The sequence below is a fragment of the Scandinavium sp. UTDF21-P1B genome, assembly GCF_040750395.1.
GTDB lineage: Bacteria > Pseudomonadota > Gammaproteobacteria > Enterobacterales > Enterobacteriaceae > Scandinavium.
Window position 1 is genome coordinate 111,152 of the sequence record NZ_JBFLVD010000001.1, and the last position, 56,785, is coordinate 167,936.

Annotated in this window: 52 protein-coding genes and 7 pseudogenes (1 of these 59 only partly in view); 26 read left to right on the top strand and 33 right to left on the bottom strand. The window is 49.4% G+C overall.

What is annotated here, in order from left to right; genetic code table 11:
• From AB1287_RS00620 to AB1287_RS00665, 10 genes are all read left to right on the top strand, one after another.
• A protein-coding gene (locus AB1287_RS00620; protein ID WP_435616620.1) for a DUF1120 domain-containing protein crosses the window boundary here: on the top strand, positions 1-376 show its 3' portion. 332 nt of this gene lie to the left of the window's left edge; the window shows 376 of its 708 coding nt (coding positions 333-708); its start codon lies off the left edge, out of view; the stop codon is at positions 374-376.
• A gap of 56 nt (positions 377-432) precedes the next feature.
• Entirely contained in the window at positions 433-1,143 is a 711-nt protein-coding gene (locus tag AB1287_RS00625; RefSeq protein ID WP_435616621.1) for a DUF1120 domain-containing protein, read from the top strand.
• A 152-nt stretch (positions 1,144-1,295) separates the two neighbouring features.
• The gene (locus AB1287_RS00630; protein WP_435616622.1) at positions 1,296-1,970 is read left to right on the top strand and encodes a DUF1120 domain-containing protein; all 675 of its coding nucleotides are present in this window, start codon (positions 1,296-1,298) and stop codon (positions 1,968-1,970) included.
• An 86-nt stretch (positions 1,971-2,056) separates the two neighbouring features.
• Complete coding sequence (locus tag AB1287_RS00635) at positions 2,057-2,764, top strand: DUF1120 domain-containing protein (protein ID WP_435616623.1); 708 nt, start codon at positions 2,057-2,059, stop codon at positions 2,762-2,764.
• 86 nt (positions 2,765-2,850) lie between these two features.
• A complete protein-coding gene (locus tag AB1287_RS00640) occupies positions 2,851-3,549 on the top strand; it encodes a DUF1120 domain-containing protein (RefSeq protein ID WP_435616624.1) in 699 nt (232 codons plus the stop codon).
• Positions 3,550-3,605: 56 nt separating this feature from the next.
• Entirely contained in the window at positions 3,606-4,271 is a 666-nt protein-coding gene (locus AB1287_RS00645) for a DUF1120 domain-containing protein (protein ID WP_435616625.1), read from the top strand.
• A gap of 84 nt (positions 4,272-4,355) precedes the next feature.
• Positions 4,356-6,830, top strand: a complete 2,475-nt coding sequence (locus AB1287_RS00650) for a fimbria/pilus outer membrane usher protein (protein ID WP_435616626.1) — start codon at positions 4,356-4,358, stop codon at positions 6,828-6,830.
• 179 nt (positions 6,831-7,009) lie between these two features.
• Positions 7,010-7,501 carry a hypothetical protein gene (locus tag AB1287_RS00655; protein WP_435616627.1) on the top strand — a complete coding sequence of 164 codons (492 nt, stop codon included), beginning with the start codon at positions 7,010-7,012 and terminating at the stop codon, positions 7,499-7,501.
• A 125-nt stretch (positions 7,502-7,626) separates the two neighbouring features.
• A complete protein-coding gene (locus tag AB1287_RS00660; protein ID WP_435616628.1) occupies positions 7,627-10,596 on the top strand; it encodes an autotransporter outer membrane beta-barrel domain-containing protein in 2,970 nt (989 codons plus the stop codon).
• Between the two features lie 191 nt (positions 10,597-10,787).
• On the top strand, positions 10,788-11,381 hold the full coding sequence (locus AB1287_RS00665; RefSeq protein ID WP_435616629.1) for a hypothetical protein: 594 nt from the start codon (positions 10,788-10,790) through the stop codon (positions 11,379-11,381).
• Positions 11,382-11,878: 497 nt separating this feature from the next.
• Here AB1287_RS00665 and AB1287_RS00670 read toward each other — a convergent pair whose 3' ends face one another.
• The 24 genes and pseudogenes from AB1287_RS00670 to AB1287_RS00785 all read right to left on the bottom strand — a co-directional run.
• Positions 11,879-12,469 (bottom strand): helix-turn-helix transcriptional regulator, encoded by a 591-nt coding sequence (locus AB1287_RS00670; protein ID WP_435616630.1) that lies wholly within the window; start codon positions 12,467-12,469, stop codon positions 11,879-11,881.
• Positions 12,470-12,771: 302 nt separating this feature from the next.
• A complete protein-coding gene (locus tag AB1287_RS00675) occupies positions 12,772-13,290 on the bottom strand; it encodes a hypothetical protein (protein ID WP_435616631.1) in 519 nt (172 codons plus the stop codon).
• Positions 13,291-13,307: 17 nt separating this feature from the next.
• On the bottom strand, positions 13,308-14,225 hold the full coding sequence (locus AB1287_RS00680; protein WP_435616632.1) for a hypothetical protein: 918 nt from the start codon (positions 14,223-14,225) through the stop codon (positions 13,308-13,310).
• Between the two features lie 3 nt (positions 14,226-14,228).
• Positions 14,229-14,948 (bottom strand): hypothetical protein, encoded by a 720-nt coding sequence (locus AB1287_RS00685; RefSeq protein ID WP_435616633.1) that lies wholly within the window; start codon positions 14,946-14,948, stop codon positions 14,229-14,231.
• Positions 14,935-17,505, bottom strand: coding sequence for a TcfC E-set like domain-containing protein (locus tag AB1287_RS00690; protein ID WP_435616634.1), 2,571 nt, complete (start codon positions 17,503-17,505; stop codon positions 14,935-14,937). Before AB1287_RS00690 ends, AB1287_RS00685 begins: the two co-directional genes overlap by 14 nt.
• A 19-nt stretch (positions 17,506-17,524) precedes the next feature.
• Positions 17,525-18,043 (bottom strand): hypothetical protein, encoded by a 519-nt coding sequence (locus AB1287_RS00695; protein ID WP_312629344.1) that lies wholly within the window; start codon positions 18,041-18,043, stop codon positions 17,525-17,527.
• Between the two features lie 56 nt (positions 18,044-18,099).
• Positions 18,100-18,642, bottom strand: coding sequence for a hypothetical protein (locus AB1287_RS00700; RefSeq protein ID WP_312629342.1), 543 nt, complete (start codon positions 18,640-18,642; stop codon positions 18,100-18,102).
• A 215-nt stretch (positions 18,643-18,857) separates the two neighbouring features.
• Positions 18,858-20,201: a pilus assembly protein TadG-related protein gene (locus tag AB1287_RS00705; RefSeq protein ID WP_435616635.1), complete on the bottom strand. Its 1,344-nt coding sequence runs from the start codon at positions 20,199-20,201 to the stop codon at positions 18,858-18,860.
• Entirely contained in the window at positions 20,177-20,545 is a 369-nt protein-coding gene (locus tag AB1287_RS00710) for a hypothetical protein (RefSeq protein WP_435616636.1), read from the bottom strand. Before AB1287_RS00710 ends, AB1287_RS00705 begins: the two co-directional genes overlap by 25 nt.
• Entirely contained in the window at positions 20,546-21,127 is a 582-nt protein-coding gene (tadF, locus tag AB1287_RS00715; protein ID WP_435616637.1) for a tight adherence pilus pseudopilin TadF, read from the bottom strand.
• Complete coding sequence (locus AB1287_RS00720) at positions 21,102-21,596, bottom strand: TadE/TadG family type IV pilus assembly protein (RefSeq protein ID WP_435616638.1); 495 nt, start codon at positions 21,594-21,596, stop codon at positions 21,102-21,104. The genes tadF and AB1287_RS00720 overlap by 26 nt, the downstream gene beginning before the upstream one ends.
• Positions 21,596-22,333 carry a tight adherance operon protein gene (locus AB1287_RS00725; protein WP_435616639.1) on the bottom strand — a complete coding sequence of 246 codons (738 nt, stop codon included), beginning with the start codon at positions 22,331-22,333 and terminating at the stop codon, positions 21,596-21,598. The genes AB1287_RS00720 and AB1287_RS00725 overlap by 1 nt, the downstream gene beginning before the upstream one ends.
• Complete coding sequence (locus AB1287_RS00730) at positions 22,320-23,159, bottom strand: type II secretion system F family protein (RefSeq protein WP_312629331.1); 840 nt, start codon at positions 23,157-23,159, stop codon at positions 22,320-22,322. The genes AB1287_RS00725 and AB1287_RS00730 overlap by 14 nt, the downstream gene beginning before the upstream one ends.
• On the bottom strand, positions 23,159-24,028 hold the full coding sequence (locus tag AB1287_RS00735) for a type II secretion system F family protein (protein WP_435616640.1): 870 nt from the start codon (positions 24,026-24,028) through the stop codon (positions 23,159-23,161). The genes AB1287_RS00730 and AB1287_RS00735 overlap by 1 nt, the downstream gene beginning before the upstream one ends.
• A 3-nt stretch (positions 24,029-24,031) precedes the next feature.
• Positions 24,032-25,312, bottom strand: a complete 1,281-nt coding sequence (locus AB1287_RS00740; RefSeq protein ID WP_435616641.1) for a CpaF family protein — start codon at positions 25,310-25,312, stop codon at positions 24,032-24,034.
• On the bottom strand, positions 25,312-26,424 hold the full coding sequence (locus AB1287_RS00745; RefSeq protein WP_435616642.1) for a tight adherance operon protein: 1,113 nt from the start codon (positions 26,422-26,424) through the stop codon (positions 25,312-25,314). The genes AB1287_RS00740 and AB1287_RS00745 overlap by 1 nt, the downstream gene beginning before the upstream one ends.
• A 12-nt stretch (positions 26,425-26,436) precedes the next feature.
• Positions 26,437-26,913 (bottom strand): hypothetical protein, encoded by a 477-nt coding sequence (locus AB1287_RS00750; RefSeq protein WP_435616643.1) that lies wholly within the window; start codon positions 26,911-26,913, stop codon positions 26,437-26,439.
• A complete protein-coding gene (locus AB1287_RS00755) occupies positions 26,910-28,247 on the bottom strand; it encodes a type II and III secretion system protein family protein (RefSeq protein WP_435616644.1) in 1,338 nt (445 codons plus the stop codon). The genes AB1287_RS00750 and AB1287_RS00755 overlap by 4 nt, the downstream gene beginning before the upstream one ends.
• Before the next feature lie 29 nt (positions 28,248-28,276).
• The gene (locus AB1287_RS00760; protein WP_312629324.1) at positions 28,277-29,113 is read right to left on the bottom strand and encodes a pilus assembly protein CpaB; all 837 of its coding nucleotides are present in this window, start codon (positions 29,111-29,113) and stop codon (positions 28,277-28,279) included.
• A gap of 22 nt (positions 29,114-29,135) precedes the next feature.
• Complete coding sequence (locus AB1287_RS00765; protein ID WP_312629323.1) at positions 29,136-29,561, bottom strand: A24 family peptidase; 426 nt, start codon at positions 29,559-29,561, stop codon at positions 29,136-29,138.
• 81 nt (positions 29,562-29,642) lie between these two features.
• The gene (locus AB1287_RS00770; protein WP_312629322.1) at positions 29,643-29,870 is read right to left on the bottom strand and encodes a Flp family type IVb pilin; all 228 of its coding nucleotides are present in this window, start codon (positions 29,868-29,870) and stop codon (positions 29,643-29,645) included.
• A gap of 215 nt (positions 29,871-30,085) precedes the next feature.
• A complete protein-coding gene (locus AB1287_RS00775) occupies positions 30,086-30,658 on the bottom strand; it encodes a transcriptional regulator (protein WP_435616645.1) in 573 nt (190 codons plus the stop codon).
• A gap of 681 nt (positions 30,659-31,339) precedes the next feature.
• Positions 31,340-31,695: pseudogene (locus AB1287_RS00780) on the bottom strand (ISNCY family transposase); the annotation flags it as partial.
• A gap of 543 nt (positions 31,696-32,238) precedes the next feature.
• A pseudogene (locus tag AB1287_RS00785) lies at positions 32,239-32,381 on the bottom strand (GNAT family N-acetyltransferase); the annotation flags it as partial.
• A 143-nt stretch (positions 32,382-32,524) separates the two neighbouring features.
• Here AB1287_RS00785 and AB1287_RS00790 point away from each other — a divergent pair.
• Positions 32,525-33,513: pseudogene (locus AB1287_RS00790) on the top strand (IS3 family transposase).
• 148 nt (positions 33,514-33,661) lie between these two features.
• Here AB1287_RS00790 and AB1287_RS00795 read toward each other — a convergent pair.
• The 6 genes and pseudogenes from AB1287_RS00795 to AB1287_RS00820 all read right to left on the bottom strand — a co-directional run.
• Positions 33,662-33,927: pseudogene (locus AB1287_RS00795) on the bottom strand (transposase domain-containing protein); the annotation flags it as partial.
• Between the two features lie 3 nt (positions 33,928-33,930).
• The gene (locus AB1287_RS00800; protein WP_435616671.1) at positions 33,931-34,989 is read right to left on the bottom strand and encodes a DUF4056 domain-containing protein; all 1,059 of its coding nucleotides are present in this window, start codon (positions 34,987-34,989) and stop codon (positions 33,931-33,933) included.
• 35 nt (positions 34,990-35,024) lie between these two features.
• Positions 35,025-36,167 carry a BamA/TamA family outer membrane protein gene (locus AB1287_RS00805; protein WP_435616646.1) on the bottom strand — a complete coding sequence of 381 codons (1,143 nt, stop codon included), beginning with the start codon at positions 36,165-36,167 and terminating at the stop codon, positions 35,025-35,027.
• Positions 36,167-37,183 (bottom strand): hypothetical protein, encoded by a 1,017-nt coding sequence (locus AB1287_RS00810; RefSeq protein WP_435616647.1) that lies wholly within the window; start codon positions 37,181-37,183, stop codon positions 36,167-36,169. The genes AB1287_RS00805 and AB1287_RS00810 overlap by 1 nt, the downstream gene beginning before the upstream one ends.
• A gap of 176 nt (positions 37,184-37,359) precedes the next feature.
• Positions 37,360-37,500 (bottom strand): annotated as a pseudogene (locus AB1287_RS00815) (HAD hydrolase family protein); the annotation flags it as partial.
• 4 nt (positions 37,501-37,504) lie between these two features.
• Positions 37,505-37,771 (bottom strand): annotated as a pseudogene (locus AB1287_RS00820) (DUF4158 domain-containing protein); the annotation flags it as partial.
• A gap of 228 nt (positions 37,772-37,999) precedes the next feature.
• On the opposite strand from AB1287_RS00820, the gene AB1287_RS00825 reads away from it, so the two are divergent.
• Together AB1287_RS00825 and AB1287_RS00830 are read left to right on the top strand one after the other, a co-directional pair.
• A complete protein-coding gene (locus AB1287_RS00825) occupies positions 38,000-38,266 on the top strand; it encodes a DUF1778 domain-containing protein (RefSeq protein WP_435616648.1) in 267 nt (88 codons plus the stop codon).
• A complete protein-coding gene (locus AB1287_RS00830; RefSeq protein WP_435616649.1) occupies positions 38,254-38,739 on the top strand; it encodes a GNAT family N-acetyltransferase in 486 nt (161 codons plus the stop codon). The genes AB1287_RS00825 and AB1287_RS00830 overlap by 13 nt, the downstream gene beginning before the upstream one ends.
• A 61-nt stretch (positions 38,740-38,800) precedes the next feature.
• On the opposite strand, the pseudogene AB1287_RS00835 reads toward AB1287_RS00830, so the two are convergent.
• A pseudogene (locus AB1287_RS00835) lies at positions 38,801-38,893 on the bottom strand (recombinase family protein); the annotation flags it as partial.
• A 190-nt stretch (positions 38,894-39,083) separates the two neighbouring features.
• On the bottom strand, positions 39,084-39,731 hold the full coding sequence (locus AB1287_RS00840; RefSeq protein WP_435616650.1) for a DsbA family protein: 648 nt from the start codon (positions 39,729-39,731) through the stop codon (positions 39,084-39,086).
• A 537-nt stretch (positions 39,732-40,268) separates the two neighbouring features.
• Between AB1287_RS00840 and AB1287_RS00845 the strand changes: the two genes are divergently transcribed.
• Positions 40,269-40,952 carry an ankyrin repeat domain-containing protein gene (locus AB1287_RS00845; protein ID WP_435616651.1) on the top strand — a complete coding sequence of 228 codons (684 nt, stop codon included), beginning with the start codon at positions 40,269-40,271 and terminating at the stop codon, positions 40,950-40,952.
• A 349-nt stretch (positions 40,953-41,301) separates the two neighbouring features.
• On the opposite strand, the gene AB1287_RS00850 is transcribed toward AB1287_RS00845, so the two are convergent.
• Positions 41,302-42,066 carry a transcriptional regulator gene (locus AB1287_RS00850; protein WP_435616652.1) on the bottom strand — a complete coding sequence of 255 codons (765 nt, stop codon included), beginning with the start codon at positions 42,064-42,066 and terminating at the stop codon, positions 41,302-41,304.
• Between the two features lie 434 nt (positions 42,067-42,500).
• Between AB1287_RS00850 and AB1287_RS00855 the strand changes: the two genes are divergently transcribed.
• The 12 genes from AB1287_RS00855 (at position 42,501) to AB1287_RS00915 (ending at position 56,333) form a co-directional block, all read left to right on the top strand.
• Positions 42,501-43,097 (top strand): helix-turn-helix transcriptional regulator, encoded by a 597-nt coding sequence (locus tag AB1287_RS00855; protein ID WP_435616653.1) that lies wholly within the window; start codon positions 42,501-42,503, stop codon positions 43,095-43,097.
• Between the two features lie 347 nt (positions 43,098-43,444).
• Positions 43,445-43,834: a transcriptional regulator gene (locus AB1287_RS00860; protein WP_435616654.1), complete on the top strand. Its 390-nt coding sequence runs from the start codon at positions 43,445-43,447 to the stop codon at positions 43,832-43,834.
• 140 nt (positions 43,835-43,974) lie between these two features.
• Positions 43,975-44,379: a hypothetical protein gene (locus AB1287_RS00865; protein WP_435616655.1), complete on the top strand. Its 405-nt coding sequence runs from the start codon at positions 43,975-43,977 to the stop codon at positions 44,377-44,379.
• A 115-nt stretch (positions 44,380-44,494) separates the two neighbouring features.
• Entirely contained in the window at positions 44,495-46,213 is a 1,719-nt protein-coding gene (locus tag AB1287_RS00870) for a Wzy polymerase domain-containing protein (RefSeq protein WP_435616656.1), read from the top strand.
• Between the two features lie 894 nt (positions 46,214-47,107).
• A complete protein-coding gene (locus AB1287_RS00875) occupies positions 47,108-47,641 on the top strand; it encodes a fimbrial protein (RefSeq protein ID WP_435616672.1) in 534 nt (177 codons plus the stop codon).
• Between the two features lie 374 nt (positions 47,642-48,015).
• The gene (locus AB1287_RS00880) at positions 48,016-50,556 is read left to right on the top strand and encodes an outer membrane usher protein (RefSeq protein ID WP_435616657.1); all 2,541 of its coding nucleotides are present in this window, start codon (positions 48,016-48,018) and stop codon (positions 50,554-50,556) included.
• Positions 50,557-50,664: 108 nt separating this feature from the next.
• Positions 50,665-51,393 carry a fimbria/pilus periplasmic chaperone gene (locus tag AB1287_RS00885; RefSeq protein ID WP_435616673.1) on the top strand — a complete coding sequence of 243 codons (729 nt, stop codon included), beginning with the start codon at positions 50,665-50,667 and terminating at the stop codon, positions 51,391-51,393.
• Between the two features lie 189 nt (positions 51,394-51,582).
• The gene (locus AB1287_RS00890; RefSeq protein ID WP_435616658.1) at positions 51,583-52,161 is read left to right on the top strand and encodes a fimbrial protein; all 579 of its coding nucleotides are present in this window, start codon (positions 51,583-51,585) and stop codon (positions 52,159-52,161) included.
• Between the two features lie 22 nt (positions 52,162-52,183).
• Positions 52,184-52,675: a fimbrial protein gene (locus tag AB1287_RS00895; RefSeq protein WP_436799812.1), complete on the top strand. Its 492-nt coding sequence runs from the start codon at positions 52,184-52,186 to the stop codon at positions 52,673-52,675.
• An 11-nt stretch (positions 52,676-52,686) separates the two neighbouring features.
• On the top strand, positions 52,687-53,265 hold the full coding sequence (locus AB1287_RS00900) for a fimbrial protein (RefSeq protein WP_435616660.1): 579 nt from the start codon (positions 52,687-52,689) through the stop codon (positions 53,263-53,265).
• A 1,807-nt stretch (positions 53,266-55,072) separates the two neighbouring features.
• A complete protein-coding gene (locus tag AB1287_RS00910; protein WP_435616661.1) occupies positions 55,073-55,894 on the top strand; it encodes a transcriptional regulator in 822 nt (273 codons plus the stop codon).
• Positions 55,878-56,333: a hypothetical protein gene (locus AB1287_RS00915; protein WP_435616662.1), complete on the top strand. Its 456-nt coding sequence runs from the start codon at positions 55,878-55,880 to the stop codon at positions 56,331-56,333. The genes AB1287_RS00910 and AB1287_RS00915 overlap by 17 nt, the downstream gene beginning before the upstream one ends.
• Positions 56,334-56,785 lie beyond the last annotated feature (452 nt).

A 56,785-nucleotide genomic window follows, 5' to 3' on the forward strand; every position in this document is an offset into this window, starting at 1 on the left:
ATCAGTTCCAACGGATCGCTCGCAAGTGGCATCTTTAGGGTTGGGGCTAAGTAATGGTAAAAAAATTGGTGCGTGGGGGATTTGGATGGAACCTGACACTATTAAAGCTGATGGTAATGCCGTTGATGGGATTAGCTTAAACAGCAAACCAACTGAGAATACTAAATGGTCTAAGTCCCAATTTATAGCAACATGGTTGGCAAAAAATGGGGTTTATCGCTCTTGGGCGGCCACCGGTACCGTCACACCGGTTGCTCTGACTACCCTGACCGGCACGCTGTCCGTACAGGCGGGTATCAACAAAGCCTCTGAGCTGGATCTGACCAGACCGGTCACGCTCGATGGCCTGGCCACCCTGCAGGTTTACTATCTCTGATAATGAACCGGGTCAGCTAACTGGCCCGGCTATCTATAATTCCTGGAGACAATGGAATGAAATATTCAGTTAAATTAATTGCGGCAATGGTACTTGCTCTGGCAGCAGGCAATGCCATGGCGGTAAACGATAAAGCAGATGTGAAGGTTACGGGGAAAATTGTGCCGCCTGCCTGTGTGCCTGTCGTAACGGGGGGGGCCGTATTTGATTTTGGTACGACTAAAGCCGCTTCACTGAAGCAGGATGCTTTAAATTATCTGGGTGAAAAAGGACTTAAGTTCTCAATAACATGTGATTCTCCGACAAAGATTGCTTTCAGAACAACAGATTTAAGAAATGGATCGGCCATCAGTGTGTCAGATATGAAGTTGCTGTCGAGACCGACCACGTCTGATATGAAACTATATGGACTAGGCACCGAGGGCGGTAAAAAAATAGGGTCTTTCGCCATGGTTATTGGGGGGTCAGAAAGGAAAATTGATACAGGTGATGGTGTGTTAATCACTGCACTCGACGGCATTCGATCCATGGATAATGGTAAAACCTGGGGCCTATTTTCTGACAATGGGAAAAAGGGGGATATCTACCTTGATAATAATAATAGCCTCACTTCATTTTCTGCATCAGGGACGCTGGAACCGCTTAGCGTAAAAACAATTTCCGCTTCCCTTTGGATAGGGGTTGCACTTAACAAAGGCTCAGAACTTGATCTAACTAAAGCCAACCATCTTGATGGCATGGCCAGTATTCAGGTCGTTTACCTCTAATCATGCGGTAGCCTATCACCTGTTCGTACAGGCGGATATTCACAAGGCTTACTGAGCTGAATCCGGCAAGGCAGATACCTTGGTTGCTGGTTACAACCTGTAATCCAGCACGAGTGAGCGGCACTTCATAAAGATGGCTATAAGGAAGATACATGAGTGGAATGATGAAACTGAGCATTGCTGTACTGCTTGCCATGGTGGCAGGTCATGTAATGGCAGTAGAAGATAGTGTAGATGTGAAGGTCACTGGGAAAATTGTACCACCGGCCTGCGTACCGGTAGTCAGCGGCGGGGCGGTATTTGACTATGGCACTATCAAGGCAGCGAGCCTTAAACCGGATAATTATACCGTATTGAATATAAAGTCGTTGAACTTCACGGTTAAATGTGATGCCCCAATGAAAATAGCATTTAAAACTACGGATGTCAGAAAGGACTCCGGTTTTCCTGCTCCATCAGGAATTAAATTTCTGGGGGCGCCTATTGATGGCGAACCATTAAGTGGGTTGGGAATGGTTAATGATATTAGCGTTGGAGGATATGCATTGGGATTAGTTGGTTCTAGCTATCTCGCTGACGGTTCAACAGTTACTGCTATACACTCAAATGATAATGGAGTTTCATGGAAAAAAGGCGGCGGTTGGTTACTGGATGATAACAAATTAAATTCAGTAGCTTCTTCGCAGAATTTGGCCATGCCAATTCCATTAACAACATTAACAGCAACTATTTCCGCTCAGGCAATCCTCAACAAAGGATCTGAGCTTGATTTAACCAAAACCATTAATTTAGACGGTATGTCGACGATTCAGGTTCTTTATCTCTGATTAGTGAGTTCATAACAAAACTCTATCTCTATAAAGTTAGCGGAGATCCTGTCTTCGTCATTATCAATGAGTAATAAGGAAGTTATATGAAAGCAGTAATGCGTAAAACTCTCTTGGCCACCATGCTCGCTGCTACTGCAGGCCAGGCTATGGCGGCGGGCGACAGCGTTGATGTGAAAGTTCGCGGGCAGTTCGTCCCGGCGGCCTGCACCACAACCGTCAGCGGCGGCGGTACCGTAGACTACGGCACCATCAAAGCGGAAACCATTGCGAAGGATGATTTCACCATGCTGGCGGTGAAAAACCTGAACCTGAGCATTGCCTGTGAGGCGCCAATGAAGATTGCGCTTCATACCACGGATATGCGCGCGGACAGTACCGTCACGCTGACGGGTAAGAGCTGGAACGTTAAGGCTCAGGGCGGGGCGTATTCCTCCAATACATCTCTGGGTCTTGGTAAGAGTGGCGATAAAAATATTGGTTCGTGGGCAATGTGGATGGAGCCGGATTCAATTAAGGCTGATGGCAACGCTGTGGATGTGATTGCGATAAGTGGCCTGCCAACCGCCACAACTGATTCGTGGTCTAAACCTGGATCAGGCACTACCTGGCTGGCGCAGACTGGGGATTCATATAAGTCATGGGCAGCTACCGGCACCACTACTCCGATTGCGCTGACCACTCTGAACGGCACCCTGTCCGTGCAGGCGGGTATCAATAAAGGTTCAGAGCTTGATCTGACCAAAACAGTAACCCTCGATGGTATGGCCACACTCCAGGTGTTCTATCTCTGATTAACCGATTCTCTTATCTAAGTTTGTAGTCCGCTTATTTTTATAAACGGACGGGCAATACGATTTACCTTGTAAAGGAAAACACTATGAAAGCAGTAATGCGTAAAACTCTTCTGGCAGCCTTACTGGCTGCGACCGCAGGACAGGCTCTGGCCGCCGGTGAGAGCATTGACGTAAAAGTTATCGGACAGATTGTCCCGGCGGCCTGCACAGCGAACGTGACCGGTGGCGCGACCGTTGATTACGGCACCATGAAAACCAGCACTCTGGCAACGGATGACTTCACCATGCTGGATGTTAAGACGCTTGAGCTGAGCATCGCCTGCGAAGCACCGGTCAAGCTCGCCCTGAAAACCCAGGACATGCGCTCTGACAGCGTTGTGGCTCTGACCGGTAAAAACTGGGATATGAAAGCCAGCACCGTAGCAGCCAACGGAAAAGAGTTGGGCCTGGGCAGTGCGGATGGCAAGAACATTGGTGCATGGGCAATGTGGATGGAGCCGGCGTCTGTTAAGGCGGACGGTAATGCGGTTGATGCGCTGGATACGACGGGTACCCCTAATGCCAGCTCCACCTGGACCAAAGCCGCGGGCGGCGCAGCCTGGCTGGCAACTACTGGTGCCTATAAGTCCTGGGGCGCAACCGGCACTGTCACACCAGTTGCTCTGACTACCCTGACCGGCACTCTGTCCGTACAGGCGGGTATCAACAAGGCATCTGAGCTGGATCTGACCAAACCGGTAACGCTCGATGGCCTGGCTACCCTGCAGGTTTACTATCTCTGATAATGAACCGGGTCAGCTAACTGGCCCGGCTATCTATAATTCCTGGGAACAATGGAATGAAATATTCAGTTAAATTAATTGCGGCAATGGTACTTGCTCTGGCAGCAGGCAATGCCATGGCGGTAAACGATAAAGCAGATGTGAAGGTTACGGGGAAAATTGTGCCACCGGCCTGTGTACCGGCCGTTGCGGGCGGGGCCGTCTTTGATTATGGCGTCATTAAAGCAGCCACTCTGAAGAAGGATGATTATACAAAGCTTGCAGCAAAAAATCTTTCCTTTACCGTCACATGTGATTCATCTATGAAGGTCGGGTTTAAAACATTGGATGGGCGGGCCGGTACAGGCATCGTCAATTCCGATGGGGCCGTGATGTTGGGTCTTGGTACGTTTGAAGGGAAAACTGTTGGTGGTTATGACTTAGTTATGTATACAGGGGGAAATATTTCTGTTGATGGGGACTCAAATATAGCTGGCGTAAAATCATATGACGATGGCCAGACTTGGGAACAAAGCGGCATCTGGAATAAACTGTATTTTGATCCTCGGGATAATTTTATATCCTCAGTTGGTGTGCACGATGGCTCAGGTGTTCCTATTGCATTTAAGAGTTTGGCTGGAAAGTTAAGTATATATCCGGTGATTAATAAAGGTAGCGAGTTGGAGCTTACCCGGGTTATTCCGTTAGATGGCCAGGTGACAATACAGTTGGTCTATCTATGATCTTTTATCATTATTAAAATAATTACAGGTGCCCTTGCTGGGGCGCCTTTTATGGACTGTTTTTATTTTTATTCCGGAGTACTCGTGTCAGACGCACGTCCCGTTATTTTATTCAGGCTAATTTTTGGCGCTGTTTTTAATTATAAACCGTCGGCTCTGGCATTATTTGTTCGCACAACGCTGACTGTTTTTCCTGCTCTGCTGGCAATGCCTGCGGCCCATGCCGACGATATTATTTTTGATACCGGGGCGCTAAAAACTCAGGGGCTGGATACGTCCCTGGCCACACAATTTCAGCGTGGTGATGCGTTTCCGCCGGGCGTTAACCGGGTTTCACTGAAGGTGAACGGTGCCGATCGGGGGCGTCATCCGGCATATTTTGACAAAGCTGGGCGCTTTTGCCCGGATGCGACGCTCCTGCGCAATGCCGGGTTGAAGGTGCCGGCAGGCATAGCGGAAAGACAGGGGGAAGAAGGGGAGATGAAGGAAACCTGCCCTGACCTGACAGCCGTCTGGCCACAGTTTACGGTGGAAGCCGATCCGGGCGAAGGGACATTGGCCCTGATTGTGCCCCAGGACGCGCTGGACCCGGATGCGGATACGACGCAGTGGCAGCACAATGGCGCGGCCGCGCTGCTGAACTACAGCGCCCAGTATATGGGGAGCCAGGCAAGTGCCACCCGCATGAACTACTGGCAGGTGCAGACTGAAGCCGGGTTCAACGCGGGAGACTGGGTGGTGCGCAGCAATCAGAGCCTGTACCGCTTTGACGATACGATGGAAACGGATTACCAGAACGCATATGCCCAGCGCACCTTTGCACGTCTGAAGAGCACGCTTCAGGTTGGGCAGGTTCCGCTCTCCGGCGGCCTGTTCGGTATCGGGCAGGTGATCGGCTTCCAGATGACGCCTGAGCAGGCGCTGTATGCGGGTCGTGGAGCGGCCGTTGTAACAGGAATCGCCGACGGCCCGTCAGTCGTGGAAGTGCGCCAGCTTGGGATTCCGGTTTATCACACTACCGTCCCGGCCGGGCCGTTCAGCCTGAGCGGATTTTCTCTGCTGAATACCCGAACCGACCTGACGGTAACGGTGAGCGGCACGGATGGCAGCCAGCGCAGCTTTATCGTTCCTGCCTCCGCTTATGCCCGCGATGGGGCCACCATCACGCCCGGCGTGTCGTGGGGAATGGGGCGTTATGACCAGAAGGGGGCGGATAAAAAGCCCCTTGTGGCCATGGCCTCAAAAGGCTTTCAGCTGACGGAGAGAACGGCCCTTCAGGCTGGCGTTGTGTGGTCTGATGATTATCAGGCGGTGAGTTCGGCGCTGAACAGTACTTTCCTGTGGCGCACGGGCTTAACCCTGCAAAATACGCTGGCCCGCGCCTCTTCTTCCGATAAAAAAGGATCGCTGACCTCCCTGTCTCTCAGCCAGCCGCTGGGGGAGATGTTTTCCCTCAATCTTAGCGGTACGCACCAGGACGAGGGCTACCGTGAGTTCAGCGAGTCCCTGAGTCGGGAGCAGGAAAATGCTTCCCGCAATAAAAACCAGTATGGGGGTGGGGTAACCTGGTCACAGGAGTGGCTGGGTAGCCTGAGCCTTTCTGCGGGGCGTAGTACCCAGACGCGTGGAGATGCAACAACCTGGACCCAGCTCGGCTGGGGCCGGCAGTTTGGCCGCGCTACGCTGAATGTCAATGCTTCACGTAATCAGAGCGGAGGTGGCTATGGGCGCGATGACCGGCTTTACATCTCACTACAGTTCCCTCTGGGAGAACAAACAACGCTTAATACTACGGCGAGCCACAGCCGGGATGGCTGGCGTTATGGTAGCCGGATTGACCAGCGTCTCAGCCAGGATCGTAACTGGAGCCTTTCCGTGGACAGGGATGAAGGCCGCAGGCAGAACTCCGCCACAGGCACTTTTAGCGCCGTTAGCCGCTGGAGCGATCTGACAGGCAGCTTGTCCGCAGACTCTGACCATTCACGTAGCCTGAGCCTACAGGCCACCGGCAGTGCGGTAGCTCATCGGCACGGTTTTACCCTTGCGCCGTATCAGGTACAGGACACGTTTGGCATTGCGAAAGTGGGGAAGAAGGCTGGCGTAAGGCTGGAAACCCCGGCGGGTCCTGTATGGACAGATGGAAATGGCTATGCGGTGATTCCATCACTAACCAGCTGGACCCGTTCCGGAGTGGAAGTCGACACCCGCAGCCTGGGCAAACGTGCCGATGTGCTTAACGGTATGCAGGAAGTCTCGCCGGCTCGTGGCTCGGTCAGCCAGGTGCGTTTTGACACTGTCTCTACCCGGCGAGTGCTGGTCAGCGTACAGAACGTAGACGGTGGCCGCCTGCCGCCGGGGGCCGCCGTCTATGACGACCAGGATAACTTCGTCACCGTGGTGGATGACGACGGTAATATTTTCCTGCCGGATACAAAGCCCGGCAGCGTATTTAGCGTGGACATGAAATCCCGTGAGTGTCGCATCACCATGGATAATTTGCCGGAAGAGCCTGACGAAAATGCAGGCCTTTACGAAAGCGTGAACGGCGTATGCCAGTAAAGGGAGAGAAACTGATGAAGAAGAGTAATGAGGCATCCCGGCAGGGCCAGAATTCAAAGCTGCGCTCGCGCAGATGCGCGTGTTCAGGAGTGTTTATTGTACAGATATTATCGGTTGTTTTGCTGATATTTCTGGTCCTCAGCGGCAGGCTTCATGCTGCGCCGAATTTTAACCAGCCTATGCAACTGATCCTGCCGGAATGTACGGTAACGGCGGGGGCGGGCGTAGTGGACTTTGGCAGCCGCAGCCGGGGGCAGCTTGGGAATATAAACGGCGGAATGACCCCGGGAACCCGGACGCTTCTGGTCAGCGCCTCCTGTACGCTGCCGCAAGTAATGAAGCTTCGCCTTGATGGCATGGCAAGGGGCGGTTCCTTCAACTGGGGAGGTGCTGACAGTATTTTGCGTGTGCGCGCTCTGCGGGCTCAGCTTGATGGCGAGGGCGTACAGCTTCAGAGGTTAAACAATGCGGGAGTCCCGGAGGGGCAGCCCTCGGCGTCGCTATTTATAACGCCAGGAGACGGCCTGATGGCCGTCCATAATGGCCTGCCAGTTCATGGCAAACAGCTGAGTGTGACCCTGGAGATTGTCCCGGTGCTGGGCGAGAAGGACAGTCGTCCGGTACAGCGGGCTTACCCAGAGGCTTCACTCAGCATCACTCTGGTGCGCTGAGCTAAGCGGAGAAAACCCCTCAGTCCTGGATTGCGCTGCTGCTGCGGGGCTTTACGAATTATCGTGCAACCCAGTTGTACTGAGATGCATGACCATCAGTGTTTTGTTACTCAAAGGATGAGATTATGTCTGAAACCCCGACTGGCGGGCGCCCGCGCCTTTCCTGCCTCAGTATCGCCATCATACTTGCCCTTGGCTCCGTCAGTGGCAGCGTTTTTGCTGCATCGTCCGTGAATGCTGGCAGCGGCGAAAGCAAAATTATCACTGGCAATATTGCTGCAACGGCGATGGGCGATGTAGCCCTTAATGCTCATGACGGTGGTGTTATTACGGGCAAGAAAGCAACGCTTTCGAGTCAGTTTAATGCCCTTATTCGCGCCACGGGCGGCAGCCGTATTGAGCTTGATGGCGTGACCATGGGCTCTTCGTTTGGCCCGCAGGCATATATTGAGGACGGCGCACGCGTCATGCTGTCCGATGTCACTTTTACCAGCGGAGACGTGCTGTATGTTGCCGGCGCAGGCAGCCAGCTTATTCTGGAAAATTCTCTGTCGCCGCCTTCCCGGGCAACCTTTGATATCCGCGATGGCGGCAGCATGGCGCTGGATAACGTCACGCTGGAAGGGGAGCCCTCTGGCAGCGGTGCAGCGATGATTCGAGCCTCGGGCGGGAGCACTGCCGTTGCCATAACCAACGGTAGTAATCTGCTGTCGCACGATAATACCGTACTTAAGCTAAGCAATGGCGCTTCAGCCATCCTGCGGGACAGCACGCTGTCCACTTCGCCGCTGCAACCTGAAAATATCGGCTACTATCCGGTTATTCGGCTGAATCCGGGAACCGCCCTGGATGCGGATAACGTGCAGCTGACGTTTAATGCGGAAGGGAGCGCCATTTCGCTGGATGATAGTGCTGTTGTGGATATCCGTAACAGCCACATTACCGGCACAATGATTAAGGACGCAGGTGCTGCTGTGGATGCTTTCGGTGTTGGTAGTAAGGCCAGGCTGGTTAATACGGATGTCCTTATCAGCGGCAATATGTCTGACGCTCCGGGACAATTTATGGGCGTTTATGCTGGACATAGCGCAAACCTGAATATCCAGGGCGGAAGTATTGCCACGGATGGGAAGGGGATTAGCGGACTTCAGGCCGATTATGCCTCAGTGCATCTGAGGGATGTGAATATTACTACGCAGCAGACTGATTCAGCCGGGGTCGTTCTGTACGGTGCCTCTGGAGATATAACTGGCGGTACCCTGATGACCGTAGGCAGTGGGTCGCCCGCGTTGGATCTCCATGATCGCGGGGCACTGACCGTTAGCGGAACACATATTATGGCTGCGGCTTCTGAAGCGTTGCGGATGTCCGGCGGCCCGAATGCGCCCCTGCATCTGGTGCTGGATAATGCCCGGGTCAGTGGGGCCGGTAGAACCTCGCTTGTGATGCAGGACACAGGTAGGCCGCAGGCGGCAGGCGCTGCAGTCAGCGCGGATCTATACAATGGCGCAATGATGGTCGGCGACGTCAGAGTGACAGGATACGATCCCCGCTCTGTTTTCAGCATCAACCTGGATAATGCCATGCTGAGCGGTGCCGTTAGAGCATCAGGGGGGACTACGTCTCTGTCGACAGTGAACCAAGGGATTTGGCGCTTAACCGGAGATTCCGTGCTGGACAGGTTCCGCAACGGCGGAACCGTGACTTTTGCCGGTGCGGAACCTGGCACGACGCTGCACCTGCGTGGCGACTACACGGGCGAAGGCGGACTTCTCGCCTTCCGGACGGTGTTAGGGGGCGATAGCTCTGTCACCGATCGTATGCTTGTTGACGGCAGCACCAGTGGAACAACCTCCGTTCTGGTTGCCAATTCGGGCGGTTCAGGGGCGAAAACGCTGGAGGGGATTGAACTTATTCGCGTGCAGGGTGACTCAGCCGGCGAATTTACCCAGAAAGGACCTATTGTCGCCGGAGCATATGATTATCGTCTGGCCCGCGGGCAGGGCGAAAATGCGGGAAACTGGTATCTGACAAGCGAAAATAGTACGCCACTCCCTCCTGTATCTCCCGTACCACCAGCACCTCCGGTTCCCCCTGTATTGCCGGTACCGCATCGCGATCCGGCGATACGCCCGGAGGCGGGGGCCTATGCGGCAAACCAGGAGGCTGCCAATACGCTGTTCCTGACCCGGCTTCACGATCGCCTGGGAGAGACGCACTATGTAGATACATTGACCGGAGAAAGTAACGTTACCAGCTTGTGGATCCGCCACGTGGGCGGGCACAACCGCAGTAGAGATGAAAGCGGTCAACTGGCTACGCAGGCGAATCGCTATGTTCTGCAATTGGGGGGCGACGTAGCACAGTGGAATATGGCCGAAGAGGGCCGTCTGCATTTGGGTGTCATGGGTGGGTATGCGACCCAAACCAGTCGTACGCGCAACCATTGGAATGACTATCGCGCCGACGGCAGCATTCATGGCTATAGTGCAGGCCTCTACGCAACCTGGCTTCAGGATAATGCACAGAAAACCGGTGCCTGGCTGGATTCATGGGCGATATATAGCTGGTTTGACAGCAGCGTGAACAGATCTTCTCTGGCGACAGAGAGCTATAAATCGTCAGGCATGACGGCCTCCGTTGAAACCGGCTATACGTGGAAGGTTGGTGAGAAAAACAAGCGCGAGGGCTATTTTGTACAGCCAGTAGCGCAGCTTATCTGGATGGATGTGACGGCGGACGATCATCGTGAGACAAACGGCACGTGGGTTCAGGAAGAAGGGGCCGGAAACGTTCAGACTCGCCTGGGAGTCAGGGCATTTATTAAAGGGCATGCTTTGCAGGATGAGAACAGAGGAAAAACGTTTGAACCTTTTATTGAGGCTAACTGGCTGCATAACACGAAAGCCTTTGGTGTCTCCCTGAACGGCGTGCGGGTGAATCAGGCTGGAACGGGCAATATCGCCGAGTTAAAGGCTGGCGTTGATACTCAGCTAAGCCAGCATCTGAGCCTGTGGGGAAATATTGCCCAACAAATTGGCGACAGCGGCTACAGCGATACCAGCGGTATGTTGGGCGTGAAAGCCAGCTTCTGATGGCGTCCCGCCAGGTAATAAGTCCTGGCGGGACGGTTAACATATTTTTTCATTCACATCCAGGAGCGGCATGTGCAGGGAGCCCTGCGCCTGTCTGAATCTGAATGTAGAATTACAATGCATTGAAGAAATATCTTTGTTGATGGAATCAACAATAGTTCAAAGCGCGAATAAACAAAAGCAGAGAATAAATGAGAAAGAAAATTATCTCTTCTTCTGGTCAGGTCAAATGTACGACTCCAGTAAGGATAATGGGAAATGATAAACTTTTTATTGACGGTGTTCTGGCTATGTTCATGGAGTATGATGAAACCTCAGAAATACTTACTAGTGCTGAGATACTGGTTTTTACCGGAATGGCTTTGCCGCAAATATATTCTATTTGCACATCTATGAATGAATCAATACCTGCAGTACGGCGTATTGTGTTTTGTTCGGACGCCTGCCGACGGATGCTAACTGGTATTCAGGGCTGGGAATGTGCATTACTCTTGTCTCCAACCCAACCGGTTAGGGAAATTATGCAGTTGATATATATGTGGCATAAAAATTTTAATATCATAAAGCAATCACTCAACTTGCAGCTGGACATCAGAAGATGGCAGATGTTAATCCGAATGTTAAGTGAGCAAACTAACTATAATGACAAGAATAAAAAAAATAAGAGATATTATTATGAGCAACGAAAACTGACAAAGCATGCAGGAGTTAAGTCACGCCAGGAGCTTTATTTTAAAACTCTTATGATGATGAAAAACTTTCAGTTCAGAATCTTATGGGATTAAATTTATGCAGATTCATGTTTTTTTATAGCTGAAGGGTTTATTGTTTTTGTGAAACAGAAACGGATTATTTTTCATTAGAGGTTACAACCTTTACTCAGGCACTCACTGCCAGAACTTCCGTAGGCGCAACCTCGATAGGCAGTTGAAACTGGCGAGCCTCATACCGATTTTGACAGATGCTACACTCTAAATAATTATCGGAGTGTCAGCGTACCACTATGGTATCCAGCTGATTGTGGTCGAAACGAGCCAAATTATGTGTCCCCCTACCGCAATCCAGCAGACGTTCATCGACACGCTTAGCGTAATCATGAAATGCGATGGGGCTGTAGCCAGTTTGACGGATACAGTTTTCTCGCGCTGCCTTCTGTGACAAGATAAACTTCTCCCGCCCCGCGCCGAGAATACCGCCAATCCGTATTGAGCAGCACTTACTGCCTTAGCCGACGGACTGGGCCCCTGGAACAGGCGCTGGGGAGGTAGCTCAACGTGGCGGTTCACCAGGGGTGAAGGAGATAGCTGCGGATAAAGGCGTTGAGTTCCTGATTATTTTTGAGGGAAAAATTTTTCATGATTTGATACTTATATGAAAAAATAGTTGCCACAGTAATATTGAGCCTGTCGGCAATCTCTTTTTCATTTTTCCCATCCAGCATCAGCCTCATAAGAGACAGCTGCTGTTTCGATAAAAATTTACAGGTGCATGCCGAGCATTTGACCGAAAGATCGGGCTGGTAAGTTTCCCAGGCATGAACAATTTCTTGCCGAACACTTTGCATCGGGGTATTTCTGGTAATAATACTGGCGTTCCTGAAGCAGTTAGGAAGCCTATGAATAGACGGCATCTCTCTTTCCTGGATACCAAGAAAAATACCCTTCCGGTAGCGGCACAGATCGAAATGACATAAATAACCCTCTCCGGGTTGAAGATCCATAACGATAATATTTGCTTCAGAAATAGTATTTCGGCTGAGTAGGTATTCAAAACAAATCTTTTTATGCAATCGGTTTAGGCCGAAGTCTTCAAGTATGTTCTCCATCCCTTGTTGAAAATATCTGTTTCGATCCCGTATTAATATTTTAATCATGTGGCTCACTCCTTGTCGTTAGTGTTGTGTGTCGTTGTGAAGAGGTAATTAATTCTGTCAATCTTTCAGGCTGCACCTGTATATAGTCATTATTAATGCGCGTAGTATCTAACAATTAATACGATCGTTATTTTCTATCAACGGTTGTAACTCAGCTGCGAACAGACAATACGATTGCGGAAGAAGATGATTTTAGTCATCCTCGTTGGCTAATAGTGTGAAGTTTCTGGCCGATAGCGCATTGCCCTGACGACCAGTTTTCACCTCAATCAACCTCCGACTCTGTGAAAGCTGGCGAGCCGCTATGAGGAGGGGGTTACCATCACCATATAGGTGCCGCTATATTTGCCCAAAGGGTAGGTTTCTGCGCGCTGGGCCGAAACAAAGCGTAATTTCACACCTGGTTCGTTAGCTGGTACGTCGGCCAGGGTCGGATAAACAGGACGATTGTTGACCGGCGAACTGGTGGTTGAACCAATGCCGTTGTCATTGCCGTCCAGGATCCATGCGGTATTAATCACCATTTTATCTTCCCCGGACATTAGCGACTTGCCGGGCGGTTCCGTAAGCCTCAGAGACACCGTAGAAGCATTACCGATAAAGAGAAATTTAGGCGTTACAGCCCTCATATAGCCCGCCTGGTTGTCCAGCTTGATGCTGATGTTACCGTTAGTGACGTCTTTCCCGTCAACGTAAACCCGCACGCTGGTGCTAATTTCGGCTTCGACGTCAATCGTTGTCGTAACCGGCAGGGCGCTGGCGGTCGTTGCGCTAAGCAGCAGCGCTAAAGCCAGTGAGGTCTTTATTTTACTTCGTTCCATATCTTTACCTTTCCTTATTAAGACGTTGGCGTAATCACTGCCGTTAGCGTATCGGTTAATCGGGTACCGGCAGCCAGCCCGCTAATATCTTTACCTGACAGAGAGAAATTCAGGCCGACTACGCTTGCCGTCGCGCTGCCAGCCGGAATGATTCCGCTGTAGACGGCGCCTGGCGTCATCACGTGGCTGCCTATTTTTATCTGATACGGAACCGAAATTTCACCCTGCGCATCCTTTAGCTGAAAACTATTCTCCCGCTGCTGGCGTGATTCAAACGTTAGTTCGTAGGGCAGGGCTGCATCGCCGGCCTCCGGGGTTTTGTTAATTGTTAGCCTGGCGGCGTAAAGGTTATTTCTTAATACGTTAACTTCACCAAACCTCAGCGCCGGGCGATCGAACGTCGCCTTTACCGCCGGGACGCCGCCGCTGAGCGCGGTCAAATCGAGATAAACGGCGTTGGAGGCCATGCCGCCGTTTGTTTCAATAAAATTTACGTATCCCAACAGCACGCGCTGACCGGCCAGCGCAGCCGGGATGCTGGCCGTCGCAATACGGCCGGTATCTGGCGTGGCTTTCACACCGACCAGCTGACTTTGCGCCGGGGCGTCGAATCGTAATGATTCACCGCAGCGGGCGCTGAGCCCCGGCTGGGCTATGCTGCGGATGACCGGTACCAGTGGAATGTGCACAGCAGCAAGCGGCCCACTACCGCTGAGAACCCCGTTTTCACAACGCCCCATACCGGCAGGCGTCACCTGTAGCGTAAGGGTTTCATTTTCCGCCTGGTGTCGAACCAGGGCGTCCGGTCCCTGTTCGGCGCCACCCTGTTGGGTCATTTGCAGTCTGCCGCTGGCGACCGGACGAAACATCCAGTCCCCGGCGTCAGCCGCCCCTACGCTGAGCAACAGCAGCGTTATCAGCACTGAACGCTTCATCGATCACTCCTTTAACCGGCACTGGTCGTAAACATAGGTTTTTTTATCCATTTCAAACGCCAGCTGGCGGTTGACTGTCAGGCTACGGGGATAGCCTGGATAGACGTTGAACTGGGCCTTATTTGTGCGGCCATCAATCACCAGGTTATGCATTTCGCTGCGCACATTTCCGGTAGCTGTTATCGTCCATTGGTTGTTCTGGCAGCGCATCTCAATGCCCTGGGCCCGCTTTCCGTCCGGTAAATAGCGCAGGAGGACGTCATAACCGATAGCGAAGCGGATCTTATCTTTCTCCAGCGCCTGTTCGGGATAGCTGGGGCGAATACGCAGGCGGTAAACTCGCTCGTGGTCGACCGGCTTTAACGGCAGCAGGCGCACCTTCCTTTCTTCGCCGTAGGGAATAACCAGCCGGGTTGGAGAGAACATGAGCGCAGGCTCTTTTTTACCGAGCTCTTTCTCAAATATTTCTTTGTCGGCGCCGGGGTTTTTAATTTCATAAAGCTCCAGCGTGACAAATTCATACTGGCGGGTTTCAGCCTTATCCGGATTAACGCTGTCCTGCGCCTGAAACATTGATTTCACCGTGACGAAGTTGTCGCGCGGGGTTTCACTTTTCACCTCTTTCACGATAGGAAAAACTTCAATTGCCTGCACCAGCGGAGTGGCACCGGTCAGGGTTAATCCCAGCATTAACGGCGCTAAATTGATATTATTTAACTTCACATTCAACCTCACGAATTTGCATAACGCCCTGCGTTTGCCTGATATTGCCGTCGAGCAGCGGACAAACATATTTATTGCCGTCTTTTTCAACCGACAGCGTGGTTAATTTACTTTTTATATCTAAGGTAAAATCGCCGACAAAAAGGCCTTCATCATCGGTCACGGCGTTGCCGCCGACGACCCGGGCGTGGGTCAGCGGTGTGCCCTGGTGGTAGATTCGACCGGTGACAGTTTGATTTTTAGTGGCGCCCAGCTTGACGCTATAAGCCTGGCCCGGCATCACCCAGGTGGAAACTGAGCGGGTAGTCAGGTTATAGAATGCGTTGGTATCGCCGGTATAAACCTGCTCAACCGTTGGCGCTATTTTCTGATAGGACAGGACTGGCAGGGTTGTTTTATCTCCGCCTTTTACGATAATCGAAGACGCATCGCGGTTGCGTACCTCAAAATACTGATCCTGCGGCAGCGAGGTGGCGTCGACAATAAGCGCGGCACTGTCATCCATTTTACCGAAGGCGGCATCGCTATCGCCGATCGCGAAGCCGCTGCGCTGCGACAGATAGTACTGGCGATAAGGGTTATGACCGTATGACTTATTCAATCCGACGGAGGTATACCCCAATTTATTATCCGCTGTAAGACCCATTCCGCTGGTCGTCTGGCTATCCGGCCCGTTGCCGAGGCTGGCGTTGACTGAATATTTTCCGCCGCGATCAAATTCAGGATTATCTAAATCCAGCGCATAATCAGCGGTATAGATATTGTTGTCGCTGCCTTTATCGCTCAGCTTAGAGCGTAAATAGAGTGACTGATAATGGTTGTAGCTACGCTCGCGCATGCCGAGAGTAAACTGAATGAACACCCGGTTGTCGGTGCTTTCATTGCGCCGATTGTCGATATTCCGGCTGCTGATGTATTCGTTTTTACCGTGATGGTAGCCAAGGTCGACACGCAGGTTCAGATTGTCGCGGAGGGGGAAATCACGGTTGAGGCTAAGATCCCAGGTTTTATAGTTTGTTTTGTCCCGGCGGCTATAGTCCTGATACAGCGTATTCATGCTATAGATGGCGGAGAGCCCGGTATTCCAGGGCAAAAACAGACTGGTGCTGAACTGCAGATAGTTAAAATCGTAGGCCGACACAACACCAAAACGACGGTAGTCGCTTTCGGAACCCCTGTACCGGTTATCGCGATAGCTCAGGTTAAAGCCCATGTTGTACACGCTTTTGCTGGCGCCCACCTGGTAGCCGTAGCTGCCGTCGTTGCCAAAAATAGCATCGCTATACAGGCGCTCGGCCAGCCAAAGGTTCAGAGGAATATCGGCGCTGCCGTTGTAATAGAGGTGGTCGTCGTCCATTAACACCCCGCCGCCAAAAGAGGTCGCTGAGCGTGTGGTGTAGCCCAGTGTGGCGCTGGCAAGGTTGTTGTTATCGATGGTGTTGACCCGGTCATCGCAGTTGCTGAAGCAGCGACCGCTGTTTTTGGCGCGTAAATGCCCCTGGCGCTCGTCATAGCGACCCAACTGAATGCTGTACTCAAGATCGCCGGAGCGAAACATGCCATCGCGCTTGAAGAAGGGTTGAATTTTTTCTTCCCTGCTGCCGTTCGCCAGCTTCAGTACCAGCCTGACGTCATAGCCGCCGCTCGGCCAGCCGCCGGTATTAAGCTGCTGCATCCCCGCAGGAAACTGCTGCAAGTCAATCAGCCGCCCGTTGCGGTAAACTTCGACGGTACCGGCCTGCGGCATATAAACGGTAATGGGAGATGAAGCGCCCTGAGCCGAGCGTAAATAGTTATCGGTCATATAGCCGAGCGAGACGCCGTCAAAGCTCACCGGGTTGAAAAAACTGTAGGTGAGAGAGGGGGTACTGTAAGTGAAGTTATCGCTCAGCCGCTGGCGGCCGCCCTTGAAGCGATTACTGTCGTGCTCCAGATAAAGCGCCAGCTCTTCAAGGTTAAAATCAATGTCGTCTGAGTAGCTCCAGATACTGCGAACATAGCTGTTGCCGGTCAGGTTGAGGGTATCGTTGGAGGCAAGGGTAAAGCTATCGCTATAGCTGTCGGACAAAAAGTTGAAGTTATGGCTATGTACGAATCCCGCTTTATTTTTATTCAGAATATAGGTTCGGTCGTTGTCGTCCGTTGGGGTCTTAAACATTGTGGAGGGTAACATCAGATGCATTGTCGCATCCGATTCACTAATCCATGCGGTGACTTCCGCATGGTTAAACCCTTGCCTGTTGACGCGCTTTAGCGGACGAGAAAGATCTTTTAACAGCGCCGCCCGGGTAACGTTAAGCGCAGGCATATCGGCGGCAAGAATTTGCTCCACGACGGTCTGCGGCGAGCTAAGGGTTACGCTGGTGCGGTCGTACTCCATACTCAGAGAGCCGATAGAGACGTCCTCATAAACAACGTCAAAAATACCGCTCTGGCGTGCGTTAAATATATCTTCAAACCCGGCGGGCAGCGCCACCTCAGAAGCCTTTATCACAGAAGGCACAAGTGAAATAGCGCATCCCAGGAAAATCGCGCTAAAAGTAAATTTACTGTTCATGCGTCCCTGCTTTTTTTATTTAAAGATTAGACTTAACTAACAGCGTGAAAGAATTGGCATAGGTATCCTGGCTGTAGTTACCCGCTAATAATTCTGATTTAAAGTGAATTTTGAATCCTTTGGCGACGGTTGCCTCAGTGATATTTTTGAGTACCGGTACCTGGAGCGGCTGTAGCGCACTGGAAGGAGTATTATTAAAAATAAACTCTCCAGATAAATTAATTTGCCGATCGGCTCCGCTGGTGGAATAGAGAACAAAGCTGCTGTCGGCAAAAACGATTTCAGCCTGTTCGACGTTGCCAACCACATAGAATAGATCAGAAACTCTTTCAAAGTGTTGAGACAGCCCGTTAATCGGCAGCGGAAAATTAATGCTACTACCCGCCACAGGAGCGTCATGATAATAGACGACAACGCGAGCAACCGATTCGGCTGCTACCTCCAGGCTAATCTGAGGGCCACCCGCTGCCTGCGCCGGGCCGCACAGGGGCAGCACCAGAGTGAGTAGGGCAAGAGCCGCGTATTTTATTTTCATCATAAGGATCCACACAGGGCCAGTGATGAATACTGGCCCTGGACTTTAATTAAAAAGAATTACGGCTTAGCGTTAACGTTCGCGTAGACAACGCCGGTGTAGTTACCCTGACCGAGGTCGGTGTAAGCCTTGTCGGAAACGAAGTTAAATTTGATTGGCAGTTCGCCGTGGGTGCCGTTAGCAACCAGGCTGTAGTCCTGAGTTGCACCGGAGGTTGCAAACTGCTTGCTGCCGGCAGAAGAGATGGCGTTGATTTTGTATGTCATGTCGTTCAGGGTGCCGCCTTCGGTGCTGTACAGAGTGAAGTTACTGCCGGTGGCAGACTGGCTGTCATCCATGATCAGGGTAACTTCCAGCTTGTTTACGTCGTTATTCCACAGCTTCAGTACCGGAGTGGTTGCTTCCATAAAGCCAGAGGCTGCCGGAGTCAGTACTACATCCAGATCGGTGATAGGCTTACCACTTGGATCGGTAATGTGGGCGCTGTCCGGTACGTTTGCGCTGACGTTGATTTTGGTATCATAGCTTGCTGGCGTATCAGCCAGAGCGGAAGCGGAAAGGAACAGACCTGCCAGAACAGAAACAGCTACTTTAGTTTTCATTAAGTATCAATCCTATGATAATTGCGTTAAAAATTTCCATACGCGCCGAAGCCGAATAAGCGGTATATCTCTGCTTATTCTTATTCGACAGCGCCGCGCTACATAAAGGGTAGCGGCGGGGCAAAGAGTAACGCTCGTGACCTAAGGAATCCTCAGCGTTACCCTTATAAATTCTGATTAAGTAATCTCATTTTTATAATGAGATTGATGAGGTGCTAGTAATCCTTCAGCGTATTGTGACCGACCTCTTCATAGACTGCTCGGGTCATGGCATCTTCGAATTCCTGATAGTTTCGCGCTGTGTAGAAATTGTTGGCGCCGACGCATTTTTCCCAGTCAGAGGTCGGACTGTATTGAAGCGCGATAAACGCGATTTTTCCAACTGAGGAAGGGGTTGTGAGTACGCGGCGAATCTTTTCACATAAACCAGCTTCGATAAGGCTTTGGGTGATGCCAATTTTATTTTCAAAATCATATAGGGGGTTATCCTCGCCATCGGAAACGATGACTAGTACTTTGCGGGCGGCGGTGCCTTTCGCCAGAACTTGAGTCGCCTCCAGCATGCCGGAACTGGCTAATGTGCGGTCACTGGCGGCCATATTCATGATGGCACTGTTCAGGTATTCAGGATCGGTGGTAAGTTCAACCGTTTCCGCTTGGGTCATAACACCTTGCTCAAAATCATCTGGATGACGGAAAGAGAGACAAAGATCGTCCGCAATATAATTACTATTCACATTAAGGCGAATATCATTAACCTGATTAGGTATTGCGGCAATAGTTGCCGGATAGTTGATATACCGGTACAGCTGGCTGACATTCTCGTTACTGTTATTGCTAAATAACCCCGAGAGTTTCTCTGGCGTAATAGTATTGAGCACAAATTGGGGTGTACAAATATTTCCTTTGCGGGTTCCCCAGCCAAAAGGCACAAAAGCTACTTTATTATCAATATCGTATTGGGCCAGCTGACGGGCTAATCTGACGACAATCTCTTTCGCAACGCTAATTTTCCATGGTCCTGTTCCGGTATCTCTACCATCAATCGGCCAGCGCATCGAGCCCGAAAAGTCGACGGTGAAGGCTACGTCAATATTGGAGCGGAATTTTCGCGCTGCGCCGTTATCGCCCACCTTGACCTGCTTGTTAAAGGAGGGAAAGTAAGAAGAGGCGAACCATGAGCTTTGCTGAACCTTGCTGCTGAGGCGATATTCCACCCAGGCCAGCCTGTGGACGCCATCAGCGGATCCGTGCAGCACCCGAATTATCGGCTTATCAATCTTTTCCGCATGATTCATATAGGCGCCAAGCCAGCTCATAGAGAGCACATCGTTGCGCGACGCACCCTCACCGTTATCTTCGGCGGTCAGCGCCAGCGCCGCCTGCTCCATGGCATCCGACAGGCGCGCCCGTTCCGTAATGTATCGCGAGCCTTCAAGGCCGAGCGCCGCCATACTCAGTAAAAAGGCCCCCAATATCGCCAGGCTTATGGCAAATGCGCCACGCCGGTCGCTAATAAACCGACGCAGCAAGGTTAATTGGGGGGAAGGCATAGACATAGTTGCTCCTTGTTGCTCACCGTGAGGTGATTTCGAATAGTTCCCTTCGTCTGGCAAAACAGCCAGGGCAGAGGCCCCGGGCGATAGCGCGCAACGGCGCTGCCCCCGGCATCCGGCCTGTAGGTTATCTCGCCGCTAAACGCCTGGGGTCGGGGATTAATGTCATAGACCGTCACCGACAGTGATGCACGCAGCGTCGGGCTGTAAAAAAGCGCCTGATTGATGTCGGCGAGCAGCCGGGCCTGGTCGGGCTGCGATGAGTCGATAAACAGCACGGCCTCTGCTGCCGCCCGGGAGAGCGGCGGCAGAGCAAGTGCGACAATCAGCAGCAGCGTTTTCATCATTCAGCGCAGCATGACGACAGCGGAGGAGGCAACCAGAGGCTGCCCGCTGCCGCCGCTGGTTAGCCGGGTATACCAGCTGTTGGTGGGCAGACACAGCGTAACCTGGTACAGGGGCACCCAGCGGCCGTAGCTGCCGCGCGGCGACAGATCCTGAAGCTCAACCAGCGGTTTGGGCGGCTGGCACTCATTTCCCTTAATATGAGAAAGCCACTCTTCTTTGCTGATGGGATATTTTTTATTGTCCGTCAGGTCAACGCGCGGCTCGAAGAAAAGCTGCTGTACTCGGATTTTGAGCGCGGAGACGTCTGCCGTCGGATTCATATCCTGCATCATGCGCTGCGCCAACTGATACACTTCGCCGACATCTTTACTGCTAAGCTCCTCCCGGCGATCGTACAGCTGAATGCGTTCGCGCAGCACGCCAGCTATGGAGTATGAAAGCCGATCCAGCTTGCCCACCGTAGCCTGGCGCAGCACCAGGTCAGCCACAAAAAACATAAAGATAAGCAGTACGACGGAAATAATAGAGAACTCAACGGCCACTGAGCCGCGCAGGTCAATCCATAAACTGCGAACGTTCATATTCCTGAACAAAGATCACCTCACGATTAAATAATGGATCGGCCCAGTTGGCGGGGAAGGGGAAAAACATCGGATGGTAGTGGTAGAGCAGGTGCCAGCGCGCCAGCGCGTTACCGCGGGTATATTGCTTTCCTTCGACGCCGCCCGTTTCGGCCATCTCCTGCACTGAGTTCGCGTAATGAATCGACATCTCGACCGCATCGGCGCTGGTCAGAAAAGACCATAGCGATCCCCCTTGCTGAGTCAGCATTTCCCGATAACGGCGCTGATAGCCGTCCCCATCCTGGGGGGCGTTTTTCCCGGCTTTGGCCGCTTCGGAGACCGCCAAATCGATGACCGACGAAACGTAGGCCATCCGTGACATTTCGGCGACGAACAGCACCATAAACAGAAAGAGCATTACCGTAAGGGCGAATTCGATGGTGACAACGCCGCGCTGCTCGCGGCAAAAGCGATACAGGCGATGCATCAGGCCATTCCTTTTTGCAGCGGGCCGATTTGCTCCAGCGCGTCGACGACTTCATCGGGATACCCGGACAAGCCTTCACTCTGGATAATGTCGCGGGCGTAGCGGGTATCGCCGACCTTCACCAGGGCCAGCACCAGGTTGTGCACCAGGCGGGGCTGACGCTGACCGCGCAGGTACTGGGGTAGCAGCAGGCTGACGGCGTCCTGGTAGCGGCGATCGAGCAGGGCGACCATCGCAAGATTGTTGATGGCAACTTCATCAGCGATAAAAAGATCGCGTGATTTTTGTATCGCCTGCACGCTCTCGGGAAGCTTGCCAGAGAGGGCCATGGCGATGCCGCGCAGGTTCCAGGCCTCGGCGCTACGCGGGTCGTGTTGCAGCATTCGATCCGTGACCCGAATAGCCTGAGCCTGATCGCCCATCGCGATCATATTTTTTGCCTGCAGAATGGGCACGTTCGGATCGGCTGAGGTGGCCAGCGGCTGTAAATAGAGCAGGGAGGAGGAGTAATCCCCGATCTGGTAATAATACTGCGACAGCTTGAGCCGCACGGCGCTGTCTTCCTTGTTTTTTAGCCAGCCGCGGTACAGGCTGATAAGCCCCGAATAGTTTTTCGACTTCAGTAAAATATCTTCCTGAGTGGTTAACTCTGCGCGGCTTGCGGGTCGCTGATTAGCGCAACCTCCCAACGTGAACAGACAAAGCAGAATTACCGTTGTGCGTTTAAAACATGCCATTCTTAACTATCCTTAGAATTCCTGGTGCCACGATTAATATGGTGATGGGAAACATAATGAAGATAATGAGCGGTACGCTCATCTTTGCCGAAAGGCTGCCGACTTTTTCTTCGGTAACTAATAGCTGTAATTCACGGATATCCTGAGCCAGCTCTATAAGGTGTTCGTACAGCGAAGTGCCGTAATGCACGCTTTGCTGAAGAGTCGCGGTGAACATCCTGATTTCAGTCATTTCCATTGAGTGGTACAGCTCGGAGAGTGCGCTCTCCATACCGTTGACCTCTGCGCGTTTGACCAGCAGTTTCATCAGGTCTGCGAGGTTAGCGTCGAGGTGGTTAAAGCGCTCGCTGACAAACTTCAGGGCGCTTTCGACGGTCATTCCCGCCTGAACGCACACCGCCACTAAATCCACCAGATACGGAAGTGCATCCATCATCCCTTTAACCCGGCTATTAATGGCTGGTTTGAGCAGCAGACCCGGCAGGACGATAAGCGTTATCATGATAACCAGCAGCAGCATGCCCAGCCCTGAGCGGGAAAAAGCCGTTACGCCCAACGCGTTCAGCGCGACCAGCACCAGCGCAAGGACGCCAAAGGCCTGCATTTTGAGGCGCAGCTGCTTATCGTATTTGTCCAACAGGCTTAACCAGCGGCTGTTATTGACGATCAGCGCGGCGTAATCGATGGCCGCTAGCGCTTTTTTCCCGGACTCGGCGGTAAGGGGAGCGAGCAGTTTCTTTTGCCGGCCTACGGTTTGCTGCTGTGAAACGCCAAGCAGCAGCGCGTACGCCCCCAGCACCAGAAGGAGTAAATAGATGATATTCATCAGGTCGCCTTTTTCAGCAGCAGCCAGATAATAAACATCCCAATCAGTTCGCTGCCGATGACGTAATACAAAATAAGTCGGCCAATGGGATCGTGAATAACAAAGTCAAAGTTTTCAGGTGTGAGATACTTCATGCCAAATAAAAACAGCAGTGGCATTGCGGCGACGATTTTTGCTGAAGCTCTGGCTTCTGAGGTCATCGCTCGCTTGCGCTTGGCCATTTTCTTACTGTTATTAATAATACGCGCCAGGCGATTAATCAGAGTGCGTAGCTGGCCACCGCGCTGAATACTGATTTGAATGACGATGATAAAAAAGTAGAATTCCCGATAAGGGTATTGCCGCCAGGCGTCAAGAAATACCCTGTCGGCTTCCTCGCCGAGATTAAGGCGGCGATCGATGCGATTGAAGGTGTCCCCCAACTCGCCAGAGACGTCCTGGCCGCAGCGATGTAGCGCCTGGTGGATGCTGTTACCTGCGGAAACCGCGGCGCCGACAACCGATAACGCTTCGGGAAAACTGGTCTCAAACGCTTTTTGATGCAGGCTACGGCCAATGCGAATCTGTGCGATAAACAGAACTGCCAGCACGGTGGGAATAAAGCCCCATAGCGTGAACTTCAGCCACGTAGCGTTAATCAGCAGCAGGGTCAGCAGGGCGAGTAGCGCAAGGATAAAATTACGCCGCCCACGCCAGCTGCCGTCTCCCCAGGCGTAGGTGTGCCACTCTCTCACCACAGCCAGCAAATAGTCGCGGGGAAGGTTACGCCTGCGGTGCGTTACATGGCTAAGAGGACGGGTTAGCCGCCTCCAGCTCCGCATATTTATGCCAAACAGCACTAGACCGATCAGCAGAATAAGATAGCCCATACCTTACTCCATATTAAAAATGTGTTTAAGTTCGGTTTCCAGGCCAAACATAATGGCACTGTGCATGACCGAAGAGCGCATCAGCAGCCCTTCACAGAGGAAGTTCCCTTTTATTTTCCCCTGCTCATCACGTTCGTTTTGACTCTGAAACGAAAAAATATCCTGCAAAATAATACGATCGCCTTCGATACCCATGACCTCACTAATATTCATTATTTTTCGGGAACCATCATTTAATCTCGATACCTGAATAATTAGATTTATGGCGGAGGCGATATTGCGACGAATTGACTCCATCGGAATATTCATTCCCGCCATCATGACCATATTTTCCAGGCGTGAAACGGCATCTCGTGGATTGTTGGCATGCAGGGTCGACATGGATCCGTCGTGACCGGTATTCATCGCCTGCAGCATCTCGAAAGCCTCCTCACCGCGACACTCTCCTACGATGATGCGGTCTGGACGCATACGTAACGAGTTGATAAGCAGTGAGCGCATTGAAATCAGTCCGGTGTTCTCGACTCCAGCGAGGCGGGTTTCCATGCGCAATACGTGCGGTTGCATCAGGCGCAGCTCGGCGGCATCCTCCATGGTGATAATGCGTTCATCCTCGCCTATGTATTTGGACAGCGCATTGAGCAGGGTGGTTTTACCCGAGCCAGTGCCCCCTGAAATCAAAATATTGATGCGGCAGCGTGCGGCGATTGCCAGAAAATTGGCGATCTGGGGTGTCAGGGCACCTGCATTCATTAGGTCGATCAGCTGCAGATTATGCTTACCGAACTTCCTGATGGAAATGGAGGTGCCGTCCAGCGCAATAGGGGGAATGGCCACGTTCAGACGGCTGCCGTCCGGCAAACGGGCGTCCACCAGCGGGCTGCCTTCATCAAGGCGCCTTCCAACCCGCTGCACCAGCCGTTTGGCGATATCGGTGAGTTGGCCGTTATTGATAAAGCGACAGGGCGTCAGCTCAAGCTTGCCGTAGCGTTCGATAAAAATCTGCTCCGGACCGTTGACCAAAATATCGCTGATCGTGTCATCTTCCAGCAGCGGACGAAGCGGGCCAAAGCCGATAATTTCATCGGCCATCAGCTCCGCCATCTGCCACTGCGCCTGCGCGGTCAGGTAGATATTTTGTCGATCGGCAACCTGCTCCAGCAGGCGGTTCATCTCGGCGATCAGCAGAGAGCGATCCGATGTCAGATGCTCTATTTTGCTGATTTCGATATTTTTCAGTACGGCTTCGCGCAGAATCTCCTGCAATTCAATGGCAATCTCCATCAGTGGCTCCTGCGCAACAAGTGAAGAAGGCTAGTGGGGAGACTCAGCCTGGATGTAGGTTCATCGCCTAATACCACGCGGGTTAGCCGATCGAGGGGTGAGTGGAGCCGCGGTTTTTTCCCTTGCGCAAGGGTTGCACTGCGTCGGCTATAGGGGAAAACGATATCTATCGAACGCCCGAGCAGATTTTTAATGTCCGTCAGGCTCAGGGTGTCTGCTGCGAGCGGACGCGTATCGTTCAGGCAGATAAACAACCGCCGTGGCGTGTGGCTGCTGCGGCGCAGCAGCTCAACGTTTTCAATCATATTGCGCGCAACGCGCACGGAAGAGAGCGAGCGATCGAGCACCAGTACCAGGCATCGCGTCTTCTCCGCCAATTGGCGCATAAGCTCTTTATCCGCCGTAGCGATCGACTGCTCAAACAGCACTAAGTTGTAACGCTGACCGGCGTCATGTCCAATATCGGGGTAATGTTCTCCATCGGCGAGCATGACGTCGAGGTTTTTATTCAGTGATGTCACCTCCTGCGATAGCTTCTTGCCTGCAAGCAGATCGAGATCGTGTGAGCCCGCGCGGCCCTGTACAAACAGCAGTGGTAGTTGCTTGAGACGGACGATCTCGCCCGCCAAGTGCCAGGCCAGTGTGGTGGTGCCCGCTCCGCCACGGCATCCCAGCACGCTGATGCTGACGGCGGAGCGATTATTTTTCAACTCAGCGCTCGCCAGTGCCGCCTGAATGACCATATCCTGCTGGGTATGAAGATTAAAATAGCCCACCTGATTACGTGCGAAAGTTTGCGCCAGCGCGATGGAGTCGCTGTCACCTACAACGCAGCACCATACTTTACGTGGGATCTGCATTTGTAAGGCACCGACAATATCCATCACCGCCATGTTGTCGACAATGTCGATGATGACGCCGCTGGCATCCTCGGGAATATTCAGGCTGGAAAGTTGTGTCGCGCGTCGCGAAATGCTCTCAACGGCGCTGAATCCCGCGAGTCGTAACAACTGACACAGCTGCTCGCTGACGTCGCCTCTCCCGGAAACTACGTAGAGCTTGCGTTCGGTTGATTGTGTGCCTGCGTGCGCTTTCTGCTGAAATAACAACATGTCATTTCCCTTTTAGTCATAGTGATAGGGGGTAACCAGTGCCTGGCTGCGACTGTTGTTCAGTGCGCAGCCCTGTTCAGTGCGATCGTCAAAACGGTAGTTTTGTTGCTTGTCGGTACACTCCGATAGGCGTGATCTCAAGCGCTGGATAACTATCCGGATGCCGCCATCGTTACGATTGCTAAAGCCACCAGCTTCGTGGGTTAGCGTGATGCGTTCCGGTGCTATACCCTGAGCTATCAAGGTACTACGCAAGTTTTGCGCGCTGGCATTGAAAGCGCCGTTGTTCCAAATCAGGGCAATTTCACCATCAAAGTGCTGACCGGCCAGCGCCAGAATTTTGCCGGTTGTCACTTCCCGGGAGATTGTGTCCGTCGAGGCCAGCGTCAGCGTGGTGATGGCAGAGAGCGTCTCCTGCGCGCGGCTGGTCGCAGGTGCCAGCAGCAGGCAGGGCAGAAGCAGCAGAGTCAGAGGGAGCAGCCTGATCATTTGATAAACCCTCCCTGTTCGATAAATTCCTGCGCTCGCGCTCTGTCGCGTCGCTGGCTGATGCCATCGAAATTAAAGAACCGGCTGAGAGTTGAGGTTCGTCTGAAGTCGGGCAGTACCACTTCGCGCGGGGAGAGGGGTTTGACCAGATTAACGGTAGCGACCACCACAAGCTCGTTACGTTTACGCTGGGTCGAAGCGTTGCGGAACAGGGCGCCCAGAATCGGCACGTCGCCAATCATCGGAATTTTACTTAGCGCTTCACGCTCTTCGTTACTGATCAGGCCTCCGAGCAGAAAGCTTTCGCCGTCTCCCAGTTCAACGGTGGTCCGTGCGCGACGGGTTTGCAGCGCCGGGAGGGTATCTCCTGTCCGGGTGGAATAGGTGTTAGCGAGATTACTGACCTCTTCGCCCAGCAGCAGTCGTATCTTTTTGCTGCTGCTCACCTTTGCGCCAATATTCAGCTTAATGCCAAATTCTTTGTAGGTAACGCTGCTACCGTTTTGCGATGAAGTCACAATAGGCAGCTCACCGCCGACCAGAAATTCGGCGGCTTCGCCGGAGAGCACCGACAGGTTAGGTTCGGCCAGAACCCGGGCGACGGAGTCGTTGCTGATGGCATGCACCATGCTGGTCAGGGTATCCGCGTTAAAGCGGACAAAGTGGAACGTTCCGGGGATCGTAGAGCCCGCTCCCCAGTCCAGCCCGACGTTATCAATAAACTCACGGCTGACCTCTACCACCGACAGCTTAACGTTGACCTGGTTGGTGATCGGCAGCTCCAGCTTATTAATGACGCCTTCCCAACTTACATCGCTCAGCCAGGGGGTGTTGTCATCGCTGCTGCTGCTCTTGTCGGATGCATCCTTAACCTTTTTCGTGCTCACGCGGCTTTTGGCGCCAATACCTTCGCCGACAATCTGGTAGATACGACTTTTCGCCTCTTCGGTCGGAGCTGTACCGGAAATAACGTAGGTTTTGCCCATTTTTTGAAGAGTGACGTTGCTGTCCGGAAACGCCTGATTAATCTGCTGGTGGATACTGCTCAGCATGGTGTCGACCACTAGCGTAGCCTTAAGCACTTGATCACCGTTTTTATCGAAAGCAATGAGATCGGCGCGCCCCTCTTCCCTACCATAGGCGACGATGCTTTTATCGCCAATAAGTTCGTAGTCGGCGACATCTGGCGAGGAAATAAAGACCGTATCAATATTTTCTTTAACCTGGATGACCTGTGAATCGCCAGGCGTCAGATAAATATCTGCAGCCAGTGCGTGAAGTGCAAAAAAACTGATAAATATGCCCACTGCTGTGCGAGTAAAAACCTTATCCATATATTTTCTCTGAGTTAAATGTTGCAAAATTATCTGGAGCCTCTTAATTCCTTTATTGAGCGCAGCTGTGGAAGCACGTCGTCCATGCTTATTCGCTTAATACTCTGCTTATCCTGACTGTCCGGGAGAAGGAACAGCTGGCCGGAGGTTTCAATTGTTCTTAACATTGCAAGCTGCTTTTGATTCAGGCGCAGGACAATGGTGCCCACTATCTTATTACTCATGGAATAAGCATTTTCACCTTCTTTGGCGCTGGAAAAGCGTTTGCTGTCCAGTACCGTTACCTGTTCGAATATTCGGGTGACGACATATTTAGGCGTCTGGGCGCGATAGGAGGAGGACGATCCTTCCGAGGCCAGACCTACCATCTCCGTTTTCCCTCTCTCAATCTCTTTTATTCTGATGTAGAGCGCTAACTTATCGCCAGCACGGGTCGATGAGAGTAAATAATCGTCGGGAGCAGAAACCGGGAAGGCGTAAGGCATCTCATTCACTCTCAGGCTGCGCTTCGCGTAATCCGGATGAGTGGGGGAGAGCAACATCGGCAGCGTGATGCCGCTGCCTTTTTTTATCGTTTCTGTGACTAAATATCCGCGAAGATTTCCACCAGGTATCGATGATATATCCCGAGGATCGCTGATGGTTGATGATGTTTTTAAGGTGGCGATCTTATAATCCTGAGGCGACAGTATTTCTCCGGCCTGCAGGTTGTGGATGGCTTCTGCCACTAAAATGGTGCGGGGAACATTTTCAACCGTTACTTGTTGTTTGGGCTCCGATGTTTTTCCTTTTTGCTGTAAAAATATCCCTGTGACCCCGACAACGATAGCCGTGATGGAGAGAAAAAAAAGTGTCCGATGATTCATCAACGATTCCTTTCTGTATGCGTCAATTTATGGAATAAGAAAAAATAAAGGCTAATGAGATAGCCACACCGTAAGGCACGCCATGCTGTTTTGTGGTTTTAAAAAAAAAGAGCAAGCAAACCAAAGCAACGGCTCCGCCGCTCAGAGCGGTCAGAAATAAAAAATGGGGAAATTGAGAGGAGGTATAAAGCAGCGCCAGCGCCGACATCAGCTTGATATCACCGCCGCCAATAATATTAGCCATGCAGAGAATAAAACCGGGAATCAGTACAGCAGCAAAAAGAATCAGGTTGGGATACTGGCCGCGAAGCAGAGACAGCGTACAGGCGGCTACGCCGACTGCAATCACGAGTTTATTGGCAATCAGCCGTGAGGTGACGTCCTGCACGCAAACACAGAGTAATAGTAGAACTACCGCAATATAGTTTGCCGTGATTAACCACGTCATATTATTATCCCTGATAATCAATCTCTGAAGAGAGGCCAGCGATATCCACCGTGATAGCTATCACGGCGGATATAACAGCAATTATTTGCTCATTGTTACGCTTTCAATAGCTTTTTCGATTTTCTGGAAGGCGGTATTGATTGCACCGAGGAAGCCGCTGTTCTGATCGCCGAAGATTAATGCTAGCAGGGTCGCCATTCCGACCCCGATCAGTGCATATTCAATAGCTGTTACGCCGCGCTGGTTTTTAAAAAAATTCGCAATGTTGTTTTCTGCAACGATGTAGTACTTAGTCAAAAAATGAGTCATAACGATACCTTGTTTTATGCCAAAAAATTAATAATTAACTGGGCAGTGAGTTGAAATAAAATATCCAATCATCGAACATGCCTTTTGACACTCCCTTGTTGATTCGGAAATTCTGCTGGCAGTAGCGATGTTGACCTAGGTATCTAACCCGAAAAAGGGGAGTGAAATCCTCATTAAAACCCTTAAAAATTATAATTAGTTATTATTTATTCTGCTTAAACCTTCCAGAAGAACAGAATTGCCATCGTCAGCGTTACCAGCCAGCACACGGCCAGCACCGAGAGGACAAAAACAAAAATATTCCAGCTTTTCGAATTGTACCATTCGGGTTTACCGCGAATGGAGGAGCCTCTTTTTGCTGCTGCCTTCTCCTCGTCACCAGGCCCTTCAAACCTGACTTCTGTGACGCTTTTCTCTTGTACGGGGAAGGGGAGTGGATGTTCTCCCTCCACGAGTGTACCTTTTATGACTTCGCCCGTGTATTTAACCCCTTTGCGTGGGATCGTTTTAATTAAAGAGTGAGAGAGACCTACCTCGTTAAACGACCTTCGCAGAAGGTAAAGTTGGCCATAATAGCTACTTTCGCTGACGGAGCCTTTTTGCTCGGCCCAGACCTCGTTGATGATTTTTTGTTTATCAGTTTCACCGTTTAATAGCTGCAACAGAAATCGATAGCTATTTTCAGATAATTCAACGCTAATACCGTCGTGAGTCATTAAGCAGCGCTTTTCCGGCAGAAACATTACCCCTTTGTCGAGAGTGTATAGCTGTCTCTCTTTCAACTCCATGATAAACTCCAGTTTTGCTTTTTGCTTTCTGATTAATGTCGGTTAGCTTTGCTCTAGCCTTATTAGCGACAAAGTATTAGTGCCCAAAGAGCCCCACAAACCCTGAGATAATTAATTATCTAAAGCATCACTTTACTCATGAGTAATTATTGATGAATGCTCTGCTATTAAATAAGTCGCGAACAATATATCTTGGTTTGATTACATTTTTATTCCTTGCAAAATCAACCGCAACTTCATACTTCACTATGTTTTAATTTCTCAGTCTTATTGTTTTTTACAGTGAGTATATAACAATCAATATTGTTTAACTCAAAATCTGCCAGACATAATAAAAGGAAACTCGCAATTGATTGAAATTGGATTTTGCGATTAATACCGCGATTTCAATTGGTGAAACAATGCGAGTTTGCAATAATGTAGCGGAAATGAAAATTATTTAATATCAGAAGCGTTTATCACCCTACCAGCAATAGTTTTACGTTCGGCTCGATAATGAGATAAAAAAAATAAACTTACATAATGGAATCATTATGTTAACATATGCGTGAATTATAGGATATTTCGAGTTTCGAAATATGGAAAAATGAGATTTAGTAAGAGTGTACTATTAACATTTAGTGCTACCTTAAGTTTTATAATGAATTTTATAACCCTTGCCATGAATAAAAATATACCTGCCCTTGATTTAGCCTGTAGGTGGCTGGCACAAATGAGTTCGATACCCAGTTCAGAAAGTACACGGCCAAACTGTATGATTTCGTCGTAGTGGATCCGCCATTATTGGCCGTGTTTATTGCTGTAGAACGCCAGAGGTTTACCGTAATGTTCCAGATAACCGCGGGTAGCTTCGAAATAGGTGAATGTGGATTCTGAACTGACGAACAGGAGCTGCATCAACTGACTGGTTGCGTCATCAACGCAACGTAAACGAACAGAGTACAGGCCGGGCAGCGCTCTTCGAACCATCGCTCCTCAATGCCATCAACGCCGGTACAGGCTCGTCGTGGGCGTGGCTGATGTACCCGAGGTGCTCGTAACCTGCCGTTCATTAATCGATTTTTCAGACGACATTTATCCTCTAACGTGAGTTTTCGTTCGACTGAGCATCAAACCATTAAAAATGTCACCGGTGGCGATGGTTTTACCCAGTTTGGCCGTGTGATACACGAACTGGTGGCAGAAAGGCAACATAGCATCGACCGGATACGATGGCTTCTGGCACAGGTCGCAGGATAAGTTCGTCTGAAAAATGGTATCAGATTAAAAATGCACCGATAGCCGCATTTTATCGTCATAAATGATCAGATGAGCGGCCATCACAGCATCCCTGGTAACCAGGTTCATGATCAGGCGCCCCTGAAAGAAGTGATTCAATTTACCAACCATGAACCACATTTCTTGCCAAACTGGATGTTTTAAGTGACATCACATCTCCCCAAAGACTGACATCTCAATTTAGCTACTACAACATAAGTGCGCACAATCTATCTTATGTTAAGTTTGATGTGAAAATCACTTAATAATCAAATCGTTAGTTAATGGTTGGTGCGTTTTTTTACAAAGGCTATTGTGGGGGCAATAGGATCTGGCATGTCACGCCGAAGACTGTCAGCGGCTTCTGTATGGTTGATACTACCGATGGCCAGAGAATAAAAGCTGGCTACTTGTTTCGTGTCTTTTTTGCAAACAGCAACGTTCGTACAGCCCCAAGAGCCAGGTTTGACTTAAGTCATACAGATGACGGACATATCCCGCATTGTTATTGGCTATGGGTGAGCTGTCAGAGAAAGTCTGCCAGCCAGTCATGCTTCCTTTGGATACTGTAGGCTTGAATATATGTCTAACACTAACGCCAAGTTTGAGATGACCGGGATCCTGTTAGGGCAAGAAGCCTGTAAACGTAAGACTCCTCAGGAGAAGATCGCCATTATCCAGCAGACGATGGAGCCGGGTATGAATGTATCCCATGTCGCCCGCCTGCATGGTATTCAGCCCAGCCTGCTGTTCAAGTGGAAGAAGCAGTATCTGGAAGGCAGCCTCACCGCCGTTGGCGTGCGCAGTTGTCACTGCGGGTTAAGCGTTATGCCGACTGGCAGGACAGGCGCTGTCATCGGCATAATGAAGAAGCAGACGCTGAAATCCTGTCGGATATCCTCGATATCATCAGCGACATGCCCAGCTACGGCTATCGACGAGTGTGGGGCATCCTGCGTAAACGACATCGCGCAGAAGGGCTGCCGCCGGTAAATGCCAAAAGGTTTTACAGGATAACGAGAGAGCATAACATTTTGTTATTGCATGACAAACTGGAGGGGGTGACGCGTGAACATAAGGGCAAAATCGCGGTAGCGGAAAGCGATATGCGCTGGTGTTCAGACGGCTTCGAGTTCGGCGGCGACAACGGTGAAAAACTGCGGGTCACGTTCGCGCTGGAAGAGAGGTCATAGACTGGGCAAGCGAGTACCGGAGGCTACGACAGTTCGACGGTACAGGATGTAATGCTCAGGTCAGTGGAAAAGCGCTTCGGTGACAGGTTAGCGGACACACCGGTGCAGTGGCTGACGGACAACGGTTCAGCGTATACCGCGCATGAAACGCGGAAGTTCGCCAGAGAACTGAATCTGGCCTCCTGCACAACAGCGGTGAGCAGCCCACAGAGCAATGGCATGGCTGAACGGCTCGTGAAAACGATGAAGGAAGATTACATCGCGTGCATGCCAAAACCGGATGTGAGAACAGCGCTACAGAACCTTGCAGCGGCGTTCAATCATTACAATGAAAACCACCCGCATAATGCGCCGGGATATGACTCTCCGAGGGAATACCGGCGGCAGCGGGCATCGTTAACTTAAGATACAAAAGCTGTCTGGAAACAGAGGGGCAAGATCATAATAGACATGATAGTAAGTGTTCCGTTACCCGCTTACGGGCGTGTCACTCAATACCTTCAGCGATACTTAAATCCTGGTGTACTTCCCTGACCGTATTGACAGGGATGTGTTATTCCGCTGGCAGTGCTACGCGCCAGAACAGCAGTTCGCTGAGCAGGGTTACCGGACAGTCCGCTATGACGTCAAGCACATGACGGAGGTAGCTTTCTGGTTCCACACCGTTTAGTTTGCACGTCCAGATCAGGCTGTACAGCAGTGCTCTCCGCTCTCCACCATGGTCGGAGCCAAAGAACGAAAGTTTTTACGACCCAGACTGACCGTCCGCAGGACATTTTCAGCGATGTTGTTATCTGCTTCAGCCCAGTCATCGTCTGCACGTTAGCGCTCTTCGGCAGCTCTGTCGCTTGCGAAGGCAGCCGCCGCAAGCCGGGCAAAATCGACTGCCGTATAGCAGCAGAGCTCAGGCATGGGTAGACGCGCCATGCTGCGGCCGGGCCACAGCTCCAGCTGTGCCAGCATATCGAGGGAAAAGCCATGCCAGCAATGCGGCAGGTGCAAGCGTAGCGGAGTGGCTCGCTCTCCGGGTACAGGAGTTGGAATGCGATCGTCGCTAATGTCGTAGTTTCGCCGCAGCACTAGATATTTTTCCGGCACCCTACGCCGACTATTCCACCAACGGCCATCCAGCATATCGAAGTGAAAGCGGGTCATTGCTGCAGGCTGCACATCAAGAGTAATCAGCGCCTTTCGCAGGGCATCGTCCATTGCCGCATCGTACACACCAAGCGTAATCGCTTGTCCGCGACGAATGAGCGAAACAGCGATGTTTGCGCCCAATAAGTTTGAATAGAGATCCTCCGGTGAAAATGCCGAAACCTCTTCCGGAAAACCCGGGACAGACTCAAAGCCGTACCACTGCGCAATTTCATGCCAGGCCGCCAGCTGGAAGGCCAGATGAGCGGCGATCCATACCGCCAGAAGATAGCGCTCCCCCTCTGTTGTCGGAGGCGTAAAGGCGCGGAAAACCAGACGCCGCTGTGTCAGCTCGTCATCCAACGACAGCGTAAAGGGTTGACCAAGCTGCGGCAGTAGCTGTGAAAAGATGTAGAGCGTCATGTCTGCCGTATCCCTTATATGGGCTGTATCAATAAACCCTCCCCGGGAGGTATAGAGGATTCCGTTGCGCTCGCTGCCGATACCCACCAGGTTGGCCAGCCCCAGAAGCAGGCTATCGTTGTAATGATGCTCCCCCATATCCCAGGCTGTTACCACGTTACTGAACTGATAAAACGGCACGGGCACCTTCATCACCTCGGCGTGCAGATCATAGCCAAAAGCGCAGCAGGGCCGCAGGCCATCAGGCTGCGGCAGCGGGTGAGTGACGGGCCAAGCCCTCTGAAGCACCTCCGCGCGCACCGGTATATGCCCCAGCACCATCGCGGCGGTTATAAGCATTAGCCACAATACTTTCTTCAAAATGCCTCTCCCGCCTGGAAATAAAACCCGCTGCTGCCTTTGCCAATACCGTAATCGAGGCGGACATTCATTCGCGGCTTAAATTCAAACCGGTAGCCCGCACCCGCGGTAGGTAGCCAGCGTCCATTGTTCAACCCGTGAAAAGTTGGCGCCATCGTCCCACCTCCTATCCAGCCAACTACACCATGCCGCCAGCTCAGCTTATGGCGCAGCTCAAGCTGGCCGCTAAATGTATTTTTATCCCGGTAGCGGCCCTCATAGTAACCACGCATTCGCTGGCTGTTGCCTAACAACGGCAGATTGTTCCACGGCACGTTCCCCTGAGTGAAATGACCGTCAATCTCCCAAGCCAGCACATCTTTTGAGCCGATCGAATAGTAGTGACTATAGTGGGCTTTGTAGTCATCAAAGCGCACGTCGCTACCAGTGGCAGGGGTATAGCGGGTATAGCGAAGGTCCATCGACTGCCCCGATCGAGGATTCGGCACAAAATCGCGACTGTCCCAGCTCAGGGCCATGCTGATGCCCGAAATGAAGCTCGATGTGCCGGTCGGCGTGCCCTCAATTTGCCGCGGATCGTTGCTGTCGACGTTGGCGGCGTGCTGTGCGTCCAGCGACCAACCCAGCCCTGCGTAGACATGGCGGGAGAGCTGCCGGTATATCATCGGGTTAAGCATTGCCCTTTGTGAGGTATACTTTTGCTTATCGCCATCGCGATCTCCGGCCCGAAATCCCTGCCCCCAGAACCAGGTAGGCGTATTGCCTATAGCGCCATCAAGAAAGAACCTCCAGCGATCGTCAGCAAAAAAAGCGTAGTTTGTGAAATTGATGCCAAACGCTCCCGGTGCGCTGATGTAGCCGCTCATCGTCAGCGTTGAGTTCTGGCTGATGCAGTCCTGTGGATCGGGACGATACATCCCCACCACCGCAGCTCCAATTCCTGGCCCCAGCTCTGGCGTGTAAAAAGGTCCCGGCACTATTCCCCAGTCAATCCCTCCGGCGGGATCAAACGTCGTGCTGGCACCAAGTGGCCTGAGCAAGTCATCAATTTGCCCGCGATCCGGCAGCCATGACCGGGCTTGGCAGGGCAACGCCAAAACACCGGAGAGAGCCGCCAGAAGCCATACGTTTTCGCGCATCAGAAACGATATTCTCCTGAAACGAAGAAGCTGTTCCGCTGGGCAAAACCAAACTCGGTGGTGACGTTAAAATTACGCGTTATTTCATACTGCGCCCCGATCAGCATATTCCAGGGCGTCTCAAGGCGTTGCTTTACGTCAAACCGACCATTGCCGCTTTTGTTGGCCATAGCCAGTAGCTGTTGCAACGTTTCTGAGGGCATATTCAGATCGTTGAGATTGCCTTTGAACTCCTGCTGCACGTTCTGATACATGCTGCCGACCCAGATATTTAACTTTCCAGCGGGCATATGCAGGCTGTCGATGCCGGGCGTGGTAAAGCGATAGCCCACTCGGGGCGTCAGCGTAAAGGCATCAATATTGCCGTCAAGTACATCAAAATGGGTCTGGGTGTAGTTGGTATCCAGTGCGGCAAACCAATTGCCAACTCCGCCGGTAAAGGTGGTCCCGACTCCGTAGGTAGTACCCTTAAAATCAAGTTTGAACTTGAGATCCTGCAGGTTGGTGGGCCTGATGACACCGGAGCCGGGTATGTTAATCCCCACGCCGATATCTGAAACGGAATGGCCTTTAGTGTGCCCCACGAGGGCGTACACATTCATAAATGGAAGCAACCAGGCGTCCAGCTTGAGGGTTTCGGTTTTGCTGCGTTCGCGGGTATTGCCCGCATGGATAGAAAACATATTATCAAGTGGCAGTGGACCGAGGGCCAGGCCGGAAAAGCGGATGCTGTCGACATCGATATTCTGCCGCATGTTCATGTAGTTTATGTTAATGCCGAAAGGCTCTGGCAGGTCGTAACCTCTTTCCCTCGCCGCATTGCCAAAAAAAGGGAGCAGGGATGAGGGGGCCGGCTTGGCCGTTTCAGCCTCCTCTGCGTCGGTATCGATCGGATATATATCGGATTGTGGGTAATCATAAAGAGGAGTGGAGATAGGGGAGGTAGTCGTCGTTGCCCATGTCTGAAAAGACATAAAGGGTAAACTTATCAATAGGGTATACGTTATTTTTTTCATATCTGTAGGTGTGAATAGAGGCGAGTGATCGCCGGTGAATAGGAGGCAATAGATTATAAAAACCACACAGACCAAAGGCCTATATTCAGTGCTGATTCACATTCGATTACAAATAAGTTAATGAAATACATGCAAATATGCTGTTATAGGGGAAAACAACTCCAGCATGCTGGAAATCAGTTCAGAATAAACTTCTCAATGGCGTAAGCCATACCATCTTTAAGGTTGGATTTAGTGACAAAGTCGGCAACTTCTTTGACGGAAGGAATATCGTTAATCATTGCTACACCTACTCCGGCATATTTGATCATCGCGATACCGTAGTAGCTCTGCGACGCGAGCAATCTGCCAACTATCAGGCAACGTGGCCAGATTTTTCCAGAGCCACTGATTTGCTCTTTCGCGTATTTCACTAACGAAGTGTACAAGTGTGCTTGCTCCGGGCAACAAAATCTTATTCTGAAGCAGCCACGCAGCGGCAAAATCAAACATCAGACCGGGGCGTTCATTACTTAACCATGTACGGGTGTACAGAAGCCGTTTCAGGCGGAAAGACCACGGGAAACCGCCAAATTCATAATAGCCGTAATTTCTGTCTTGCACGGGTAATGGAATTATCGAAACAGGGCGTTACATATGTACAGTACTTCCGCCTTAGCACCTTTTCGGATCTCAGTAGGGAAGGGGGAAAGTTGCAGGATGCTGAATACCTTATATAACATCGATACAAGGATTTCTGGCGGGGCTGTATAGCGTTTGCTACACACTTAGCTTGTAATATGCTTGTAAAGCAATTGCTATACAAGGTGCGCACTCATGAAATCAGATGTTCAGCTCAACCTTAGAGCTAAGGAATTGCAACGAGCACTTATTGACGCTGCTGTAGAGATCCTTCATAAATCACGCACAGACTTCATCCTGGAAATAGCATGCCAGGCTGCCGAGAATGTGATCCTCGATCGTCGTGTATTCAATTTTAACGATGAGCAGTATGCAGAGTTTATAGATATGCTTGATGCACCAGTTGCGGATGATCCTGCCATCCAGAAACTTCTGGCGAGGAAACCTCAGTGGGACGTGTAACACCACCAGAGCCGTTATCCACCGCTCATCAGCTTGCCGAGTTCGTCAGCGGGGAGGCTGTGCTTGATGACTGGCTTAAACAGAAAGGGTTAAAAAATCAGGCTCTCGGTGCCGCCCGGACGTTCGTTGTTTGTAAAACTGATACGAAGCAGGTTGTCGGTTTTTACTCTCTGGCCACCGGCAGCGTTAACCACGTGGAAGCCACGGGAAGTCTCAGGCGCAATATGCCTGATCCAATCCCAGTAATCATACTTGCCCGCCTGGCGGTCGATGTCTCATTCCGCAGAAAAGGGCTTGGTGTCGATTTGCTGCACGATGCGGTCCTGCGTTGTTATCGGATAGTTGAAAATATTGGCGTCCGTGCGATCATGGTTCATGCACTGACTGAAGGAGCCAAAGGTTTTTATCCTCACCATGGTTTTAAGGCATCGCAAACTCAGGAGCGGACTCTGTTCCTCAAACTGCCACAGTAGATCATAAGATGGAATAGATTACCTGGTAATTCATTAACCTATTGATTTGTATGTATTAAATTTAACGTGATCTTTGGTGCCCAGTAGCATCTGCGGTTTTCTGAATGCTCAGTTTCTTAACCTGCCGGTAGTAAATAACTTTCTGATGCCGCTCATTTCAGCCTGTGATGGGTCTTTATCTGACAAAGCCAGCCATGAAGTGGGGATAGCGTCCGGGCCTACTCCGCGGTGCTCCAGACAGTAGAGAACAGCATGTGGTGACACTGATCTGGCATATAGCATATATAAGAAGAGGACGCTCACTTCCGGTACCTCACCGCGGAGCGTAAATGGCGGTATAATAGCTATTTTTCCAATAATACCTGAACGACCTGTGCAAACCCGTTCACATAATCGCCCGTAGTGGGCGCGGCAATGCCGGCATTGTTGATGTGGTATTTTCCGTTGACGTAAAAGCTTGGTGTTCCCTTGACCGCGAAGGTGGCTGTCGCGGCGTCTTGTCGCGCAATTACGCCTTTTACGGTCACGCTTTGTCGAGCGTTGTCATAGGTCACAGTGTCAATGCCCGCGGAGGCAAAGACTGCCTGAATATCAGCCACGCTCGTCAGCTCTCCGTTTCGCATGGCCTCAAACAGCGGCTTTTCAACCGCCTTTGTTTTGTTCATGACCATGGCGATGGCCCAAGCCTCGGTGAGCTCATGTCCCAGCGGCCCCATGGCGCTGACGTGGTATTGCGTAACGCTTTCCCCCCGGGGCAGTACTTTATTGATTGCGTCTGTCACCGGGTAGTTCTCCACAAACTGATAGCAGGGCCCACAGTAAAACGAGAAAAATTCAACCACTCTGGGTGCAGACACCACGGGTGGAATCAGTCGTGTGTATTCCCGGCCTTCTTCAGGCAGGGATTGGGTGGTGGAGGTGTCAGCGTGTACTGCTCCCTGAATGCTCAGGGTGAATAGCATCAGCGCGGCCAGTTTTCTATAAAGGTTCATATTAAATTTCCGTCATTAGGGTCATTGTCATCAGGGTGTACGTGCGGTATGGGGCTGTCCGCCGCCCATGCGCTTCAAAAAGGCGGTTCCAGAATGGGGCTACAGAACAGCCAGTGGTGCAGGTCTGTCGTCCGTTCCAGCTGCAACCGGTGCATGGCGGTGTGCTTATGCACGGCTTAGCGCTTTTTTATCCTCTCCGTTAAATCAGCAGGCGGTACACGGTAGATAGCTTGTTATTGACTAGTGTCAGAACAGCTGAGTGAGCCGCCAGCCGCCGAGCACCTGGAACGGATTATACGTTCAGCCATATACCAGTTCGAAATAAAGCAACAAAACATTAGATGGTAGCTCCGAATCATACATAAAAACATGTCACGTGACGACGTTGTAATGCGATATAATTTGCTTTTCCCTCTACAATGTAATGAAAAGAAAACTTATTCATTTTTTTGAAAATTTCTAATATAGAGTATTAAAGTAATCCTTTTGTTGCTAATATGGAAAATCATTGATTATATCTTTATAATGGATGCTGATATGATAAATAATAACACCTGCAAAAAACTTTTCTCTTGCATTATGTTTATAATTCCACTGCTTTATGGTTCAAACAGCATGGCTGAAAAACAAAATCCATCTCTAAATTCTGTGGTAGGAAAAGGAGATATATTAGCGGTTAAGGAACTAGTGGAAAAAGGAACTAATATTGAAACGCGAGATATATACAATAGAACACCCTTAATGATCGCCACGCGCATGAATAATGTGGCTATTGCAAGTTATTTAATTGAAAAAGGTGCTGACGTTAACGCGAAAGATATTATACAGGATACACCCTATCTTTATGCCGGAGCAAGAGGGTTTGATAAAATATTAGCCTTAACGCTAGCTCACGGTGCAGATCTAAAAAGTTTAAATAGATATGGGGGGACTGCACTAATTCCAGCGGCGGAAAGAGGAAGTGTGGAAACCGTTAAGATATTAATAGATGCTGGCGTTAATGTGAATCACATAAACAAATTAGGCTGGACAGCATTAATGGAAGCTATAATTCTCGGCGATGGTAGCCGCAGTTATCAGCAGATTATTAGCCTTCTAATAAAATCTGGTGCCGATGTAAATATTAAAGACTTTTCAGGAAAATCTCCGCTTATTCTTTCTGAAAATAAAGGATTTGTTGAGATAAGTAAGCTCCTTATTGAGGCTGGGGCACAGCGCTAGAGTTAATTTGGAGTAATCTCACGTTTGGGGTTTCTCAAGCTATTCCCTGCCTCAGGATAGTTATTGCCTTTGGTTGTGAAAATCCTGGGGCAGCCAGAAACTATTGATAGGTGGAATGACACCACGAAAGTAGACATTTCCTGTCCTTAAGATGAGGCCTGCTCTAAGGCTTCCGGACTGATGCCGCCAGAATGACTATGGCGCCAGCTCCGGTTGTAAAACGCACCAATGTAATCGAAGATATTTGGTGCATACCGCTTTATCAGATTATAACTAAGCGACTCTCGCTATACGTTTATGCGTTAAGATTTGTTTATTACCATTATTAGCGAGTAGGCAGTTAGCAACGTTAGTCATTAATCAGCCATTTATTATAGCACATAGCTTTATTTCCCGCAGGGCAATAAGTCAGCAGTTCATCAATGAACCCCTTCTCTTTTACACCCTTTCCCACTTGTGCGAAATAGTAAATATTAGCTGAGTGCTTACAATTGAAGTTCTCTTGTATCATTAAATCTTTCATACGATTCTCTAGCGCATCAAAGGTACCCAATACTTTGGTATCATCATCCACAATATAAAAGTTACACTTTCCAATATTGAATACTTTATGACGAACGTTCGTTGATCGATATGATTCATATAACGAAGGAGTAAATGAAATGATGATACAGATCGCGATGAGCGCTGTTGTTTTTATTCTCTTTATCGCGGCGTCATTTATAATTTTAGAGTTATTCGGAAGTTCTTTCTCTGACGTTTCAGATAAATCACCATGCTCTTTTGGAGGTAAAAATACAATGTTGCCATTAAATATGAATCCATGTTTTGGCACTGTCCTTATTATATCCTCACAGCCAAATTGCAATAATGCTTTCCTCAACATTGATACATAATTGTTTAGATTATTGCTCGAAGAGTCTAAACCCTGCCGCTCCCATATTTCGTGTAAAAGGAACTCTCTGGTTAACAGATTATTGTTATTTTCAATAAATAAAATCAAAAGAGAGTTAGTTATTCTCGCTAGGATCACCACCTCTGAATGCTGCTCAAGAGAACAAAGAGTCATGTTCGCTTCGCTGTATTTTACAGAGTTATTGATGATGTATTCCATATTGTTTCTCGCACAAGCTCCTTTTTATTACCAGAATATAACTAACGATTTACGATATAAAATCAGTTAATCTAAGCAGCAATCAGATGTTCACTTGTATCTGCATATGTGGCAGATAGTAAGTAACTATTATCACTTTGCATCACTGAAAAGTAAACGGGAATTCATTTTGAATATATAACTTACCTATTCATCGCTGATGTGGAACCGTAGATATAATAGTAATAATATTAATCACCATAATGCCAATATCATTCAGAATAAAAATCTATTCTCGCGCAGATATTGAGAATACTGTGCGCATGCTCTGTTAGTGAATATATAATGCTTGCTTGAAAAATTCGGTACCATGAATAAAGAACAAACTCTCAGGAGTGTTTTCCTTATACCCTTATAATTCTAGATGCGCACAGATAAATTGAGGCAATAAATAAATGTTCAGCACTGTTAGGATTTATATAGACGGACATGATAATTATTTTAATCAAGGCGTAGAGTATGCTTTGATTGAATATTTCTCAACCCAAAAGCGATATGTTGATTTTATAAGAAAAGAAGGAAGATATGAAGATATCGACTTGGTAGTATGGACACCTGAAAATGAGAACGGGCGATTGATTACAGCATTTTTACCTCCCAGTATTATACAGTCAAGGATACTTATCGTTCTCAGAAAAGAGAATGGATATCACTTCTCCGATTGTGCTGAATGGGTTTTCTTTCGCCATCAGAACAAGCAGGACTTAGCCATACTGTTAGAAAACATATTACATTCCTCATCACCCCAGGAGATAATCAAAAAAAAACTGCATGAACGTACTGAGTCTTTATTAACAGCACTAACTTTCCAACAGCGAGAGATTATATATTACCTGGCCAGAGGAGCAGCACTTAAGGATATAGCAATAATATTAGGCATTGAATATAAAACAGCCAGCCATCACAAACGTAAGATTATGAAGATGTTGAGCCTGAATAAAAATACTAAGTTATATAACTGGATGTTAGAGCGCATGGAACGCGCAGATTAATTAGTGACCTTGAGTGAAAAACAAACAGCCCTCTACCTTCGTGGGAGGATTATTGCATCAAAGCAGAATAATAATCTATATGACGGTTTTTTTTGGAATTATAATCTATAGTTGAATGCTTTATTGATATATATGACAAGTCCATGATTTCCTGATGGTAGGATTATTCTCATTCGATGATTGGTTTTTTCATTAACCAAATGGAGAAGAGCATTTTTAAACAATGCTCAAGTTAACAGAGCTTAGTCAGATAAGCAGGTAGTACCTCGGAATTTTGGGAACGATATTCACTACTCGTAGGTAATACTCTTTGTTAGCTCTGTTATACTAATATCAATGAGGGATGTATGGAAAGCTTACTTAAAAATACTTCATCTTTTGAAAGTGAATTATTAGAATTGAAAGATAATCTTCTTACTCTAAAAGGTGAAGAAAAGAAGATTCCTCTCAGTAAATATCAGCATCATTTACTTGTATGCCTAATAAATAAGATAAACTCAAAAGATGATATTATTCGTTATCTATGGGGCGAATGTGATTATAGAAAGAAAGAGAACGGCTACAACCAGTTAGTATTTCAACTCCGCCGTCTTATTATTAGATCTGGTATATCGACAGAAGTATTGATTACATTGCCTCGTTACGGATTATGTTTAAACCCGCAACTGCTTGTCAGGTCGCATTCGGATAAGGCGGACATGAAGAATATAGTTAATGACCATATTGCCTACCTATAGTTTTTCATGTTTGTTTTACGCGGCGCGACCTGAATACATAATTGATGGGCGTGTTTATCATTATGTGAAAGTCTGATAATGATGTCCGCAAAACTTTAGAAGTAATTCTTTATATGAATATTCGATGGATATTTTTTCTCATGCTGTTCCTTGGTTTTGTTTCTGTATACAAAATTTTGATGAGTAGAGTTCATGTGCCAATTTTTGAATGTAGGGCCAAGGTTTCAATACAGAACCAAACTACGTTATCAAGTAAACACCTTGATTTTTTCATATCGATGAATGAAAAAAATAAGGGATACATTCTTGTTACAGCATCTTCCGCTGAAGAAAGAAAGGATATTAGTAGAGTAGTATATTTTAATTATACAAAAGAAGGTAACTATTACTCATTGCATTTAAAAAAAAGAGAGCCAATTCTTGAATCTCTATTGTGGATACTTAAATATGACGATGTGAAGATTAAAATCGTTCCAGTTAGTGCACCTGATTATATTCTTTCATCGCCCATGGAAACAATCCTTTTGTGTACGGCAACGGGGTAATCCTCTCTTCCCATGCATTATCATATTGGCTTTTGAATTTTCTTAATGCCCTTTAATATTTTTAATTAAATATGGAGGGTTAATGTTCGTTTTCTATAAATAAGAAGGTACCGGTATGCTGTTGTCAATTTTGGCGATGAGGCACAAAATCCTTATAGGATGTGTCGTATTTATAGTATTAATTTCTCTGCAGTTGCACATAGGTAATGCTGGTGGGAGTGGTAAGAATCTGCCTCAGGTTTTTATTGGCTGGGGAATATTGTGCCTCTTCGCGTTGGGTATTTTGTGGCGAACGCGACGAACATCAATGGTGGTAACGCCGATTAGTGTGGTGATTTTTGCTGCTACCTTAATTTTATGGATACCTTTGCTCTTTACTCGAGATGAGTGGCGGCTGGAGGCTTTATGGCCATTACTGGGGCTATCTGCTGGCATTGTATTTTATTTCAGTATGTTGCAGGTAAAGTGGTCGCCTGCGCTTCTCCAGCGACTCATGTTGTTCATCATTGCCGCATCCTTGCTTCAGACTTTAGTTGTACTATGGCAATACTTCTTACCGGGAACGCTCCCCGGCTGGTTAGCCTACCCCTATGATAAGGATCGCCCGGCGGGCGTGTTTCAACAGGTTAATTTATTGGCAAGTTTTACTGCAACAGGATTAATCTCCGCGCTATTACTATTTGTAACGCGGCGTAAAGGGAGGCTGCGAGATAGTGGCTATATATACCTTTATATTTTGTCTGCTGCTCTGGTGTTGTTGCCTTTTCTGTTGGTGATCTTGCAATCCCGCATCGGTTGGGTCGGAAGTGGTTTTGCTATCTTTCCCGTACTGTTATTTGCCATGTACAAGGAACCTCGCCGTATTACTGCCCCGGCCAGTTTAATGCTGTGCGGCATTTTGTTGGGGATAGCCTGTATTTGGGGAGATGTCTCCGCGCAAATCAGCCATGAGGGGTCTAACCATGCCCGAATTATCATGCTACGGGAGACATTGAGCATGATATTTTCTCGCCCGTGGCTGGGCTGGGGATATGGTGGATATGAATACAGTTTTCAGCATTTTCGCCTATGGCAGGGAGAATCAACTCTGGGCCTGGGCGTGGTCACTCATCCCCATAATGAGTATCTGTATCGTTGGGTTGAGGGTGGCTTCCTGGGATTGGTTGGGGTATTACTCTTCACGCTTTGCGGAGTGGGGTTAGCCTGGCTGACTTGCCAGCGTATAAAGCGAACAAGCACTCTGACAGTGTCCCTTCGGCTCGCCAGCCCTGGGCTTTGCCTCTTGCCTCTAACGCTACACACCCAAACAGAGTATCCCTTTTACATATCTTCTCTGCTTTGGGGAACTTTTCTGCTTTTTTTAGCTGCGTGGGATAGCCTTGCGACGCCGAAATATTTGTTATTGAAATTATCCGTTCTCAGGGGGGGCGCCATAAGGGGGGCGCTCTCCAGCATAATGTTTGCCGCTCTTCTTTTCACTGTCAGCGGTGGCTATAGCGGCTGGTTATTGTGGCGTTTTGAACAGCAGCAATTTCGGGGGCCGCATCCCGACTGGCAGGTTAACCCCTGGCTACTGAGTGAACGAGCCCGGTTTGATGAACAGACTGCTTCGTTGCTGGCGTTCAATCATGACGGTGATAAGCAGCGTTTGGAATACTATGTGCTGTGGGCGAGAAACTATTCTGGTATCCATATCGATAGAGAAGTGTACGCTCGCCTGTTGCAAATTTTGCGGGCACAAAAATTGTCTGTTGCGTCCGATTACTGGGGGAAAGAAGCCCATGCCCTGTTCCCGGATGACCCACGGTTTCAATTTTACTCAGGGGAAAGATAAGTTTCTAGTAATCATGTTGAATATCCAACAACGCACAAAGCATGGGCGCATACCTCTGTGTTAGGGCTGGATTTGAACATAGCAGGAATCAAGTTTGCCTGCTGTATTGCGATGACACGATGCGTGCGAGGTATGAGTTGGCCAATAGCGTGATTGCTGTGGGATGATCACGCTAAAGACACGGATTTTTATCCGAATAGCAAGGGAGGACACGACACGACACAGATTCCCTGTTACGAGGGTTTAGGAACAGAAGCTGGCAGCATTTTCCTCTACAAGAACGCCTTAAAAAAGGTTCTATGGCGCTACTGGCAATTTGGCGCAGTTTTAATTTTTGTTTTTTTGGTTTTTTTATGTTTTCTCTCTGTGGATATTATTTTTTTATTAGACGGTTAGTTGGTTGTTTTAAAATTGATTTGAGACAAGAAATTCAATTGTGTTTTTTTATGAGTATGTAATTATATTGAGCATTGAAGCATTACTTCTTCAAACCAGATAAGAGGAATGCTTTAAAATTATTGATGTAGAAAGTACAAAATAATTGTTCTACTATTATAGAATCATGACTGCTACGTATCCTCACGTTTTTTTATGGAAAAGTAGTAGTCATGTTCTATATAAATCATCAGAAGTGCTGATAGATTTGATTATGATAGTACTGGCTCTGTATGTAAACGAACGTGAGTGCTTTTGTTTTAAAATTACATTATCTTTTTTGTGCTATGTTGCTTCACAAAACTATCATTTTAAGTAGAAGTCATAATTGTCTCTTTTTTTATTAAAGGTGGCGCTAATTGATATGGCTTCAACTTATCTTGTCTGCACACTATAAAAATTTAATTTAGGTGCAGTTTAATTTTTAATTTCATAAAATAAGGAAATACCTGTATGTCTATTAATTTAAATAAAACTCTGCTGGCTGTAACCATCGCTCTCAGTATGACTTCTGCGGCACAGGCTGCAGACGCAGGGCATGGTAAAGTGACTTTCACTGGTTCGATTATTGATGCGGCATGCTCTATTGCACCAGAAGCCGTCGATCAGACCGTAGAGCTGGGACAGATTTCTAAGACTGCACTGCAAAATGGCGGTAAATCAACACCGCGTAACTTCTCTATCGCCCTTGAAAACTGCTCCTTTGCAGGAGAAGATGCAAACAATAAAGTTCAGGTAACCTTTACCGGCATGGAATCTGCGGCGGGTGACGGCCTGCTGGGTATTACGGGTTCTGCATCGGGCGCCAGCGTAGCTATCACCTCCGGTGACGGTCAGGTTATTAAACTGGGTCAGCCAACGCAGGCGCAGCAGCTGAATGATGGTACCGGCACCCTGAGTTTCTCTGCTTACGTACAGGGGCATACTTCTTCTGCGGCCATCACGGAAGGTGAATTCCAGTCTATTGCTGATTTCACACTGGCTTACAACTAAGGCTTTTATTTCCTGACTTAGTATAAATGCATGCGGAAATCCGCATGCATTATTCAGGAAGGGATAAGAACAATGAACAGAATGAGAAAAGCTATACCTTAGTGTCTTCCTGCATTTTTCTGATTTGATGGCCATATTAAGATAATATGCAAAAAGGCATTATACATTCCGCCTATGCCAGTTTTCGTATCATCATGGTGTGAAAGGAAATCAATTTTATTAAACAGGCGAGAACAGAGTGCTGGTTCTTATTCGTGGTTAATTCTGAAATGGAATGCTCTGCAGCCTATTAAAAACTGAAGTTCTTATGGTTATCCTGATGCAGGGTTGCATCAGCTTGAATTAATAATTCTCGTGAGTAACAGGATGATAATATGGAATTGCCTGTAGCAAGGAGATTTTTCCATCTCCAGTCTCTGGGGCTGTGTATTTCTCTGGTGCTGGGCATTCATGTAACGATGGCCCGTGCGGCCGATGATATTCAGTTCAATACCGATGTTCTGGATCTTAATGACAGAAATAATATCGATCTGAGTCAGTTCTCCCGGAGTGGCTATATCATGCCGGGCCTTTACGATATGGTCGTGCATCTCAATAAAACCGATCTGCCGGAACAGCAGATCCCCTTCTATGCTTCGGATGATGATAAAAATAGTAGCCGGGCCTGTATCAATCGCGCACTGGCCGAGCAGTTGGGTTTGAAGGAAGGTGAAATTGATAAGTTAACCTGGTGGCATCAGGGAGAATGCCTGGATGAATCGGGTTTGCAGGGAATGGAAGTCAGGGGGGATCTATCGACCTCTGCATTGTATTTGAGTATTCCGCAGGCATTTCTTGAATATACCGATGAGAACTGGGATCCACCGTCACGCTGGGATGAGGGTATTTCGGGGGTGATGTTCGATTATAACGTTAATACCCAAATACAGCGTCAGCAGCGTGATGGTAATAACACCAATAACTTTAGCGGTAATGGTACAGCAGGTGGAAACCTGGGAGCTTGGCGCTTCCGGGCAGACTGGCAGGCAAATTTTGCCCACCAGACGGGAGGTGAACGATCAACCCGCAAGCAGCTAGATTGGACTCGGTACTATCTTTATCGGGCGGTTCCCTCGCTGCGGGCGAAACTGATGCTTGGAGAGAATTACCTGGACTCCGGGATATTTGACAGCTTTCGCTTTACCGGAACGAGTCTGGTCTCGGACGATAATATGTTGCCACCTAATCTTCGCGGGTACGCACCGGAAGTCGTGGGGGTGGCAAAAACAAATGCGAAAGTGACCGTTAGCCAACAGGGAAGAGTGTTGTATGAGACGACCGTAGCGGCTGGGGCGTTCCGTATTCAGGATATAAATGATGCCGTGAGCGGGGAGCTGAATGTTCGGGTAGAGGAGCAAGATGGCAGCGTGCAGACTTTCACTCTTAATACTTCGAATATCCCCTACCTGACCCGACCTGGTTCTGTACGTTTTAAGCTCGCAGCAGGGAAACCCTCCGACTTTGAGCATCGCTCTCAGGGACCGGTATTTGCCACAGGGGAGTTTTCCTGGGGGATAAGTAATGGGTGGTCTCTGTACGGTGGTGCTCTGGCGGGAGGCGACTATAACGCATTGTCAATGGGTATTGGGCGCGACCTGATGATGTTGGGTGCTCTGTCGTTTGATGCGACGCAGTCCCGTGCAAGTTTGCCACAGGAAGAGAAGAGGTTGAGCGGTGGCTCCTACCGACTAAGTTACTCGAAAAATTTTGATGAGTATGACAGCCAGGTAACCTTTGCGGGATACCGTTTTTCGGAACGTAATTTTATGAGCATGAGTGATTATCTTGATGCTCGTTATTACGGCTATCACTCGGGCAACGGGAAAGAAATGTACACCATTACTTTCAGTAAGTTTTTTCGCGATCGGGGATTAAGTAGTTACCTCAACTATAGCCATGAGACTTACTGGGAGCGGCCGACAAACGATCGCTACACCGTGACGCTATCTAAATATTTTGATATTGGCCGTTTTCATAACCTGAGTATGTCACTTTCGGCATACAGAAATACCTATAACGGCCAAAACGATGACGGCGCTTTTATTTCGCTATCAATGCCATGGGGCAGTAGCAATGGAACCGTGGGCTATAACGCGACGGCTAACCGTGATGAGACTACGCACAGAATGAGCTACTACAGCAGGGCAAGCGAGCGTGACACCTATCAGATCAGCGCCGGAACCTCACGTCGTGGAGGAAATGCTAGTGGCTATTATACCCGGGAAGGTGATCTTGCCCGAGTAAGCGCTAATGCCAGCTATCAGGAAGGAAGTTACAGCGCCGTGGGGCTGAATGCCCAGGGAGGCGTAACGTTGACGTCTGAAGGAGGCGCTATGCACCGGAACAATATTGCCGGAGGGACCCGAATGCTGATTGATACTTCAGGGGTTCCTGACGTGCCTGTCCGCGGTTACGGGCGTACTACGCGGAGCAATCTATGGGGAAAAGCGGTGATCGATGACGTAAGCAGTTATTACCGTAATAACGCCAGCATAGACCTGAATAAGTTAGGAGAAACTGCTGAGGCCACTGGCTCAGTGGTACAGGCCACTCTGACTGAGGGGGCTATCGGCTATCGTAAATTTAGTGTGATAGCGGGTGAGAAGGCAATGGCCGTGATTAAGCTTGCGGATGGCAGTGAGCCCCCCTTCGGGGCCACTGTGCTGAATAACCGCAAGCAGGAGACCGGTATCGTCAATGATGGCGGCAGCGTTTATCTGAGCGGTATCACCCCTGGCGAGGTAATGGTTGTTCGCTGGCATGGTGAAACGCAGTGCGAGATCAGCATGCCATCCCCGCTTCCGGCTGAAATGTTGATGAATACGTTATTACTACCCTGTCAGGTTCCGGGCATGGAGCAGGCGGAGGAAAATTGACGTTCCCTTAATTCATAGCGGTCATGGGGAATGACCGGAAGCAATCGAACAGGAAAGAGAGAAAAGTAAATGAGTAATTTGAAGCACATGAACCATCGTATCGGTTTGATGCCGGGAATGGTAACGGTTGTCATACTTAACCTGCTGGCAGTACTACAGGCTGAGGCCGCGATAGCCCTGGATCGCACTCGAGTAGTCTTTGATGGAAGTCAGTCTTCAGTAAGCCTGAGCATCAGTAACCAAAATAAACAACTGCCTTATCTCGCGCAGGGCTGGATTGAAGATGAGCAGGGCAACAAGATTCAGACGCCACTCACCGTTTTGCCGCCCGTGCAGCGTATTGAACCGGGAAAACCAAGCCAGGTGAAAATTCAGGCGTTACCGGCGGCGAAGCTTTTGGCACAAGATAAAGAGACGCTTTATTACTTCAATCTGCGGGAAATACCGCCGAAAAGTGCGAAACCGAACACGCTTCAACTTGCTCTACAGACGCGCATCAAGCTGTTTTATCGTCCGGCGAGTATTGCGATTGACACCAATGCAGCGCCACCGCAGGAGCAACTGACGCTGATCCGGCAGGGCGACAAATATCAGGTGAATAACCCAACGCCTTACTACGTGACCATTGTGGATGCAGGTAGTGCTAAGGGGAAGAGCATTAAATCTTTTGAGCCAATGATGGTTCCGCCGAAAGGCAGTCTGCCGCTGACAGTGAATGCCGTAGCGGCAGGAAACAGCCCAGTTCTGACTTACGTCAACGACTATGGCGGCCGTCCGCAGCTGAGTTTCAGCTGTAGCGGAAACACCTGCAAGGTTCTACCGGGGAAGTCAGGATAACACCAGTCAACAGCGTTCCATGGCTGAATTTGTTGAGTACATACCGCTGTGCATATTTGCCGGGGCCACTGGCCACATGGTCGTGAAGGAAGAATCTCAGAGTACCGGCAAAATAACAAAGGAGAACGGACATGGCAGACATAATTAATAACCCCCCTATTCAATCTCTGCGGTTACAGACACTGAACGATGCCGATCGTCCTGAAATCAGAGAGTGCCCGTGCGCGGGACTGGCACCCTGTCCGGTGGGATGTGGTTAAGATGGTGATGAAAGGACATGCGTTAAACCGGCAGCCTACTCTCCTGATGTGTGGCGCATTATTGGCGTTACCTCAAATAGTGGAGGCAATGGATTCTGCCACGATCGTTTTGAACGTCACGGTGACAGCTCCTCCGCCATGTACCATCAATGGCAACCGGCCGATAGAGGTTGAGTTTGGCGACGTTATTACCACGCGGGTAGATGGAACCCACTATCGCAAACCTCTGAGTTATACCCTGGTGTGTGACGCGGGCGCCAGGAACGCCATGCAGCTTCAGGTGACAGGCACAGGCGCGGCTTTTGATAACAAGATATTACAGACAAACAATAACGGGCTTGGCATCAAACTAATGCGAGGGGAAACCCCCCTGTCGGTAAATACATGGGTGCCTTTCACATATCCGAATAAACCTGAATTGTGGGCCATCCCGGTTAGGGCTCCTGGTGTGGCGCTGGCGGTCGGTGAGTTCAGTGCTGCGGCTTCAATGCAGGTGGATTACCAGTGACAGGGAGCGGAATATGAATGGAATGAAGGCGCACTGTGCCGCTTTATTTTGGACTTTGCTGCTCACTCAGCCATCGGTTATGGCAGCAGACGGCAGGGCGGACATGAGCTTTCACGGTACGCTGATTGCGCCGCCTCCCTGTGTGATTAACGAAGGCGGGCAAGTGGATGTGGATTTCACCGAACGGGTGGGCATTAGCAAAGTGGATGGGGTCAATTACCGTGTGCCGGTGAATTATCAGATTACCTGTGAAGACGGGGGAAGCGGTTTGGCACTTAGCCTGAGCTTGAGCGGTACTGCGGCCGCATTTGATTCACAGGCTCTACAGAGCGACCAGCCGGGTCTGGGGATCAGGATCTATCAGGACGAGAAAGCTTTTACGCCGAATAGTACGCTGAATATTGACCTCGCAACACCTCCCCGGCTTGAAGCTGTGCCGGTGAAACGAGCCGGCGTTACGCTAAAGGAGGGAGCATTCGAAGCCTGGGCAACATTGCAGGCGAATTACCAGTGAGGGGAGAGCGTATGAGAGAACTTGAAGGAAGGGACTGTCATCCGTATGCGACCGTAAAGGGAAAGCTGGCAACCAGCCTGCTGCTTTTGGGAGTGGGGTCAGGGATATCTGCCACGGTGAAAGCTGCGGAAAATAACATGCGTTTCCACGGCGCTCTGGTCGCGGAGCCCTGTGTTATTCCCCCTGGAGAAGAAAGCATCACGCTGGATTTTGGTACGGTTGTCGACAAATACCTGTACTTGAATACACGTACTGTGGGGCAGGCATTCAATATTCGTCTCATGAATTGTGACCTGAGTCTGGGAAACATCGTGAGCGTAACGTTTTCCGGGATGGAGAGTATAGGGCTACCGGGACTGCTGGCCGTAGATACGGGGAGCGGAGCGCAAGGGATTGCAATAGGCCTGGAGACGTCGGAGGCAAAACCTGTCTTGCTCAACAAAGCTACCGATCAATTTGCCCTACAGGCGGGCAACAACCTGATAGCAATACGGGCGTATGTACAGGGCGAGCCTGAGGCTATTCGGACACAGGGCATTACGCGTGGCGCCTTCACTGCAACTGCGACATTCAGCCTGTCTTATGAGTAGAGGATATATGGGATTGTACAGACTACTACCCTGCTGCAATGGCTCTGCCCATAACTGACCCGAATAGCGTTGTGGCCATCGGGAGCGAATTGCGCTGCTTTATGGAGAGATCCTAAATCGGTGACTGTCGAAGACAGAGGTTTAGGAACTGATGCGGGAGTATAGCACCTGGTAGATAAAATGAGCGGAGGGAAACTATAGCCAGAGCCTCCAGCGACTTAATACATACCAGAGTACTGGTAGAAAATATCTGAGAGAAAACAATATGGTGTGTGTTAGTGTGATGAGGGTTACAGCGGGAATATTACTCCTGTGTATGGCGTCTGGCGCCGCCGCCTTACCTGTTATAACGTTGTCTGCAGCGGACGGGGAGCTGGTCGCCAGAGTGACCGGTTTCGATAATAATCAAAGTGGGTGGGAGGTGTGCCCAAATGATTACTCGTTCTCTCGATACTGTAGCATCACCGGGGCACTGCGCCGGTGTTCAGGAAGCGGCATTAGCTGGAATCTTGGCTATTTGGCTTCAATACGCAGAGCCGGAATCGTCACTCTAAGTACCCTACAGCAGTATAATGATATGGGGTTGAAGACCACCCGGTTGCCTATGAGTTTAAGCATGCCTGCGGCGGGCACGCCAATGTGTCTCAGTGTCAGGGCATCTTCAGGAATGTCTGGTGATTCTTCGACATTTATACCGCCTCCCGTGAGGGTCGGGAATATGCCGGTAGTTCCGTTATCGTGCCGGGCCACGAAAGGCGCAACAGTGTCGATATCCGGGAGGCCGGGAACAGTAGCGACTAACACGGATACCATCGACATTACATGCCAGGGAGGCCAGGAACAAGTGGTGACAATGTCCATGAAGCTGGCGGGAACCGACATCATCACGAATGGCGGAACGCATTCGCAGGTATTTGGTCCAGAAGGGACGGATCTGGGGAACAAAGCGGAGCGGGTGAAGTTGGTGGGTGGGGTTAATACCGTAAGTATACGGACTGAAACAGTACTAGCGGAAACCACTGTGCCTGGAGTATATAGAGGGAGTGGAGTGATTCAGCTTCAGTATGACTAGGTGAATGATGTCATCGATGAAATCCCGGGAGGCGAAGTGACCCTCATATTCATGTAGCCATGCCCAAATCTGCTAAATCGAAAGAGGTGGAAAGGGGACGGTGCTATACTTTCATATCAGCTGGTCTTACCTTTATGCGAGGTATCTATGATGCCCACATTGACAGTCGATATCGTGGATGAATTGCGGGATTTCATTGATTCTCTCGTTAAGTCAGGCGACTACCGCACGCAAAGCGAGGGTTGTGCGGGTGGTCTCCGGCTTCTGAAAGAAAGCAGGCAGAATCACACTTACAGTCTTTATAGGCTGAAACTATCAGTAGTGGCAAACCAGTGTCATGGGAAAAATGTATTTTTGCAAAAAATGAAAACCAGAGCACCTGATGAAAGTAAACGGGCTGACCCCGAAAGCAAAACAGTACCTTAAGCCTATATGGAACCACATCCGAACATATTTTAGCCTGATTAAAGATGGCAGGTGCTCTGGACGGATCTTTGTCATTTTCGGTGTACTTGTTTCCCAACAGGTGGAGGCTCACTACCGGGAATCGAGTGAGTATGTATGTCCGTTGCCGTATGAGTTGCATGTGTTTTCCCTCGCCAGGAAGCTTATAACAGGTTCCGATCAAACACTATTCCTGAGGGGGGGTTATCAAGCCTGCTTTATTGTCTTTTGTAGAAGTAACCATATCAGGTGGTTTATCACATCTGTGATTTTATTTTTCTTGGACAGATAATGACTTACATCATCAATGGCATCATCGAATACGATGCGGTAAATGGAACCTTGCTGAGTCCTGAATATCACCTTGACATGATCACGCTCAGCCGGGTGTCCAGTGAGCTTCTATTTATATTTGTGACAAATAATCAGCAGCCTGTTAGTCGTGAAAGGTTATTGTACGACCTCTGGGAAAGTAAGGGGCTGAATGCCTCGAGCAACAGTTTAAACAACTACATCTCTATGTTGAGAAAAGCATTATTACAATGTGGCTGTAATGACCTTATTACCACCATCCCCAAATACGGGTTCGTATTTGACGCTGAAATTAAGGAGAGTAACGCTCCTCCGGAGTATGCAAATCTGCGTCAAGAGAGTAGCAACACCGTATCTGGTACTTGTGACTCTGGGCAGAACAATTTGGTAGTTAAACAGGGTGTATCTTCCTGGCGGAATATAGTCAGGATTCTTATCCTGACTATGGTAGTTCTGGCTATTTTGGTCGGTTTGATTCGTCTGTACTATGACTATCGGCTCGGCACAATAAGGAGTGAGATCTTTCAGCAGGGACAATGCCGTTTTTATGCCGGCAATGACCGGACTCGCAATCAGCCCAAAGATGAGGCGGCTACCGCTATCAAAAATATGGTTGCGTTCGAGAAAATCAGGTGCCCAGGAGTCAGAACTAACGTGTATTACTTTAGTGATATAAAGCAGGATGCTTCCGGGCATACTCTCAAAGAGGAACTGCTTAGCTACTGTCCTTATAACAGCAAGTCACCTTGCGTTAACTACTACTTCACCACGCAGGCGACTCACGATGAAGAACAAAAGTAAGGTACTGTTTCTTGGATCCATCTTCCTGATTGTCACTGTTATCGTTCTGATGGTTACCATCAGCGGACAGAAGGTCACTGACTCCGGTTTTGTATGTCATGCCAGGGTCTATACCAAGCTAGTCTCCAATGCATGTTATAAAAGCAGTATGCTGGACGTTGTCCTGTCTATGCAGAAGGGGGAAGGTGAGCTCATGGTTTCAGGTACGCATACCTGTCCGCGAACGCCACTTGCTAGTCTGCAGGGCAGCGTTCGCTATACCTATGTGCGTGAAGGAAATTATTACCGGTTGCACCTGCAGCCACGCAGCCCCGAGATGGTTGAGCTTTTTGAGGTTCTCAAAGAGGATAACATTAAGTTAAAGATAACTCCTCTGAACAGCAATGATTACATGATCGAAACACCGCTTAAGACGGTTTTTTTGTGCACTGTTGAATGATGCTTGTGATGCTACGTCTTTACAAGACTGGCACCTGCTTATAAATAACAGGAACAACGGTATTAGGTGTGGCTATTTAGCTGAAAATTTATCTCTGTAATAAACGTAGTGATCTAATTTCAGTTGATGTAACGATTATATCCCTATGTGATGTCTTGTAAAAATAAAGTATATAGTGTTTCTGATAATAGCCATCAGCTACCACAACAGGGGAAGACCCAAAGAATTATGTTTTCTTACGCGTGGTCTTTTTACCACCCGAAGCATGAGTGCGATATTTGGCACATGTAGTTATCATTTCTCCGCTATTTGGCAACTACAGTTGCCATTTCCAGGTCACCCATCCCCAAACCGTCACCCCGCCGTCATCTTTCTGTCATCTCACCTTCTTACGTTGTTCACACTCATAAAAAGGTACTAACGACATGAAACTGAATCGCCACGGATAATCT

What these genes read in the sequence shown, in the direction of transcription:
- AB1287_RS00695 (WP_312629344.1), bottom strand. Translation starts at nt 18,043, where the DNA reads ATGATGAAAATAAAATACGCGGCTCTTGCCCTACTCACTCTGGTGCTG.
- AB1287_RS00720 (WP_435616638.1), bottom strand. Translation starts at nt 21,596, where the DNA reads ATGCATCGCCTGTATCGCTTTTGCCGCGAGCAGCGCGGCGTTGTCACC.
- AB1287_RS00665 (WP_435616629.1), top strand. Translation starts at nt 10,788, where the DNA reads ATGAGAAAGAAAATTATCTCTTCTTCTGGTCAGGTCAAATGTACGACT.
- AB1287_RS00750 (WP_435616643.1), bottom strand. Translation starts at nt 26,913, where the DNA reads ATGATCAGGCTGCTCCCTCTGACTCTGCTGCTTCTGCCCTGCCTGCTG.
- tadF (WP_435616637.1), bottom strand. Translation starts at nt 21,127, where the DNA reads ATGAACGTTCGCAGTTTATGGATTGACCTGCGCGGCTCAGTGGCCGTT.
- AB1287_RS00690 (WP_435616634.1), bottom strand. Translation starts at nt 17,505, where the DNA reads ATGAACAGTAAATTTACTTTTAGCGCGATTTTCCTGGGATGCGCTATT.
- AB1287_RS00625 (WP_435616621.1), top strand. Translation starts at nt 433, where the DNA reads ATGAAATATTCAGTTAAATTAATTGCGGCAATGGTACTTGCTCTGGCA.
- AB1287_RS00645 (WP_435616625.1), top strand. Translation starts at nt 3,606, where the DNA reads ATGAAATATTCAGTTAAATTAATTGCGGCAATGGTACTTGCTCTGGCA.
- AB1287_RS00840 (WP_435616650.1), bottom strand. Translation starts at nt 39,731, where the DNA reads ATGAACCTTTATAGAAAACTGGCCGCGCTGATGCTATTCACCCTGAGC.
- AB1287_RS00705 (WP_435616635.1), bottom strand. Translation starts at nt 20,201, where the DNA reads ATGTCTATGCCTTCCCCCCAATTAACCTTGCTGCGTCGGTTTATTAGC.
- AB1287_RS00880 (WP_435616657.1), top strand. Translation starts at nt 48,016, where the DNA reads ATGGAATTGCCTGTAGCAAGGAGATTTTTCCATCTCCAGTCTCTGGGG.
- AB1287_RS00700 (WP_312629342.1), bottom strand. Translation starts at nt 18,642, where the DNA reads ATGAAAACTAAAGTAGCTGTTTCTGTTCTGGCAGGTCTGTTCCTTTCC.
- AB1287_RS00630 (WP_435616622.1), top strand. Translation starts at nt 1,296, where the DNA reads ATGAGTGGAATGATGAAACTGAGCATTGCTGTACTGCTTGCCATGGTG.
- AB1287_RS00915 (WP_435616662.1), top strand. Translation starts at nt 55,878, where the DNA reads ATGAAGAACAAAAGTAAGGTACTGTTTCTTGGATCCATCTTCCTGATT.
- AB1287_RS00765 (WP_312629323.1), bottom strand. Translation starts at nt 29,561, where the DNA reads ATGACGTGGTTAATCACGGCAAACTATATTGCGGTAGTTCTACTATTA.
- AB1287_RS00725 (WP_435616639.1), bottom strand. Translation starts at nt 22,333, where the DNA reads ATGGCATGTTTTAAACGCACAACGGTAATTCTGCTTTGTCTGTTCACG.
- AB1287_RS00655 (WP_435616627.1), top strand. Translation starts at nt 7,010, where the DNA reads ATGCAACTGATCCTGCCGGAATGTACGGTAACGGCGGGGGCGGGCGTA.
- AB1287_RS00775 (WP_435616645.1), bottom strand. Translation starts at nt 30,658, where the DNA reads ATGGAGTTGAAAGAGAGACAGCTATACACTCTCGACAAAGGGGTAATG.
- AB1287_RS00730 (WP_312629331.1), bottom strand. Translation starts at nt 23,159, where the DNA reads ATGAATATCATCTATTTACTCCTTCTGGTGCTGGGGGCGTACGCGCTG.
- AB1287_RS00635 (WP_435616623.1), top strand. Translation starts at nt 2,057, where the DNA reads ATGAAAGCAGTAATGCGTAAAACTCTCTTGGCCACCATGCTCGCTGCT.
- AB1287_RS00910 (WP_435616661.1), top strand. Translation starts at nt 55,073, where the DNA reads ATGACTTACATCATCAATGGCATCATCGAATACGATGCGGTAAATGGA.
- AB1287_RS00885 (WP_435616673.1), top strand. Translation starts at nt 50,665, where the DNA reads ATGCCGGGAATGGTAACGGTTGTCATACTTAACCTGCTGGCAGTACTA.
- AB1287_RS00745 (WP_435616642.1), bottom strand. Translation starts at nt 26,424, where the DNA reads ATGTTGTTATTTCAGCAGAAAGCGCACGCAGGCACACAATCAACCGAA.
- AB1287_RS00760 (WP_312629324.1), bottom strand. Translation starts at nt 29,113, where the DNA reads ATGAATCATCGGACACTTTTTTTTCTCTCCATCACGGCTATCGTTGTC.
- AB1287_RS00670 (WP_435616630.1), bottom strand. Translation starts at nt 12,469, where the DNA reads ATGATTAAAATATTAATACGGGATCGAAACAGATATTTTCAACAAGGG.
- AB1287_RS00675 (WP_435616631.1), bottom strand. Translation starts at nt 13,290, where the DNA reads ATGGAACGAAGTAAAATAAAGACCTCACTGGCTTTAGCGCTGCTGCTT.
- AB1287_RS00845 (WP_435616651.1), top strand. Translation starts at nt 40,269, where the DNA reads ATGATAAATAATAACACCTGCAAAAAACTTTTCTCTTGCATTATGTTT.
- AB1287_RS00895 (WP_436799812.1), top strand. Translation starts at nt 52,184, where the DNA reads ATGAAGGCGCACTGTGCCGCTTTATTTTGGACTTTGCTGCTCACTCAG.
- AB1287_RS00855 (WP_435616653.1), top strand. Translation starts at nt 42,501, where the DNA reads ATGTTCAGCACTGTTAGGATTTATATAGACGGACATGATAATTATTTT.
- AB1287_RS00710 (WP_435616636.1), bottom strand. Translation starts at nt 20,545, where the DNA reads ATGATGAAAACGCTGCTGCTGATTGTCGCACTTGCTCTGCCGCCGCTC.
- AB1287_RS00740 (WP_435616641.1), bottom strand. Translation starts at nt 25,312, where the DNA reads ATGGAGATTGCCATTGAATTGCAGGAGATTCTGCGCGAAGCCGTACTG.
- AB1287_RS00755 (WP_435616644.1), bottom strand. Translation starts at nt 28,247, where the DNA reads ATGGATAAGGTTTTTACTCGCACAGCAGTGGGCATATTTATCAGTTTT.
- AB1287_RS00870 (WP_435616656.1), top strand. Translation starts at nt 44,495, where the DNA reads ATGCTGTTGTCAATTTTGGCGATGAGGCACAAAATCCTTATAGGATGT.
- AB1287_RS00735 (WP_435616640.1), bottom strand. Translation starts at nt 24,028, where the DNA reads ATGGGCTATCTTATTCTGCTGATCGGTCTAGTGCTGTTTGGCATAAAT.
- AB1287_RS00640 (WP_435616624.1), top strand. Translation starts at nt 2,851, where the DNA reads ATGAAAGCAGTAATGCGTAAAACTCTTCTGGCAGCCTTACTGGCTGCG.
- AB1287_RS00800 (WP_435616671.1), bottom strand. Translation starts at nt 34,989, where the DNA reads ATGGTGCTGGGGCATATACCGGTGCGCGCGGAGGTGCTTCAGAGGGCT.
- AB1287_RS00810 (WP_435616647.1), bottom strand. Translation starts at nt 37,183, where the DNA reads ATGAAAAAAATAACGTATACCCTATTGATAAGTTTACCCTTTATGTCT.
- AB1287_RS00850 (WP_435616652.1), bottom strand. Translation starts at nt 42,066, where the DNA reads ATGGAATACATCATCAATAACTCTGTAAAATACAGCGAAGCGAACATG.
- AB1287_RS00805 (WP_435616646.1), bottom strand. Translation starts at nt 36,167, where the DNA reads ATGCGCGAAAACGTATGGCTTCTGGCGGCTCTCTCCGGTGTTTTGGCG.
- AB1287_RS00865 (WP_435616655.1), top strand. Translation starts at nt 43,975, where the DNA reads ATGCTGTTCCTTGGTTTTGTTTCTGTATACAAAATTTTGATGAGTAGA.
- AB1287_RS00860 (WP_435616654.1), top strand. Translation starts at nt 43,445, where the DNA reads ATGGAAAGCTTACTTAAAAATACTTCATCTTTTGAAAGTGAATTATTA.
- AB1287_RS00680 (WP_435616632.1), bottom strand. Translation starts at nt 14,225, where the DNA reads ATGAAGCGTTCAGTGCTGATAACGCTGCTGTTGCTCAGCGTAGGGGCG.
- AB1287_RS00825 (WP_435616648.1), top strand. Translation starts at nt 38,000, where the DNA reads ATGAAATCAGATGTTCAGCTCAACCTTAGAGCTAAGGAATTGCAACGA.
- AB1287_RS00660 (WP_435616628.1), top strand. Translation starts at nt 7,627, where the DNA reads ATGTCTGAAACCCCGACTGGCGGGCGCCCGCGCCTTTCCTGCCTCAGT.
- AB1287_RS00890 (WP_435616658.1), top strand. Translation starts at nt 51,583, where the DNA reads ATGCCGATCGTCCTGAAATCAGAGAGTGCCCGTGCGCGGGACTGGCAC.
- AB1287_RS00900 (WP_435616660.1), top strand. Translation starts at nt 52,687, where the DNA reads ATGAGAGAACTTGAAGGAAGGGACTGTCATCCGTATGCGACCGTAAAG.
- AB1287_RS00770 (WP_312629322.1), bottom strand. Translation starts at nt 29,870, where the DNA reads ATGACTCATTTTTTGACTAAGTACTACATCGTTGCAGAAAACAACATT.